Raw genomic sequence first — 56,106 nt, forward strand, 5'->3', positions numbered from 1 at the left:
CGTCCGCTTCGGCCTCCGCTTCGGCCTCCGCTCCCGCCGCCGTCCCGCGCCACTCCCCCACCCCTTACTCGACTCCCCACTCCTCGAAAGGAGTTCAGACCCTCATGAGCGCACAAGCCGCCTCCCATCCGACCTACGGGAACTGGCGCCGGCCACGGCGAGCGGGGCTCGGGCCCCTCGGGCTCGTCGGCACCTTCGGCGTCTTCGGCGGGCTCGTCGTCACCCTCCTCGCGTCGCTGATCTCGCTGTACGCCGCGCTGGTCGTGCTCGTACCGGTCGTCGTGTTCCTGGTGCCGCTGGCCATCCGCACCCAGGACGGCCGCAACGTCTACCAGTTGATGGCGCTGCGGATCGGCTGGCGGCAGCGCAAGTCCAAGGGCGCGCACCTGTACGTCTCGGGGCCGCTGTCGCTCCGGCCGGGCGGCCGGTTCCGTCCGCCGGGTCTGCTGAACAAGGTCACCGCGACCGAGGGCCGCGACGCCTACGACCGGCCGTTCGGCGTGCTGCACCACCCAGCGCGCAACCTGTACACGATCGTCCTGGGCTGCGACCCCGACGGCGGTTCGCTCGTCGACCCGGACCAGGTCGACGTGTGGGTGGCGCTGTGGGGCGAGTGGCTGGCCCGGCTGTCCCACGAGCCCAGCCTGCGGGGCGCCTCCGTGATCGTGGAGACCGCGCCCGACCCGGGCACCCGGCTCTCCCACGAGGTGCTGCCCCGCATCCATGCCGACGCGCCGGAAGCCGCCCGTGCCGTGATGGAGGAGGTCGTGGAGCGCTACCCGACCGCCTCCTCCGAGATGCACACCTACATCACGCTCACCTACGGCGTCCCGGCCGGCCAGAAGCGCAAGAAGGAGGACGTCGTCGCCGACCTGGCCATCCGGGTCCCGGGCCTGCTCAGCGGGCTCGTCGCGGCGGGCGGCGGGGCCGCGTACCCGCTGTCGGCGGAGCGGATCGCCGAGGTGGTCCGGGTCGCCTACGACCCGGCCGTGTCCGCCGACGTCCTAGACGCCCGCGCCCAGCACGGCGGTACGGGCCTGGAGTGGGAGGACGCCGGCCCCACCGCCACCGTCGAGACGGTGAACAGCTACCAGCACGACTCGGGCGTGTCCCGCACCTGGCTGATGACGCTGGCCCCGCGCGGCACCGTCCGGTCCTCGGTGCTGCGCGGCATGCTGGAGGCGGCTCCCGGCACCCGCCGCAAGCGGGTCGCGCTGGTCTACCGGCCCATCGACCCGGCCACGTCGGCCCGCATCGTCGAGGCCGACCGGCGCAGCGCCCAGTTCATGGCCACCTCCGGCCGCGGCATGGTGCAGGCCCGCGCCGCCTCGGAGATGCGCGCGGCGGAACAGACCGCGGCCGAGGAGGCGTCGGGCGCCGGCCTCGTCGAGTTCTCGCTGATGCTGACCGTCACCGTCGACGACGTCTCCGAACTGGCCGACGCGAACGTGGCGGTGCGCAACCTGACGGCGGGCTCGCGTGTGCTGATGCGGCCCGCGGACCGGATGCAGGCGGCCGCGTTCAGCTGCACCCTGCCCACCGGGATCCTCCCCTGGGAGCAGACCCTCGTCCCGCACGAACTCCAGGAGGCGCTGTGAGCCGTCGCAGCGAGGAACGCCGGGCGGAGCGCGCCGACCAGCTCGCCGAGGAGCGGGCCCGCGCCGCGCTGGCGGCCGGACAGGGCCCGTACGACCCGTCCTGGGCGGCGGGTCCGCTACTCACGGAGCAGCGGTCCGGCGGGGCGGGGTCGCGGAAGTCGCCGCCCCGCGCCCGGGAGCCGTACATCCCGCCGCGCGGCTGGTACGGGGTCGGCGGCGGGCGCGTCGGCTATCTCGACCCGCCCACCATGTGGCGGGCGACCACCGTGCAGGCCTGCGGCATGTGGCCGTTCGCCGCCGGGTCCGGATCGCCGATGACCGGGGTGCCGCTGGGCCAGCACCTGTACACCGGTGCCACGGTCTGCGGCGACCCGCTGAACTGGTTCACCCGGGCCCGCTACATCTCCAACCCGTCGCTGTTCATGCTGGGCATGCCCGGTCTGGGCAAGTCCACGCTGGTCAACCGGATGCTGATCGGGCTGGCCTCGACCGGTGTCGTCCCGCTGGTCCTCGGCGACCTCAAGCCGGACTACGCCGACACGGTGCGGGCACTCGGCGGCCAGGTGATCTCCATCGGCCGCGGCCGGGGCGGCATCAACGTCCTCGACCCGGGTGCCATGGGCGCGGCGGCGAGCAGGATCGGTGGCGAGTCCGGCGAGGTGCTGAAGGCCGAGACGCACGGCCGGGTGCTGAACATGGTGGCCGCCCTGATCACCATCGTGCGCGGGCGCCCGATGGACGACCACGAGCAGTCCGTGCTGTCGGCGGTGCTGCACCATCTGCGCGAACGCACTCCGGCCGGGCGGGCTCCGCTCCTGCCCGACCTGCTGCGGGTCCTCGTCGAGGGCCCCGACCGGGTGCGCGCCGTCACCCTCGACCGCGGCTCCGACACCCGCTACCGGGACGCCGTCGACCCGCTGCACCGTTCCCTGCTCGGCATCCTCGACGGCCCCCTCGGCGACACCTTCGCCTCCCCGACGTCCACCCGGATCGACCCGAACTCGCCCGCCGTGTGCATCGACATCTCCGGCATCGGCGAGGCCGACACCCAGCTGACCGCGGCGGCGATGCTCGCCGCCTGGTCCGACGGGCTCGGCACGGTGGCCGCCTCGCACGCCCTCGCGGACGCGGGACTGGCACCGCGGCGCTGGTTCTTCACCGTGCTCGACGAGCTGTGGCGTCCGCTGCGCGCCGCCTCCGGCATCGTCGACCGCATCGACGCGCTCACCCGCCTCAACCGGTCCCTCGGCCTCGGCGACGCCAAGATCACCCACACCCTGAAGGACGCCGAGGCACTGGGCACCGACTCCGACCGGGCCAAGGCCCGCGGTTTCGTCGAGCGGGCCGGCATGGTGGTGTGCGCCGGGCTGCCGAAGACCGAGATGGAGGAGCTGGGCAAGGTGGTGGGACTGTCCCGGCGCGAGATCGACCTGGTCTCGTCGTGGTCGTCGCCGCCCGGCTGGGGCGTCTCCGGCGAGCACGAGGAGCCACCCGGCCGGGGCCGCTTCCTCATCAAGGTCGGTGGCCGGCCCGGCATCCCCATCAAGGTCGCCATCACCGACGCGGAACGCCGCCTGCACAACACCAACCTCCGCTGGACGCCCAACGAGCAGGTCGCCGGGCAGACCGTCGAGCAGGCGGTGGCGCAGGTCGCCGCACAGGTCCGGCAGGCCGCCGAGGCGGGCGCGCTGCCGCTCCTCGGCGACGACCCGGCCGGTCCGTCGCATCCCGGCGGTCCCGGCGGCCCGGGGAGGTGGACGGCATGAGCGGCGGCAGCCCTTCGAGCGGCGACCACCACGCGATGATGTCCTGGGCCGTGGTGGGCATCGCCGCCACGGTCCTGGCCCTGTTCACCTTCGTCTGGGCCGGCGGCACCCTCGGTGCCGGTGTCACCGGGCACGGCTGGGACGCCCCGCCGTTCGCCCTGTCCACGGTGGGCGAGCTGGTCTCCTCCGGGGCGGCGGGACCGTGGCCGGGGGTTCCGGCGTCCGCCGTGTACGGCGGGATGCTGGCGCTCCTCGCGCTACCGGCGATCCCCGTCGCGCTCGGGATGCGGCACCTGCTGGGGCGGGCCGGCAGCCAGAAGGGCCTGGCCGGGCGGCGCGAACTGGCCGCGATGTGCCCGAAGGGCATCGAGTCCCGCGCCCGCGAGCTGCGCCCCACGCTCGAGGGCCGCGACCGGGTGCACCCCGACGAGACCGGCAACCTCCTCGGCGACCTGATGCCCAACGGTCCGGAGCTGCGCAGCAGTTACGAGGACGTGGAGCTGGACCTGATGGCACCCCGGGCCGGCAAGTCCACCGGGATCGCCGTGCCCCGCGTGCTGCGCGCCCAGGGCGCGGTGCTGCTCACCTCGAACAAGTCCGACGTGTACGCGGTGACCCGCGCCGAACGGGAGAAGGCCGGCACGGTGTGGACGTTCGACCCGCAGGGCATCGCCCACACCCCGCGCGGCATGTGGTGGAACCTGCTCGGCGAGTGCCACACCATCGAGGGCGCCCGGCGGCTCGCGGGCCACTTCGTGGCGTCCGTCAACGACGACACCACGAAGAAGGACTTCTGGATCTCCGCCGCCCAGAACACCCTCACCGCCCTGTTCCTGGCCGCCGCCCGCGGCCGTGCCTCGGTGCAGGACCTGCTGGGCTGGCTCGCCGACCCGGCCGACCGCACCCCGATCGACCTGCTCCGCGACGCCGGACTCGTGGCGATGGCCGAGCAGTTGCAGGGCACCATCCGCGGCGCGGTGGAAACCCGTGACGGCATCTACGAGACGGCCCGGCAGACCGTCTCCTGCCTCCTCGACCCGGAGATCCTCGCCTGGGTGACGCCCGACCCGCGCATGCCGGAGTTCCGCCCGGACCGGCACGTGCTCGGCAAGGACACCCTGTACCTGCTGTCCAAGGACGGCGGCGGCTCCGCGGCCGGGGTCATCGCGGGTCTCGCCGACGCGACGATGCGGGCGGGCGTGGTGGCCGCCGAGCGGATGGGCGGCCGGCTCGACCCGCCGCTGACCGCGGTCCTCGACGAGGCGGCCAACGTGTGCCGCATCTCCGACCTGCCCGACCTGTACTCGCACTTCGGTTCCCGCGGCATCAACGTCGTGACGCTGCTGCAGAGTTACCGGCAGGGCGCGCGGGTGTGGGGCGAGATCGGGATGGACGCGCTGTGGAGCGCGGCCACCGTCAAACTCCTCGGCGCGGGCCTGGACGACGCGGACTTCGTGCAAAAAATCTCCACCCTGGTCGGCCAGCACGACGTGCGGACGCCGACCATCTCCCGCGGCAAGGAGGGCACGTCCCGTTCGTACTCCTACCGGCAGGAGTCCGTGCTGCCGCCCGACCGCATCCGCGCCCTGCCCAAGGGCACCGCGCTCCTGCTGGCCACGGGTGTCAAGCCGGCGCTGATCCGGCTGCGCCCCTGGTACAAGGAGCCGGGCGCGGGCGCCATCTCGGCGGCGGCGAAGGCGGAGACGGCGGCGATCACGGAACGGGCCGCGGCCCGTCTTGTGGGCGGCGTGAGCTTCCACAAGCCGGCTCCGGCCGGCCAGGACGCCGCGCCAGCGTGAGGGTGCGCAGCAGCCACTCGGCCGGCCCGTACCGCGTGCGCGCCGCCAGACGGGCGCCCAGCGCGAGCTGGGCGGCGTACAGGGCGAGGCAGCCGAGCAGGACGGCGGCGCCGCCGACCCGGCCGTACAGGCCGAGGCCGTAGCCCGTGAAGACCCAGGCGAGGACCAGCGACTGGGTGAGGTAGTGGGTGAGCGCCATGCGCCCGGCAGCGGCCAGGAATCCGGCCGCCGCCGGGCGCACCGCGTCCAGCAGCAGGAGCAGCCCGCACGCGTACGCGGCGGCGAGGGCCGGACCGGTCAGCACCGCCACCGCCTTCCCGGCCAGGAACCAGCGGTCGTCCAGCGGGCCGTTGGTGCAGCAGGCGGACAGCACCCCGCCGGCCAGACCGACCGGCAGCCACCGCACGACGACCCGCCGCAGCCAGACCCGGTCCCGGCCGCGCCGCCGGGCCAGTGACGTCTTCGCGGCGGCCAGCCCCGCCAGGAACGCGGCCAGCTTGTTCGGGGCGTACAGCAGGGCCGTGGCGAACGCCGACGGCAGCTCCCGCAGGTGCTCGGCCGGCACCCGGGCGGGGCCGCCGCGACGGGCGGCGAGGGTCTCGGCGGCCCGGGGCGCGTGCTCGCCCGCGGTGGCCGGGTCGGTGAGGGCGACGATCAGCAGCCCGTACCCGAGCAGCAGCGCCGCGAGCCCGGCGATCAGGCCGGCCGCCAGGCGCAGAGCGGTCCGCGGGTCGAGTCCGCGCAGCCCGTACAGCACCAGCGCCAGCACGGCGTACGTGGTCAGGATGTCGCCGGGGTACAGCAGCACCGCGTGGGCGAGTCCGATGCCGAACAGGCCGAGGACGCGCCGCAGATGGCGGGGGGTGAAGTCGGCGCCCGCGTGCCGGGCGGAGCGCGTCTGGAGGGCGAAGCCGTAGCCGAACAGGAAGGAGAACAGCAGGGAGAACTTGGTGGCGACCAGCGCGGACACCAGCCAGGCCGCGATCCGGTCCGGGGCCGGCGCCCCGGGGCCGCCGCCGGACACCGTGTACGGGCCGGCCATCAGTTCCGCGTTGACCAGCAGGATGCCGAGGAGGGCGAAGCCGCGCAGGACGTCGAGTTCCCGGAGGCGCCGGCCGTCTCCCGCCGGACGTCCGCCCGCGGTCACCGCGCCACCACGACCCCACTGCCGAACGCCAGCGTCGCGGTGAGGAACCAGCCGAACGACGGCGCCAGCAGATGGCACATGTGCCACAACCGGGCCACGGTGGGCCGCTCCCGCCGGTAGACCACCGGAACGTTCCCGCCGACCGGGGGCAACCCGCACAGCGGCCCGTACCGGCCGGGGTCGAGGACGAGTTCACGGCCGAGGTGGTCGGAGAAGCGGACCAGGCCGCCGGGGCGCGGATCGGCCGCCGAGCGGTGGGTGACCACGCCCATGACGCGCAGTCCGCGCGCCCACAGACCCAGAGCGGTCAGGGCCGCCTTGAGCGCCGCCAGCAGGCAGCCGACACCAAGGCCGAGACACAGCGCGAGCAGCAACAACTGAGTGAACATACCGCTCCTTGGCCGGCCGACGCCCTCGGCAGCACAACGGGAAGCGCACCGCGCCCGGTTCACCCGCCGCTTGAACCGCGGCACTTCGCCTCCCGTTGTGAGGATGCCCCGCCCCCGCAACCCCTGCGGGGCACACGAAAGGAGCCCCGGCCCCGATGACCCGGACCCCGCGCGCACCCGGCAGGCGGACGGCCGCGGCCGTCGCCCTGGCCTGCGCCCTGACGGCGACGGTCCAGACGCCCGCACGGGCCGACCCCGAGCCCGCCACCCTCACCGAGGTGAGGGACCGCATCGAGCGTCTCTACCACCACGCCGAGGCCGCCACGGACCAGTACAACGCCGCCGGCGAGAAGGTCACCGCGAAGAAGAAACGTGTCCGCGGGCTGGACGCCCGGGTGACCGCCACCGAGAACCGGCTGACCCGTCTCACCTCGCTGGCCGGGGCGGCGGCCCGCGCCCAGTACCGGGGCGGCGGACTGCCCGCCGAGGCACAGTTCGTCCTCACCGGCGACCCCGAACGCGCCCTGGACACCGCCTCCGTGGCCCGCCAGGCGCAGCAGGCCACGCAGCACGTGCTGACCGCGCTGGCCGAGACCCGCGGAAAACTCGAGAAGCAGCGGGCGTCCGCCGAGGACGAGTTGCGGGAACTGCGGTCCGAACGGAAGAAGATGGCCGCCCATCGCAAGACCATCGAGAAGCGCATCGCCGCGGCCGAGGCCACGGAGGCGCGGCTGTCGGAGGAGCAGCGCCGCCGGCTGGCCGCGCTGGACAAGGAGAAGGCCGACGAGGCGCAGGCGAAGTGGGTGGAGACAGGCGTCCTCGACAAGGCCGACAGAGATGACAGGGACGACAGGGACGGCAGGGACGGCACCGGGGAAAACAGCGCCGGCCGCAAGGCCATCGCCTTCGCCGCCCGCCAGCTCGGCAAGCCCTACGTCTGGGGTGCCGAGGGCCCCGACTCGTACGACTGCTCCGGCCTCACCTCGCAGGCCTGGCTGGACGCGGGAGTGGCCATCCCGCGCACCTCGCAGGAACAGTGGCGCCTGCTCCACCGCGTCCCGGTCGAGGACATACGCCCCGGTGACCTGATCATCTACAACGCCGACGCCACCCACGTCTCCCTCTACATCGGCGCCGGCGAGATGATCCACGCCCCGCGCCCCGGCCGCTCGGTGACGGTGGCGCCGGCGGCGTCGATGGAGATCCTCGGGGTGGTCCGGCCGGACGCGTGAACGTGACGCCGGGCGGGCCGGGTCCGGCCGACTCCCACCGTTGAACCGTCCTCTCCGGCCCTCCGTTGTGCTGATCGGCATCGCAACGCATGGAGCCACCAGGCAGGCTGCTCCGCGTCAACCAGGAGGAGGTCCGAAGATGGCGGGTAAGGAAGGAGAGGGTCGGGGCTCGCCCGATTCCTCGAACAGTGACGGCTCCGGTTCCCAGGAGAGCTGGTACTCCGCGGCTTCCAGCCAGACGGACCCGGCAACCTGGGAGGCCATGCAGCGGCTCTTCCAGCTGCCGGACACCCCTCCGAGCACCGACCGCGTCCAGCGCACGCCGCGGGTGACCACACAGGCAGCAGTGGACGTGGAGTCCCTCAATCCGCTGCCACAGCGGGACCCGTGGTACTCGAGCGCCGCGAACACCTGGCTCTACGTGCGTGACGGCAGGATGCTCGCCTCCGTCTACGACCAGACCAGGCAGGCCTACCGCTGGACTGCGGCGAACAAGCACACGGTCGTCGGGGCTGTTGCCGCCGGGGGCGGCGCGTTGTCGCAGGGGGCCGGCATTCTGGGGCAGGGCGCTGCCGCGCCGTCCAACACCGCGGGGCAGGCGGCCTACGGCATGGGCACCACGCTCAGCACGGGGCTGGCGGCCTGGCAGACGGTCGAGGGGGCGATAGAGCTCTACAACCGCTACTTCACGCGGAACCACACCCCCAACCGCGAACGCAACCTCGCGAACACGGTGTGCCAGGGCGTCCAGACAGCCGCCGCGATCGGGTACGGCGTCGGGGCCAGCGGGGCACTGCAGGATCCGCGGGTGGCACAGCTCACCCAGGGAATCAGTGCCGTGGCCCTCGGCGGCTCGACACTGGTCCAGCCCTTCCTCCAAGGTACGAACCAGCAGCCGACCACCGCGCCACCGGCCACCGCGCCGCCGCCGGCACAGGAGTGGCAGACGTACGACGCGGGGCGGTGGAGGGACGCCGGGACGGACCAGGACCGGGGCGAATCGTCCCGTGAAGCAGCGCTCCGCGGAAACGAAGGGCGGAGCCGGACCACCGCCACCGATCTGCTGCCCCACACGAGCGGTTCGTCGTCCCGCCGGTCCGCACCCTCCGAGTCCTCCCACACCCGGAGTCGGCACACCGACCGGCGGGACGAGGGCAAGGGCAAGGGGCGGAAGGGCTGACCGGAGGCTCCGGTGCGGGGCGCTGTCCGTCCGGCCGGCGGATTTCACGCCGGCCGGACGGCTGCCCGCCGCGCCCCTCCCCGCCCTCGCCTCGCCTCGCCCAGGCCACCTCACCCACGTCACGAAGGAACACCATGTCAGCCGACGTCGCCGGCACCGGGCAATGGACCGACGCGCCCGCGGAGCAGTCCCCCGACGACGAGCCCGCCCCCCGGTTGATCATCTACCTGGAGGGACCCGAGTACGCCCAGACCCTGCGGCAACTGACCTTGTGGACCCATCACATTCTGCTGCCGGTCTACGGCAGAGAGGTCACCTCCTCGGCTCCTTGGTGCCCCCGCTGGTGGGAGCATCCCGAGGCGGTCACCCAACTGCACGCACTGTGGCTCGCGTGGGGGGACCTCACGGGCCCCGGCTCCGGGATGTGCGGCCCCGCCAACTGGCACCGCGACTACCTGGGGCCGGTGATGAACAGTCTGAGGGACCCGTCGGGCCCTTTCGCGGGCTGCAAGCCGGGCAACCACCGCCCGAAGGAGACACCGCCCATCGACATCGTCGACCCGTTCGCTCCACCGCCCCCGCCACCCCCTCCACCGCCCTCGCGTGTCTGAGGGGGCGGTGTCGGCGACCGCTCGCGAGCCCTCGTTCCCGCGGTGCCGTGTCGTGCCACGGGCTGAACCCCTGTCCCCGGTCGACCCGTTCCCGATTCGTGTCAGCATCTCCGACCTGAAAGAGGGGCACCGTGGCGTATGACAACGCGGCCTCCCCGGCCCGGAACCGGTTCTCCGATGAGCCTCACATCTTCGGGCTGGCTCGTGACCTGGTCACGGCCGAGTACCGCCTCCAGGAGGAGCATCGCACCGTCGGGCTGGCTCGTGACCTGGTCACGGTCGAGTACCGCCTTCGGGACGAGCGTCGCGACAACAGGCGGGATCGGACGAACCCGGAAAGCCGCTGGGACCGTCTGACGACGGCGCTGCGACGTTTCATGGACCGCCTGGTAAACCGGACGCGGCCAGGCCCGTCGCCGGACGGAGAGGACTATTCCTCCACCGCCGGAGGGGAGGCCGACCGGGGCGGGCCGCAGCAGCCGGACCAGGTGGACCAGTCCGCCGTCCCGGTCGCCCAGAAGCCGCCCGAGACGGCCCCGGAGCAGTTGGCGCATCCGGACATGGCGCACATCGAGAGCAGGATCCGTGAGCTGTCGCAACGCCAGCACAAAATCCTCGAGGACGCGGTGCTGCATCTCGTCAGGACCGACGAGAACGTCAAGAGGGCGTTCGAGGAGTCCCCCGAGAGCATGCCGACCGTCGCCCGCTACGCCACCAACGCGTACAGGCGGGAACTGCAGCAGGAGAACGGGATTGCTCCCGCGAACGCGGCCACGGAAGCCTTGAGCAACGCCAGAGACCGCTGGGAACGTACGGCGCCCCAGGAGCAGTCCGTCGCCGTGCCGGACAGGAGCGGCTTCGGAGGGCCGGACAAGAACGACATGACCGACGGCCTTGCCTTCCAGGAGGCCGAAAGGGCGCGGTCACAGTGGGAAAGTGCTGCCTCCTCCCGGACTGTGCTCCCGGACTACGCCGTCGGGGCCCAGGAGTTCTTCGCCGCCGAGCGGGCCGCGTGGGGGGAGCAGGCCGAACAGGCTGATCGGTCACGCCCATCACGCCAGTCGTCCGAAGGAACCCCGGCACCCGCTCCGGTGAGCCCGGTGTCGCCGGGCTCCCTGATCAGCCCGGTCGGGCGCGAGGTGCTCACGAACCAACCCTCCCGCAGTCCCTCCCCGGCCTCCGGTTCCTCCACGAGGTCTTCGAACCCGACAGCGCAGTCCAGGGCGGACACCCGTACGTCCAAGTCCCATTCCACCCCCCTAGGGAGAAATCGCCGATGATGTACGTCACCCGACCGGGAGGCGCAGCCCGTGCGTAGACGCACCTCGTTCCTCCTGGCACTCCTCCTGGTCGTCGTCGGTGTCACCGGCACCGCCCTGCTGATGCAGAACCAGCGCTCCGACGGCGTGAGCATCGCCGGCACACCGGCCGCCGAGGCCGGTGCCGCCGAGCACACCGTCACCTTCCGGAACACGACGGACAGCCGCATCTGGATCGGCAGCACGGTCAACGCCGACGGGTCGGCCGAGCTCACCGGGCTGCCGACGCTGGACCCCGGCCAGTCGGCCGCCGTCACGATCCCCGAGCACTCCGGCGCCGGGCACTGGCGCGGCAAGTTCTTCGCCCGGGAGGGCTGCACCGGCGAGGAGGGCAGTACGTTCCACTGCGCGGTCGGTGACTGCGGACCGTACGCCGACCGGTGCTCGACCGGTGAACAGCCGACCGGACTGGCCGAGTTCAACTTCGATCCGAAGGACAGCCTGGCGCCCTGGTACAACGTCAGCTACGTCAACGCCGTCGCGTCGCCGATCACCATCACGCCGGACGGCGTGACACCGCCCGAGACGGGCGAGTGCGCGTCGGCGGGCTGTGCCGAGGAGCTGCTGGCCGCCTGCCCGGCCGACAACCTGGTCAAGGACGAGGCCACCGGCCGGCCGCTGGTGTGCGTCAACCCGAACCGGGACGCGAAGACCCCCTACAGCGACGCGCTGGCCAAGAAGTGCCCGACCGCGTACAGCTGGTCCAAACACGACGCCGAGCAGGGCAACCAGGTCGTGTACCAGTGCCGGCAGTGCACCGGCATGACCGTCATTTTCCACGGCACCGGCGACGCGGCCACCCCGTCCGACGGCAACGCCTCGCCCCCGCCCGGCCCCGCGGTCGTCGAGCAGCCCGGCGAGGGCGGCGGCACCCCGGCCGCCTCGCGCAAGGGCGTCGCCCTCAACCCCGTCGCGGGTGCCTCCGAGGCGCTGGCCGACTCCGGTTCGTCCTGGTACTACAACTGGGCCTCCTCCACCAACGGCGTCACCAGGCCGGAGGGCGTCGAGTACGTCCCGATGATCTGGGGCCCCGGCTCGGTCACCGACGCCGAACTGGGCCAGGCCGCCAGGGAAGGAAAGGCGCTGCTCGGCTTCAACGAGCCCGACCATCCGGGCCAGGCCACCATGTCGCCCGAACAGGCCCTGGATCTGTGGCCCCGGCTGGAGTCCACCGGCCTGCGCCTGGGCGCACCCGCGGTCGCCTCCGGCGGTGACGTCGCGGACGGCTGGCTGGACCGGTTCATGAAGGGAGCCGAACAGCGCGGCCTGCGCGTCGACTTCATTCCCCTGCACTGGTACGGCGCCGACTTCGGCCCCGACGCCGCCCACCAGCTGCGCGGCTATCTGCAGGCCGTGCACGACCGCTACAAGAAGCCGGTCTGGCTCACGGAGTACGCCCTGATCGACTTCTCCCGGGGCACCCCCCGCTATCCGAGCGAACAGGAGCAGACCGCCTTCGTCCGGTCCTCGACCGAGATGCTGAACGGCCTGGACTTCGTGGAGCGTTACGCCTGGTTCGCGCTGTCCGCCGAGACCAGCCCGACCGGCCTCTACGACGGGGCGGCCGCCAACGCGAGCGGGCGCGCCTACCGCGAGGTGCGTTGAGGCGCCCGGGCACCCGCCGCGAGCACGGGGACGGTTCGGCTCCGGAAACGGCACCGGAGTTGAACCGTCCGCACCTCGCGCCCGTTGTTCGGGTGCACCCGGCAGCTCCCCGGCGGGGCTCATGATCGAAGGAGATCCATGTCAGGCGGTCCGTTTCGGCGCAGCCCTTCGGGTACGGGCGTCGGCCGGGCCGTCCTGCAGGCGGGCGAGCCGCTCACGGACCTTCTCGGCGTCCGGATGACCGAGTTCCATGAAGATTTCCAAAGCTTCCCGCCAGCTCGTCCGGGCGGCCTCCGGTTCCTCGGCGTCGAGATGGGCCTCGCCGAGGTTGCCCAGCGTGTGGCCCTCGCCCCACCGGTTGCCGATGTCCCGGTGCGTCGCGAGCGCCAGACGGTAGTACTCGACGGACTCGTCGTAGTGGCCGAGCCGATGGTGGACCGTGCCGAGGATGTCGAAGGCGACGCCCTCGACCCAGCGGTTGTCGCTGGCGCGCAGGACGACCAACGCCCGTTCGAGGCAGTCGAGGGCGTCGTCGTACCTGCCGAGCCGCTGGTAGGCGTCGCCCAGGTTGCACAGGGCGATGCCCTCCCCCCACACGCTGCCCTCGACGCGGTCGAGGGCCAGCGCCCTGCGGGTGTACTCGACGGCCTTGCCGAGCCGGCCGGCCTGCAGGTAGGAGTCGCCCAGGTTTCCGATCACCGCCGACCTGCCCTTCATGTCCCCGAGTTCCTGGAACAGGGCCAGCGCCAGGTGCAGGTGCTCGATGGCCTCGTCGAGGCTGCCGGAGCTGCGCAGCGCGGCGGCCACGTCGGCGAGGCCCTGGGCCTCGCCCTCCCGGTCGCCGGCGTCGCGGGCGGCGGCCAGGCCGGTACGCGCGGTGTCGAGCCAGTCCTGGATATGGCTGCGGAGGTAGAAGAACCCCCACAGGACGGCGGGCAGCCGCCACGCGACGCCCGCATGTCCGGACGCGGCGGCCCGGTGCACCGCGGCGACCAGGTGGGGCCGTTCGGTCTCGCACCAGTCGAGCGCCTGTTCGTGCGTCGTGAACTCCAGCGGCCGGCACCCCTCGGGCAGCGGTTCCAGGGGGACGCGGCGGCGCTTCGGGGTGATGTGCGGGTAGGCGGCGTCAGCGGTGTACAGGTACCAGGCCAGCAGCCGCCGGCCGGCCAGGTCCCGCTCCTCGGGTGTCTCCTCGGCGTGGACCCGTTCGGCGGCGTACACGCGCAGCAGGTCGTGCAGGGTGTAGCGGCCCGGGAAGTGTTCGGTGAGCAGGTGGGCACGGGTCAGCTCGGAGAGGAGGCCTCGGGCCTCTCGCGGGGGAAGTCCGGCGAGACCGGCCGCGGCGGGCACGGAGATGTCCGGCCCCGTGTGCAGGCCCAGCAGCCGGAACAGGCGCGCCGCCGGGGCGGGCAGCGCCTTGTACGACCAGGAGAAGACGGCCCGTACGTCGGTGCTGATGCCGTCGCCGCCGGCGAAGGCGTCCAGGCTGCCGTGGCTGTCGCTCACCTCGTCGGCGATGGCACTGAGCGGGAAGGCGGGGTGGGCACTGGCGTGGGCGGCGACGATGGCGAGCGCCAGCGGCAGCCGGCCGCACCGCGTGATGATCTCCTCCGCCGCCTCCGGTTCCGCGGCCAGCCGGTCGGTGCCGAGGCGCCGGGCCAGCAGGTCGTACGCCTCGGCCGGCGTCAGCTGGTCCAGCGTCAAGGGGTGCGCCCCTTCGCAGGCGACCAGGCCGGTGAGCTGATTGCGGCTGGTGACGATGACCAGGCAGCCCGGGGAGCCGGGCAGCAGCGGGCGGACCTGCTCGGTGTCGCGGGCGTTGTCGAGGAGGATCAGCACCCTGCGCTGCGCGAGCATGCTGCGGTACAGGGCCACCTGCGCGTCGAGACCGGCGGGAATCCGCATCGGGGGGACGCCGAGCGCGTCGAGGAAGATGCGGACGGCCTCGTCCGGCGTCACCGCCGAGCCGGTCGGGTCGAAACCGCGCAGGTTGATGTAAAGCTGGCCGCCGGGGAAGCGGTCGGCGATCCGATGGGCCCAGTGCACGGCCAGGGCGGTCTTGCCGATGCCGCCCATGCCGCCGATCGCGCTGATCACGACGGTCGTCGGGGGACTTCCGTCCTCGGGCAACAGGGCGCTGGTCCGGTCGAGTTCGGCATGCCGTCCGGCGAAGGTGGGGAGATCGGCGGGCAGTTGCGCGGGGCGGGTGACTCCGGGCGGGGGGTCATTCGGGTCGGAACGGCCGGTGTGGCCGGTGTGGCCGGACCCGTCCGCCTGCCGGTCGGCCGGGCCGTCCGACTCCGGCTCGTCCGCCGCCATGCCACCGTCCACCGTCCCGTTCGCCGACCCGTTCGCCGGGACGGCATCGGACGCCTCGGATATCACCGAGGGCCCGGACGGCCGGACCTGCCGATGCGGAGCCGGTGCCGGGACCGATGCCGGGGCGGAAGTCGCACCCGGGGCCGGGTCGGGTATCAGGGCCGGGTCGGCCGCCAGAATGCGGTCGTGCAGATCCTGCAGCGAGGCGCCGGGCTCGATGCCCAGCTCCGTCACCAGGGCACTGCGTGCCCCGCGGTACGCGGCCAGCGCTTCGGCCTGCCGCCCGGACCGGTACAGCGCCAGCATGAGTAGCTGACACAGTTGCTCCCGCAGCGGGTGTCTGCCGGAGAGCGTGATCAGCGGGCCGATCACCTCGTGGTGACGTCCGAGCTCGATGTCGAGGTCCAGCCGCGTCTCCAGCACCGTCAGCCACTCCTCGCCCAACCAGGAGCGCGCCGACTCGGCCAGCGGGCCGTTGAGTCCGGCCAGTACGGCTCCCTGCCATCCGTCGAGCGCGGTGTGCAGCAGTTCCGCGGCGCCCAACAGGTCTCCGGCGGCACGCAGCTTCTTCGCCCGGGCGACCCGCTGCTGGAACACGGCCAGGTCCAGGGCGTCGTCCGCAACGTGCAGCACGTATCCGTCCCCGACGGAGACGACCGTCCGGGGCGGCCCTGCCGCATTCCGGTCGGGTTCCAGGACCTTGCGCAGGCGCGACACATAAGTCCGCAGCACGGACACGGCGGCCGCGGGCGGCTCCGCACCCCAGACGGCGTCGATGAGCTCACCGAGCGGTACCGGGCGTCCATGGCCTAACAACAGGGCCGCCAGCACGACTTTCTGCTGCGGCGAGCCGAGGTCCAGTTCCTGTTTCCCGCGCCATGCCCGGACCGGCCCCAGCACAGCGAAACGAACGGAATTCTCGTAGGCGTTCACCCTCGGACTCTAATAAGTCAAGACTCCGTCGCAGCCCACTTTGGCGGAACATGTCGTTCCGTCCCGTGTCATCGCTGATTTCGCTGTTATCCCGCTTGTCACCGAGGGGGTTGAACCATTTTTCCCCGGCACCCGTTGCGGTACGCGGGCCATGCCGACACGTTCCCGGCCGCGCCGTGCGGCCGGGAACGTCAGAGAGGAATGCTGATGAGCCGTGACGAAGCGGACGAGCCGGTTGACGGAGGGGAACACACCGAGTCGGGGAGGACGCCCGATCCGTCCCCGCACTTCACGGTGGTCATCTCCGGTGACGGCTCCGCCGCCATCGACGGAGAACCCGTACAGGTGGCGGAGGGGGAGGCGGTCGACGCCGCGATCCTCGACACCCTGCACAGACACGCACGCGACCGGGGCATCACCGTCACGGCGGCGATCTCCGACCCCGCCGCGGGGTACGTGGCGTTCGTCGAGGTCTCCCCGGACGGCTCGAGCTCACTGCTGGAACAGCAGCAGGAGCCGGAGGCATCGGCCCCGGCCCCGGTGCCGGCACCAGCACCGTCCCTCGTGAAGGGGGACGCCCTTGACGATGCCGACGACGACGGGCCCGCCGGTGACACCAGTCCCGCGGTCGCTCCGGGCGTCGACGCCCACGAGGATGCCCACGACGACTTCGACGAGGCGGCGTACGCGCTTCCCGAACCCGAGGGACCGCCGCCCCCGCCTCCGTCCGATGGCCCGGGATCAGAATCAGGGTCGGGACCGGAGTCCGGGGCCGGGCCGGGTTCGGGCGTGGGTGTGGGTGTGGGTGTGGCCAGGGGTAGAGGACTGGGCTGGAATTCGGGCTCCGGGTCGGCATCCCGGTCGGAGCCGGCCGCCCGCCCCGTACCGCCGCCGAGGCCTGCCCGCAGGACCGCCTCGCGGCAGTCGGACGACGAGTTCGAGGGCCCCGGGCTGCTCAGCAGGCCCCTGGTCGTCGGGCCGGTGGCCCTCGGTGTGGCCGCGCTGGTCGTCGTACCGCTGGTGATCCTGGGCAGCGGCGGATCGGACGGCGGCGGGAACCAGGAACAGGCCGCCGCCCGTGCGAGCAGTTCGCCTTCGGCCGAGGGGTCGCCGACCCTCGAGACGCCCCCGCGGCCGATCCCGCCCCCGCCCAGCCCGACGTCCGCCTCGCCGTCGGCCGAGCCGAAGGACAAGGACAAGAGCAAGGCCAAGGACAAAAACAAGCCGCAGCCGAAGCCGAAGCCGACGGACATTCCGGGGGCGAAGAACGGTGGGGGCGTCACCGTCACCGTGACCGCGACGCCCCCGAAGGACACCACCACCGTCACGGCCAAGCCCCCGCAGGACACCACCACCGTCACGGCCAAGCCCCCGCAGGACACCGCCGCCAGCGCCGTGAAACGGCTCGCCGGGAACGACCCGTCCGGACGGCACATCTGCTACCGCGCCTACGTCGCCGGGCAGGGCTGGCAGAAGCCGGTGTGCGACGGCACGATCGCCGGTACGTCGGGCCAGAACCGGCCGATCAAGGCTCTGAACATCGCGGTGCACGGCGTCGACGGGTCGGCCGCCAACGCGTTCCGTCACTCGTCGAAGCCGGTCGACGGCCGGGGTGAGTGGCAGCCGAGCTGGACGGCCATCACCGGCGACGGCAAGAACTTCTACATCGGCAGCTCGAAGCGAAACGCCCCGAACATGCTGGGCTTCGCCATCAACGTCGGCAGCGGCGAGGTCTGCCACACCGTCCGCCTCCGCCAGGGCGACTGGGCTCAGCGGACGTGCAGCAAGCCTCGCCCCGACTACACCTTCGGCGGCACCCTCGACAACGACGTCTGGCTGGAAGCCGTGAAGTTCACGGTGTGAACCGCGCGGTCGCGGCGGCCTCTGCCGACGGTCCCGACGAGGATGCCGTCGCCCGCCCCGGCGTGAGGTGCCGAAGGATCCGGGAGGGCCCGGAGCCGTACGGCAGTCTCCGGCCCGCCGCACTGCCGACCGCCCACTGATCACTCGCCGATTGCCCACCGACGGTTTATGGCCAGTACTTTCGTAGTAGTGGCAGTGGCAGTGGTAGCGGCAGTGGCAGTGGCAGTGGTAGCGGCAGTGGACGGTTGGGCGGTGGCCCGGAACAGGAGCGATGACATGATCATTTTCGGCACCAAGGGATATCTCTACCAACTCGCGATCCTCACCTTGGTGTGCTCCCGGTGCGGGAATCCCTCCGCGCACACGCTCAGGAAGCGGGTCACGAAGTTCACGCTGTTCTTCGTGCCGCTGTTCCCGGTCTCGACGAAGTACGCGACGCAGTGCACCTTCTGCGGCGCCGAGTCAAAGGTGACCGCGGAGCAGGCCGAGCAGTTGCAGGCGCAGGCCGCGGGCGGCCCCGGTGGCGGTCAGGCGTACGGACAGCCGTACCAGCAGCACCAGCAGCCGTACCAGCAGTAGTGCCGGCAGTACTGCCGCAAGCCGCGGGCCCTCAGACGTACGGGCCCGCGAGGACGGCCCACGGCACGGCCACGGCGACGGGGACCAGAGCCAGGGTCCAGCGGGGCTGGTGGCGGGGCGGGCGGGTGAACGCGAGGGCCAGGGCCGCCGCGCCCAGGACGAGCGCCGCGTAGCCGGCGTACCAGCCGCGTTCGAGGGCACCCCACGCCGACAGGCTGATGCCGGCGCCCTCCAGCTCCTCCTCGAGCGCGCTGCCCGTGTACGGATCGCCCCACCCGGCCGCCACGGACGCCACGGACGCCACCTGACAGGTCACCAGAGCCGTGAGGACGAGGAGGAAGGGCCGTGTGGAACCGTTCCTCCACCGTGTGCCGTACGCGCCACAGCAGGTAGAGGGCCACTTCCGTGACCGCCGGGGCGACCGGCACCCCGTACGCCGCCGTGCAGAGCTTCGTGTACGCCCCGTCCCCGCCGCTGCCGCGGGCGTGCCCGAGGTCGCCGCCGCTCCCAGCACCTCGGCGCGGTCGAGGAGGCTCCGGATCTCCGGGATCGCCACGTACCGCGCCGGCACCCACAGGAGCACCGGGGTGCCGGGGGTCAGCCACGTCACCCTGGTGCGGAAGCGGCCCGCGTCGAGGACACGGCCGGGCACGGCGATGACCGGATGACGGTCACAGCGGCTTCACGGACACTTCCGGACAACCCATCTATGCTCCACGCGGTTGTTCCCTGTGCGCAGATGCACGCAGGTGTACGCAGCGGGTGTACGCAAGTGACAGGTAAGGAGCGGATGCCTCGATGGTGTTCAAGCGGCTGCTCGGTTCGCCGGGTGTGGGCGGGCCCTCGGTCGAGACGGTTCTGGAGCCGGGGCCCGTCCGGCCCGGCGGGACGCTCGCCGGGCAGGTGCGGCTCGTGGGCGGCGACACCGTGTTCGACGTCGAGCAGGTGGCCCTCGAGCTCGTGGCCCGGGTGCGGGACGGGGCGGGCGGGAGGGGGGTCGCCGTGTCGTTCGAGCGCTTCGCCATCGGTGGTGGATTCCGGTTGGACGAAGGTGAGACGCGCACCGTGCCGTTCGGGGTGACGCTGCCGTGGGAGACACCCGTCACCGAGCTGGACGGCCGTGAACTGGGCGTCCAGCTCGGCCTGCGGACCGAGCTGGCGGTCGCCGGGGCGCGGGCCCCGGACGTCGCCCTCGACCGGGACACAGGACTCGACCCCGACCCGGCCCCGGACCCCGACCCGGACACGGACCCCGACCTCGGCCTCGGCCTCGATCCGCTCGGTGTCGGCCCGCTGCCCGCCCAGGAGGCGATCCTAGGCGCGTTCCGGCGGCTCGGGTACGGGCTGCGGTCCGCCGGTCTCGAGCACGGCCGCATCGGCGGCACCGGGCAGCGGCTGCCCTTCCACCAGGAGATCGGGCTCACCCCGGCGCCCCCGTACGCGGACCGGGTGGAGGAGATCGAGCTGACCTTCCTGACCCACCCGGGCGGCATCGACGTCGTCCTGGAGGCCGACAAGCGGGGCGGCGGTAACGCGAACGGCGACGACTCCGGGCACGACGCGCTCAGCCGGTTCACCGTGGGCCACGACGATGCCCGCGACTGGGCCACCGAGGTCGACGGCTGGGTGCGCGAGCTGGTCGAGCACCGGGAGGCGTACGGCAGCGACAGTACGTACGGGCACGACGGACCGCACTCCGGGCCGGGTACCGGCTGAGAGCCCGGCCCCGCCACCGCATCACAGCGGCGTCATTGCAGCGGCGTCGCCGTCCACAGGATCCAGAACAGGGTCACCGCCGCGTTGGCGGACGACATCGCCGACGCGGCCGTACCGGCGGCCGCTCCCCAGGCCGCCAGGCCCGCCGAGGTGAACACCTCCGGCCAGGGCCCCGTCGCCGGAGCCGGGGCGAGCAGCGCCGCCACCCGGCGGGGGATCGGTCCCGGCGCCGCGAACGCGGGCAGGGGCGGGCGGCCGGCCCGGGAGGCGAGGGCCGCCTTGCCGATGGCGGTGGCGACGGTACGGCGGTCGCCGACCGTACGCGCCGCCTCCTCGTCCGCCCAGCGCTCCGCCGCGTACGACACCGCCGTGTGCAGGGGGCGCAGGAACGGGTTGGCGTGCGCGGCCAGCCGTACGGCCAGCAGGAACCGGTGATGGCGCGCGACGAGGTGGGCGCGCTCGTGGGCGAACAGCGCGCGGCGTTCGGCGGGGGCGAGGTGGTCCAGGAGCGCGGTGGTGACCACCACGCGGTCGCGGCGCGATCCGGTGCCCGGAAGGGCGTACGCGTACGGGGTGCCGTCGGGCAGGACCGCCACCTCCGTGTCCGGCAGGCCCTCCAGGGCACGGTGGGCGCGGCGGCGGGTGCGGACGTGCCGCCACAGGATCCGGGCGCAGGCCAGCAGCACCGCGCACAGCGCCGGGATGGCGGTCTTCCCCACGACCTCGTCGTACGGGACCGCTTCCCGTACCTCCGGGTCCGACCAGCCGTCGGGCAGCGGGTTGCCGGGCAGGGTGGCGGTGCCGACCACCATCACCAGGCACAGGCACACCGTGCTGCACACCGCCATCACCGCCGCCACCCAGGTCAGCATCCGCGTCGCGGTCCGCGGGTGGAGATGCTGTGCGGCGAGCCGGGCGATCGGCCACGCCGTCAACGGCAGGACGAGCGGCAGGAAGACGAACACCCCCATGAGGCTTCAGTTTTCCCCGTCGCTCCGGGGCTGACGCAGCAGTTCCCGCAGCAGCCGTTCGTCGTCCGGGCCGAGGCCGGTGACGAAGCTGGCCAGGACCGCCTCCCGGTCGCTCTCGGCGTCCAGCACCCTGCGCATCCGGTGGGCGGCGAGGCCGGCGTGGTCGGAGGCAGGGGTCCAGACGAAGGAGCGGCCGGCGCGTTCACGGGTGACGGCGCCCTTCGCGAGCAGCCTGGTGAGGATCGTGATGACCGTCGTATAGGCGAGGTCCTCACCCAGGCGCTCCTGCACCCGGCCGGCCGTCGCCGGGCCGTCCGCCTCCCGCAGCGCCGACAGCACCAGCGCCTCCAACTCGCCCTGCGCCCGCCGCCGGTGACGCCGACTGTGTTCGACCACGGCCTGTCTCCCTTCCGTCGCCCTCCCGTTGCCGGGCGGTCATCGTATAGACGAGCGGACACCGTCAAATTCTCTACATTGCTGTAGATTCTACGGGCGGCATCCGGCAACGGCTCATGAGAAGGACGGACGGACCCCCAATGTTCGGACTGAGCGAACTCGCGATCATCCTCATCGTCGTCGCAGCCGTGCTCGCGGCGAAAAAGCTGCCCGAGCTGGCCCGCTCGGCCGGAAAGTCCGCCCGCATCCTCAAGGCCGAGGCCCGCGCGGCGAAGGCGGAGGCGCAGGAGGACGAGCGGCAGTCCCCGTCCCAGCAGTCGCACCAGCCGCAGGGGAAGCAGCCGGACACCCCTCGTGTCATCCAGGGCGAGACCGTCATCCAGGGCGAGACCGTCACCCGGGACACGGCCGCCGACGGCAGCCGCGCCCAGCAGCAGCGGTAGCGCGCCTGCTCAGCCGTTCCAGACCTCGTCGTACGGGTCGTCCGGGGTGGGGACCGGCTTCGCCGACGTGACCTCGAAGTAGGGGACGGGACCGTCGTTGACCGGATCCTTCGTCCGGCGCGGGCTGTAGGTGCCGCTGACCTCCAGCCAGGCGTCCGGTTGCAGCACCGGGGGGACCTCGCCGGTCAGGGCGATCTTGACCGGCTGGCCGTCCGCGGCACAGCAGTTGAGGGACACGCGGACCAGGTAGGGAGTGCCGGAGGGGTCCAGGGCGACGAAGCCGGTGATCTCGATGGGCCGGTCGCGGAGGTCGCGGCCGTCGTCGTAGACCGCGCGGGCCGCGTACTCCCCCACCCCGAGGTGGAGCGTGCCCCCGGCGGGGAGTTCCGGGAAGCCGAACGGCTTCTGCAGGGCCGTGCCCGTGTGGGTGGCGCTGTACGCCCCGAGGGCCGGCGGCGCCACCAGGATCAGGGCGAGGACGGGAAGGGCGAGGAGCCAGGAGATACGGGGCTCGTGGTGCCCCTGGTCGTGATCGCGCTCGCCGCCACCGCTCCCGCTCCCGCTCTCACCACCGTCGCCGTCGCCACTCCCGCCACCGTCGCGGTCACGCTTTCGGGACACTCCGCGCCACTCGTACCAGACCGTCGCCGTCGCCGTCACGACGAGTACGGCTCCGCACAGCAGGAGCAGCGGGCGCAGGCCCCCCTTGACGTAGCGCAGGTGGAGGTCGGTCAGCCCGGTGTGCAGCACGGTCGCGCCCAGGAGGAACAGCAGGGCCGCCTGCGCCTGCCGGTTCGGATTCAGGTTTCGACGCAACCGGTTCACAGCAGCACCACTCCTGTCAGGACCGAGACCGCCACCGCCAGGACAAGGGTCGCCGGGGCGAAGCGCAGGGCGAAACCGCGGCCGAACGTGCCCACCTGCATGGCGAAGAGCTTGAGGTCGATCATGGGGCCCACGACGAGGAAGGTGAGCCGGGCCGTCAGCGAGAACTGGGTCAGGGACGCGGCGACGAACGCGTCCGCCTCCGAGCAGATCGACAGAAGAACGGCCAGCGCGGCCAGCACCAGTACCGACAGCACGGGGTGATCGGCCGCCAGCTGCAGCCAGTCGGCCGGGACGACCGCCTTCAGCGTCGCCGCGGCCATCGCACCGACCACCAGGAAGCCGCCGGCGTGCATCACGTCGTGCCGGACCGACCCCCAGAAGGCCGCGCCCCGGCTCTGCCCCTCGTAGGACGAACGGGACGGCGGGCGCAGCCAGTCCGCGCGGCCGTGGCGCTGCCACAGCCAGCCCATCAGGCAGGCCACCAGCAGGCTCGCCACGAACCGGGCGAGGACCATCATGGGATCGTTCGGGAAGGCGACCGCCGTCGCCGTCAGCACGATCGGGTTGATCGCGGGGGCGGACAGCAGGAACGCCAGGGCCGCCGCCGGGGCCACTCCCCTGCGCACCAGCGCCCCCGCCACCGGGACGGACGCGCACTCGCAGCCGGGGAGCACCGCGCCCGCCGCGCCCGCGACCGGGACCGCCAGGGACGGGCGCTTCGGCAGGGCGCGGGCGAAGAAGGACGGCGGGACGAACACCGCGATCGCCGCGGACAGCAGGACGCCGAGCACCAGGAAGGGCAGCGCCTGGATCATCACCGCCACGAACACCGTCGTCCAGTTCTGCATCACCGGGGCGCCCAGGGCGCGGCGGATCGGGTCCTGGAACATCACGGCGGAGAGCAGGAACAGGACGAGGAGAAGAGGGGAGTTGAGATGCCGGGACTCATGGGCCGACTCCTCGGCCGTCCCCTCACCACCACCGCCGGTCCCCGTGCCACCACCGGTCCCGCTCCCCGGCCCGGATCCCGACCCGGTCGGCCTGTTCCGTGCCCCGCTTCCCCGCGGAGTCGGCTTGGTCATGGCCACGGGCCGGGTACCTCCGGAATCGCGCGCGGGAGCGGGGGCGCCGGCGGGGTGGGGGCGCGCGTCTCCCCTCCCTTGGATACGGGGCGGACGGCGGGCGCGTTCAGCACCGTTCAGCACGGTTCGCACGCCGGCTTCCGCATGCTCCTGGAACCGTCTGCATGTATACGGCAGTCTTTCCTCTTGTGGTGAGCCTTCCGAATCAGACCCCGCCGGACGATCCCTATGCGCACATGGTGGTGTGCGGTGACGACGGACTCGCGCACCGCCTCGCCGCCGAACTCCGGGGCGTGTACGGCGAACAGGTCACACTCGTCGTACCGCCCTCCGGACTCCGGGTACGGGCACCGGTGGTGGGGCGGGCCCGTGCCGCGTCGGCCGCGCTGCTCGACCGGTTCGTGAACGCCACCGTCAACCGCGGCGGTGGCGGCACCGGCGTTGGTGACAACGGAGGTTCGGACGGCATGTCCGACGAACGGCTGGTGGAGGCCGCCGAACCCACCGACGCCGTACTCGTCGAAGTGGGTGTGGCGCGGGCCGCCGCACTGGCTCTGGTGTACGACGACGACGAGACCAACATCCGCGCCGCCCTCAACGCCCGCCGGATCAACCCCAGGATCCGCCTCGTCCTGCGCCTCTACAACCGGCGCCTGGGCCGGCACATCGAGGAACTGCTCGACCAGGCCGCCGAGTTGTCCGACGGTGACACGCAGGGGCGTGGATACCCCAGGGCCGACACCTCCACCACCGTGCTGTCCGACGCCGACACGGCCGCCCCCGCCCTGGTCGCCACCGCGCTCGTCGGCACCAGCAAGATCGTCGACACCGACGGGCTGATGCTGCGCGCGGTGGAACGGCATCCCCCGCGCCCCGGCGAGGTCGCCGATCCCGGGCTGTGCACGCTGGCGTTGCTGTCCGCGACGAGCAACGACCCGGCCGGCTCGGACGGTTCGGAGGACAGCGGCGACCAGGGGCCGCAGATGCTGCCCGACGCGGCGGCCGTCGCGGCGGCGACCGGACGCGGCACGATGGTCCTGGAACAGGTGTCGTACTCCGGGCCGCCGTTGTCCGCCGTACGGGCCGGGGTTCCGCCGTTCGCCTCGCTGTTCTCACAGCGGCTGCGGTGGTCGCTGGCGGGTCTCGCGGCGGCGGTGGTGGCGCTGGCGGTCGTGCTGACCCTGGTCACGGAAGACCACCCGCTGCACGCCACCTACGTCACCCTGCTCGACCTCTTCGCGATCAACGACCCCGCGCACAACGACTCCATGGGCCGGCAGATCCTGCAACTGCTGTCCGCACTGGTCGGGTTGCTGCTACTGCCGGTGATGCTGGCGGCGGTCCTCGAGGCGCTGGGCACCTTCCGCACCGTGTCGGCGCTGCGGAAGCCGCCGCGCGGGCTGAGCCGGCATGTGGTGCTGCTCGGTCTCGGCAAGATCGGTACGCGGGTGCTGACCCGGCTGCGCGAACTGCACATCCCCGTGGTGTGCGTCGAGGCCGACCCTGAGGCGCGGGGCATGGCCACGGCACGGCGGCTGGGCGTCCCGGTGGTGCTCGGGGACGTCATGCAGGAGGGCGTCCTGGAGGCCGCGAAGATCCACCGGGCCGACGCGCTCCTCGCCCTCACCAGCGTCGACACCACCAACCTGGAGGCCGTACTGTACGGGCGGGCCCTGCGCGCCGACCTGCGGGTCGTCCTGCGGCTGTACGACGACGAGTTCGCGACAGCCGTGTACCGCACCCTGCGGGCCGCGCACCCCGACGCGGTGACCCGGAGCCGCAGCGTCTCCCACCTGGCCGCGCCCGCCTTCGCCGGGGCGATGATGGGCCGGCAGATCCTGGGGGCCATCCCGGTCGAGCGGCGGGTGCTGCTGTTCGCGGCGCTGACCGTGGGCGGGCATCCGCAGCTGGAGGGGAAGACGCTCGGCGAGGCGTTCCGGGCCGGGGCGTGGCGGGTGCTGGCCCTGGACACGGCGGCGACCCGGGCGGCGCCGGGCGCGAACGGGAGCGGCATCTGGAACGGCTCCGGGAACGCCGCCGGCACCGGGACCGGCGGCGTCACGGCGGCCGGTGAGCCGTCGGGGCTGGTCTGGGACCTGCCCGACACGTACGTCCTGCGGAACGAGGACCGGGTGGTGCTGGGCGCCACCCGGCGCGGGCTGGCGGAACTGCTCGGGCGCAGGGGAAGGGGACGGCCGGGGAGGTGACCGGCCGGGGGCGACGGCCGAGGACGCGACCCGGACGGCCGAGGACGCGACCTGCCGGTGCCTCCCGGGCCGGAGCCCGGGAGGCATCCGCGCCGGAATCCCTCAGCCCTGCTTCCCGGCCTCCGTCTCCGTCTCCGTCTCCGTCCCCGTCTCCGTCTCCGTCCCCGTCCCCGTCCCCGTCCCCGTCCCCGTCCCCGTCCCCGTCCCCGTCCCCGTCCCCGTCCCCAAGTGACGTTCCGCGAAGTCCAGTTCCAGGCGGACCTGCTTGATCCGCTCGTCGACCACCAGGGAGCCGTGCCCCGCGTCGTAGCGGTAGACCTCGTGCGGGGCTTCGCGGGACTGGAGACGGTGGACGTAGTTCTCGATCTGCCGGATCGGGCAGCGGGGGTCGTTCACCCCGGCCGAGATGTAGACCGGCGCCTTCACCCGGTCGACGTAGGTGATCGGGGAGGACGCCTCGAACCGGTCGGGCACCTCCTCGGGCGTGCCGCCGAGCAGCGTGCGGTCCATCGCCTTCAGCGCTTCCATCTCGTCGTGGTACGCCGTGACGTAGTCCGCGACCGGGACCACCGCGATGCCCAGCGTCCACGCGTCGGGCTGGGTGCCCAGGCCGAGCAGGGTGAGGTAGCCGCCCCAGGAACCGCCGGTGAGGATCAGGCGGTCCGGGTCCGCGAGGCCCGAGCCGATCGCCCACTCGCGGACCGCGGCGATGTCCTCCAGCTCGATCAGCCCGACCCGGTGTTTCAGCGCGTCGGTCCAGGCGCGGCCGTAGCCCGTGGAGCCCCGGTAGTTGACGCGGACCACCGCGTACCCGTGATCGACCCAGGCGGCCGGACCGGCGGCGAAGGAGTCGCTGTCGTGCCAGGTGGGGCCGCCGTGGATGTCGAAGACGGTGGGCAGCGGGCCGGTCGCGCCCTCGGGCTTCTGGACCAGGGCGTGGATACGGCCGCCGGGGCCCTCCACCCAGACGTCCTCCACCGGCACCGAACCGGGCGAGCGCATCCCCGGCGGGTCCAGGACGACCTCGCCGGTCGTGGAGCGGACCGTCGACGGCCGGGCCGACGACGACCACAGGTACTCCACGCTGCCGTCCGGCCGGGCCGTCGCGCCCGAGACGGTGCCGGGCGGGGTGTCGATCTCCACCAGTTCCGGGCCCGCCAGGTCGTAGCGGAACAGCTCGCTGCGGGCCTCGAAGCTGTGCGCGATGAGCAGGCCCGTGCCGTCCGGGAACCACTCGGCGCTCACGTCGCCCGGCAGCTCCAGGGAGAGGTCCGTCTCCTCGCCCGTCGCCACGTCCCACACCAGGGGCTCCCAGCGGCCGCGCCGCTGATGACCGATGAGCAGACGTGTGTCGCCGTCGACGGGGGCGAAGCCCAGCACCTCCAGGCCCAGCTCCTTCGTGCCGCCCTTGGTGTCGTCCAGCTCGGCGACCGTGGTGCCGTCGGGGCGCAGCACGCGCAGCGCGGAGTGCATCGCGTCGCCGTGCTCGGTGTGCTCGACGGCGATCAGTGAACCGTCGTGCGAGAGGTCCCCGACGCCCGCCGACTCACGGTGCCGGTAGATCTCCACCGGCGCCGCGGGCGCCTCGGCTCCTTCGGCTCCTTCGGCTCCTGAGACGATCCGCACCAGATAAATCGTCGTACCGTCCTCGTCCGTGGAGCGGCCCACGACGGCCGTGCTCCCGTCCCGGCCGAGGGCGAGACCGGCCGGGTACGAGGCGTCCAGCCCCGGAGCGGCGAGCTCGTGGGGGCCGCCCGCGAACGGCTGGCGGCGCCAGACGCCGAACTCGTCGCCGTCCTTGTCGTCGAACCACCAGATCCACTCACCGTCCGGCGAGAGCACGCCGTCCGTGGTGCCGTTGGGCCGGTCCGTCACCTGGCGCTGCTCACCGGTCGACCGGTCCCAGGCATACAGCTCGTACGTCCCCGTCGCGTTCGACACGAACAGGGAACGGTCGGGGGCGTCCTCCGCCCAGTCGGGCAGGGACACCCGGGGCGCCCGGAAGCGCTTCTCCCAGTCGGGCATCTGCTCGCCCTGATGTACTCGCTCGGTCCGGTCCGTCCGCCCCGCCGCTGCGCCGGACCCGTGGCTCTCAGTCATGGCCCCATACTGCCCGTCCCAGCGGGTATCGCGCCGCAGAGGCCCCCAACCTGTGGACAACCGAGGCCCCCACCCTGTGGACAACCGGGTTCCTCGGCCTGTGGACCACCGGCGGAATCGCGGGCTTCCCAGGCGGCCCCGCGGGCCGGTTCCCGGGCGCGGCACCGTACGGTGGGAGTGTGTACCGGTTCCTGCTGACGCCCCGATGGTGGGGAATCAACGTCTTCGTGCTGCTCGCCATCCCCTTCTGCATCTTCATGGGTTCCTGGCAGCTGGGCCGGTTCGAGGCCCGCGTCGAGGACCATCGCGGCGCCGAGGACAACGTCGCCTCCAGCCGGCAGGAGGAAGCCCGGCCGCTGGACACGCTGCTGCCGGTGACCAAGGAGACCTCCGGCAAGCAGGCCGCCGCGAGCGGCCGCTACGAGGAACAGCTCCTCGTGCCCGACCGCGACCTCGACGGCGAGCCCGGCCACTACGTCCTGACGCTGCTGCACACCGACACCGGCAAGGTGCTGCCCGTCGTACGGGGCTGGCTGCCCGGCGACCCGCAGCCGGCCGACACGCCCGCGCCGCCGGCCGGCGAGGTCACCGTCACCGGGGCGCTCCAGGCATCCGAGACCCCCGGCAGCAACGGCGTCCCCGCTCTCAGCGGCCTGCCCGAGGGACAGACCGGCGCGATCAGCTCGGCGTCCCTGGTGAATCTGGTGCCCCACGACGTGTACGACGCGTGGATCACCCTCAACCAGGGCGACTCGGGGATGCGGGCGGTGCCCGCGGTCGCGCCCGGCGGTACCGGGCTGGACCTCAAGGCCTTCCAGAACCTCGGCTACACCGCCGAGTGGTTCGCCTTCGTAGGCTTCGTGATCTTCATGTGGTTCCGGTTGGTGCGCCGCGAGGCGGAACTCGTCCGGGACACGGAACTGGGCCTGGTCCCGGACGAGGATGCGCAGCCCGGACCGGGCCGGCAGCAGGAGCAGCCGAGCCCGTCAGGGGTGTGACGGGCAGGCTCGGTCAGCTCGCCGTGGCCGGCAGCAGTCCCGTCCAGTAGACGGTTCCCGCGCAGGCGTTGGACACCGTGGCGGTCGCCGTGCCCGCTCCCGACGCCGGGGTGTACGTCACCGTCACGCTGCCGTCGGCCGTGCCGTCCGCCGTGAGGAGCTGGGTCACCGCACCCGTGTCACCGCCCGTGGACGTGCCGTCGCCGACCGTCGGTTCCTCGGAAGGGCTGGGGTCGGGCGAGGGGTCGTCGGTGCCGCCGGTCTCGCCGCCCCCGCCGTTGGTCGGACAGGGCTCGGAGGGCACCCAGGCGAACTTCACGTCGTAGGACTCACCCGGCTTGAGCACCAGCTGCCCGGCCTCCAGGGACGGGTCCGGCAGACCCGCCGCCGCGTCCCCGGCCACATGCCGGGCCGAGCCCACCTTGGCGGTGTCGGCCGCGCCCAGCGGCGTCACGCTCAGGCCTCCCGGGCCGCCGACCGTACAACCGGTGGTGGACACGTTGGCCACCCGGAAGGAGCCGTAGACCGCGCCGGTGGAGTCGGGCGCGCCGCTGCTCGCGACGGCCGGACCGAGCTGGGCGGCCGTGCAGGCGGGTGACCCCGTGGCGGCGCTCGCCGAGGGGTTCGCCCCCTCCGTCACGCCGGCGCTCGCCCCGGTTTCGGCGTTCTTCTCCTTGCCCTTCCCGCCGTCCTTCCGGTCCTTCTCGACCTGGTCCGAGGTGCCGCCCGCAGTGTTCTCGCCACCGTCGGGGCCCACGCCCTCGCCGGTGCCGCCCTGTGCCTGCGAGGCACGGCCGACGGCGGACGGGTCGGCGTCGAGGCCGACGGACTGGGAAACGTGGACGAGAGCCGGTACGGCCGTGCCGGCGAAGAGGACGGCGGCTGCCGCGCCGACGAGGATCTGCCGCTTGCGTGCCCGGCGGGCCGGCACGGCGCGCCGCAGGTAGTCCAGCGAGCCCTCACTCGGCTCCACTACGCTCACCGAGCTGTGCAGCAGGCTGCGCAGCTCCAGCTCGTCCGGGTCGAGCAGGCCGGATCCCTGCCCAGCTCCCTGCTCGGGCCCCTGAGTGTCCAGGCCTCCGTTGCGGTCGCTGTCGTCGTTCACAGTTCCGTTCCCAGCGTGCGATTGCTTCGTCTGCTGCCCGAGCGGCGACGCCGGCCCACGCGGCACGCGCGGACCGTCCCCGCCGGACGAACCCGGGCCGTCGGCTCCGGTCATGTCCCCGGACTCGGACGCACCCTCGGACGCATGCGCCTCGGCCGCCCGCTCCCCGGACACGCCCTCTTCAGGCTCGCGCTCCCCGGACACGCCCTCTTCAGGCTCGCGCTCCCCGGGCTCGCGTTCCTCGGGTTCCCGCTCGTCGCCCTCGGGCTCGCACTGCGCACCCCCGGGGGCGCGCTCGGGTGTGCCTTCCTCCGCCCCGCGCCCCTCCTGCTCGCGCTCCTCGCCGCGCACGTCCTGGCCGCGGGCGTCCTTCCCGCCGCTCATACCGGCGCCTCCATGGCCACCCGCAGCGCCGCTATCCCGCGCGAGCCGTACGCCTTCACCGAGCCCAGCGAAATGCCGAGCGTCGCCGCCACCTGTGCCTCGGTCATGTCGGCGAAGTAGCGCAGCACCAGCACCTCGCGCTGACGGCGCTGGAGCCCCTTCATCGCCTTGATGAGGGAGTCGCGTTCCAGCAGGTCGTACGCGCCTTCCTCCGCGCTCGCCATGTCGGGCATGGGCTTGGAGAGCAGCTTGAGGCCGAGGATGCGGCGGCGCAGCGCGGAACGGGAGAGGTTGACGACCGTCTGACGCAGATACGCCAGGGTCTTCTCCGGTTCCCGTACGCGCTTGCGGGCGGAATGGACGCGGATGAACGCCTCCTGGACGACGTCCTCGCAGGAGGCGGTGTCGTCGAGAAGGAGCGCGGCGAGGCCCAGCAGCGAGCGGTAGTGCGCCCGATAGGTCTCGGTGAGATGGTCGACGGTCGTGCCGGCTGCCACTACGTCGTCGGCACCGCCGTCACGCTGACTGGGTATGCGGGCAGGCCGCGCTGTGGGCATCGGCGCGATCACCGGCATGCCACCGGAAGCACCGGCCTTACGGGGTCGGAGAGCCTGGCGGGGCGGGCGTAGAGCCGGGCCGCGCGGCGTTGCGAAGACGAGTACCTCAGCCACGCCAGTTGGACACGCTTCCCCCCGTGAGGGTTGTACGTGCCGGACGTCACGTTTACGGCGCCCGGTGCGGACCGCTCGGCATCGTCCGGGCCCTGCCGATCACCGCCCCGTGCCGGCCGTACGCCGCCCCGTGCCGGCCGTACGCCGTCCCGCGCCGACCGCTCCCCGTTCACGCCGGGCAGCACCACCGACAGCACACCGAATGCCCTCATGCGTCCCGCTCTTCCCCTATGCCTCATATGAACGGACGTCCCCACGTCCGGTTCCGGACGTCCCCACGTCCGGAAAAGACCGCCTCGTCCCCGAGCACGCCCCAAAGGGGGTGCCCGCAGAGACGCTCTCCGCCCGGCACGCGGTTGCGTGGGGGCGGAAGGTAAATCCTCGACTGCGGGCCGGTCAGGATCAAGAGACCCGAGACACATGACCCGTTCACATCACTTTCGTAGATCTTACAAAAGCACATGCTGCGACCAGGGTTATTTACGGTGCGGCAGGTCAGGGCCGGTCCGGCACCGCCACCAGCTCGGCGATCTGCGCGGTGTTGAGGGCGGCGCCCTTGCGGAGGTTGTCGCCGCAGACGAAGAGCTCGAGCGCCGTCGGGTCGTCCAGGGCACGACGTACCCGCCCCACCCAGGTCGGGTCGGTGCCGACGACATCGGCGGGCGTGGGGAACTCACCCGCGGCGGGATTGTCGTACAGCACGACACCGGGGGCGGTGGCGAGGATCTCGCGGGCCCTGTCGACGGTCACCTCGTGCTCGAAGCGGGCGTGCACGGTGAGCGAGTGCACGGTGATCACCGGCACCCGTACGCAGGTCACGGCGACCGGGAGACGGGGCAGACCGAGGATCTTGCGGGACTCGTCGCGGACCTTCATCTCCTCCGAGGACCAGCCGTCCTCGCGCAGCGACCCGGCCCACGGCACCACGTTCAGCACGACCGGCTCCGCGAACGGCCCGGTGTTGTCCCCCACGGCCCGCCGTACGTCACCGGGGCCGGTCCCCAGCTCCGTGCCCGCGACCAGGGAAAGCTGCTCCCGCAGGGTCCGCACGCCCGCGTGCCCGGCGCCGCTGACCGCCTGGTACGAGGAGACGACCAGCTCGCTCAGCCCGAACTCGGCGTGCAGCGCACCCACGGCGACGATCATCGACAGGGTGGTGCAGTTCGGGTTGGCGACGATCCCGCGCGGGCGGATCCGCGCGCTGTGCGGGTTGACCTCGGGGACGACGAGGGGCACCTGAGGGTCCATGCGGAAGGCACCGGAGTTGTCGACCACCACCGCGCCCCGCGCGACGGCGACGGGCGCCCACCGTGCGGCGACCTCGTCGGGGACGTCGAACAGCGCGACGTCGATCCCGTCGAAGGCCCCCTCGGTGAGCGCCACGACCTCGGTCTCCTCGCCGCGCACGGACAGCTTGCGGCCGGCCGAGCGCGCGGAGGCGATCAGTCTGATCTCGCCCCAGATGTCCGCCCGGTGGGACAGGATCTGGAGCAGGACCGTGCCGACTGCTCCGGTCGCTCCCACGACCGCGAGCGCCGGTCGCCCGGACCGCGTCATCAGCGGCCGGTACCCCCGTAGACGACAGCCTCGTCGCTGTCGGAGTCCAGCCCGAAGGCGGTGTGCACGGCGTTGACGGCCTCGTCCACCTCGTCCTTGCGGGTGACGACCGAGATGCGGATCTCGGAGGTCGAGATGAGCTCGATGTTCACGCCCGCGTCGGACAGCGCGGTGAAGAAGTCGGCCGTGACCCCGGGGTTGGTCTTCATGCCGGCGCCGACCAGGGAGATCTTGCCGATCTGGTCGTCGTAACGCAGGGAGTCGAAGCCGATGGCGCCCTTGTTCTTCTCCAGGGCGTCGATGGCCTTGCGGCCGTCGGTCTTCGGCAGCGTGAAGGAGATGTCCGTGAGGCCGGTGGAGGCGGCGGACACGTTCTGCACGACCATGTCGATGTTGATCTCGGCGTCGGCGATCGCGCGGAAGATCGAGGCCGCCTTGCCCGGCTTGTCCGGCACACCGACGACCGTGACCTTGGCCTCGGAGGTGTCGTGCGCGACACCGGAGATGAGCGCCTGCTCCACCTTCTTGTCCCCTCGCTGAATCGGCTCACTGCTGACCCACGTGCCCGGCAGTCCACTGAAGGACGAGCGGACGTGGATCGGGATGTCGTACCGGCGGGCGTACTCCACACAGCGGTGGAGCAGCACCTTGGACCCGGAGGCCGCCAGTTCGAGCATGTCTCCGGTCGAGATCCAGTCGATCTTCCGGGCCTTCTTCACCACCCGCGGGTCTGCGGTGAACACGCCGTCGACGTCGGTGTAGATCTCGCACACCTCGGCGCCGAGAGCGGCCGCCAGGGCCACCGCGGTGGTGTCGGAGCCGCCGCGGCCGAGCGTCGTGATGTTCTTGCCCTGCTGGCTGACGCCCTGGAAACCGGCGACGATGGCGATGTTGCCCCCGTCCACCGAGGTCTGGATCCGGCCGGGCGTGACGTCGATGATGCGGGCTTTGTTGTGGACCGAGTCGGTGATGACACCCGCCTGGCTGCCGGTGAAGCTCTGGGCGTTGTGGCCCAGGTTTTTGATCGCCATGGCCAGCAGGGCCATGGAGATCCGCTCTCCCGCGGTCAGCAGCATGTCGAGTTCGCGCCCGGCAGGCATCGGGGATACCTGCTCGGCGAGATCGATCAGCTCGTCCGTCGTGTCGCCCATCGCGGAAACCACGACGACCACCTGGTGGCCGCTCTGCTTGGCTTCCACGACCCTCTTGGCGACGCGCTTGATGCCTTCGGCATCGGCTACGGAGGAGCCTCCGTACTTCTGCACGACAAGGCCCACGTGCGCTCCTCGTTCATTCCGTCGTTGTCCCACGCTGTGCGCACAGGTGTGCTCAGCCCGGTCGGCTCATTCTATCGAGCGCCCGGAAAACGCCTCCGCGATATCGCATCGTGAGACTTCCGGGCACCCGCGCAGGAGGGCTCATGCCCAGCCCGACGCCGACCACTCGGAAAAGCGACCTGCGTCACATGCTCAGGGACGCTCGACGACAATGCCCTCCCGGCCCGCGCAGGCGGTCAATGCCCTGATGTCGCCCAAGTCGTCGGTGAGGATCGGCGCCTCGTCGTAGGTGATGGAGGCGAGGACGACGCTGGCGTCGATGACGTCGGAGGTCTTGTTCTTCTGACAGAGGACGGCGGCGGCCTTGGCCAAGGCGGCGGTCAACGGCAGCACCTCGCAACCGTGCAGTACGCGATGCAGGCCCGCCGCCTTGGGACGCGAGTCCCAGCCCTGCGCCAGAACGCCCGCCGGGACAACGGGGGTCTTCCCCCTTCCGAGCGCCCTGTAGTGCTGGTGGAGGAACGCTCGGTCGTTCTTCACGGCGGCGATCAGCGCCCCGGCGTCGTAGATGATGTGGCTCATGCGCTTCGACGCTCCTCCGACGTTTCTCCGAAGAGGGCGTCGATTCGCGCATCCGCCTCGGCCATCTCCCCAGGTGTCGGCCATCCGTACTCGTCGAAGTACTCCTCCATCGCACGCTGCCCCTCACGGAGAAGCCGACGGTTGCTGAGGTACTGCTCCAGTGCTCGGCTGATCACCGCCGAGATCTGCTCGTCCTCGGCGGCGGCGTACTGCCGCAGCGCCGTTCCGAGCGCGGCATCCAGACTCACGCTGAACTTCACCTTCTCTGCCATATTACGAACGTAATCCACTATCCTCGTCGGCGCCACGGGCGCGCGGAGGCGCACGGGCGAGCGCGGAGAGGCACCCGGAGCGGGCCGGGGACTACGCGCGGATCGTCGACGCCCTGCGTGCCGCCAAAGCTCCCGACGCCGGAGAGCAGTGAACCACCGGCCCCGCCGTTCGGTCGCGGTATTCGATCGTCACCGTGATCCTGGCCCGGGGGCCCCGGCCTGGGAAATTCACGCGCCAGCCCGCGCTCCTCGCGGATCTCACGCGGAGGGGGGTCCGGCCACGTAGGCCTCGGTCGCCGTGCGTGCGGCCTGCCGACGGGACTCCCCCCTCGGCGTCGGACACCTCGGGCCGGCCCTCCCGGAGCCTGCGCTTGACCTCTGCCCAGGTGCTGTATCGGCTCCTCAGGTCTTCCCGTCCTCTGCCGCCGCGTAGCCGGGCACCGATGGCCACCGGACGGTCAGCACCACCGAGTCCTCCTCCGCGAACCAGGAATGGTCGACTCCCCGCCCCCATACGACGTAATCGCCCTGCTCTTCCAGCAGGACGCTGCGGCCGGGGAGTTCCACCCGGAAACGGCCGCCGACGAGAACCAGGAGAGCCGTGCGTTCCTCGCCCTCGACCCACTTCGACCGCTCGTCGCCACGAGGGTGGACACCCCACTTGATCTCCACGACCTCGCTGTGGCGCGGATCGTCGACGCCCTTGAAGTGCCCGAGGATCCAGCCCCGGTCCAGCACCGCGTCCTTGCCCGCGTTGCCGACGTAGACGCTGTCGTTCACGTGGCACATCCACCCGACAACATGAGCATCCCGGCCACCATTGCCCCCATAGCGCTCATCTGAGCACTTAAGTGTCATTTGCCCGCCGAATGCTCACACCTTTCAGCAAGGCACCCGCCGGAGCGGGCCGAAGCCGCTCGGTTCGTTACGCGACCGGGGCGTCACATGGCCGTGCGCAGGCCCAGCGGACCGCCGATCTCCTCGACCATGACCCTGCCCGCCTCGATCTCCAGGGTGTCGTCGCCGAGGCCCTGGTCGGTGTCCAGGCCGTCCAGGGCGGCGAGGGGCTGGTTGAGCCGGACGTGGGCCACGACGGACTGCAGGGCGCGCAGGGCCGCGGAGGCGGTGGAGCCCCAGTTGGAGAAGTAGGAGAACTGCCACCACCACAGGGCTTCCGTGGTGCGGCCCGCGCGATAGTGGACCATGCCGTGGCGGAGGTCGGTGATGACGTCGGTGAGGTCGTCGGAGATCCGGGCCGGGACGGGCGCCGTACGGGGCTCGTACGGGTCGAAGACCTCGGAGTAGACGTCGACCGGCTCCAGGAGGCGGGCGAGGTTCTCACGGAGTTCGTCCACGTCGCCCTCGGGGCCCGGATCGGGCTCGTAACGCTCGTCGGGGACGATGTCCTCGTGCGCGCCCAGCCGGCCGCCGGCCAGCAGGAGCTGGGAGACCTCGAGCAGGAGGAAGGGGACCGCCGAGTCCGGCTCGTCGCCCTTGGCGACCTCCGTGACGGCGACCAGGAAGCTCTCGACCTGATCCGCGATCTGGACCGAGAAGTCGTCCGGGTCCCGGTCGGTCGCGTGCAGCGTGGCATCAGACATCTAGGAGTCGTCTCCCCTCGAAGGCGCGGCCGAGGGTGACCTCGTCCGCGTACTCCAGGTCTCCGCCCACCGGAAGGCCACTGGCCAGGCGGGTGACCTTCAGGCCCATGGGTTTGATCATGCGGGCGAGGTACGTGGCCGTGGCCTCGCCCTCCAGGTTCGGGTCGGTGGCCAGGATCAGCTCGGTGACCGTGCCGTCCGCCAGCCGGGCCAGCAGTTCCCGGATGCGCAGGTCGTCGGGGCCCACCCCGTCGATCGGGCTGATCGCGCCGCCCAGGACGTGGTAACGGCCCCGGAACTCGCGCGTGCGCTCGACGGCCACGACGTCCTTGGGCTCCTCCACGACACAGATGACGGCGATGTCGCGGCGGGTGTCACGGCAGATGTTGCACCGTTCCTCCTGCGCCACGTTGCCGCAGACGACGCAGAAGCGGACCTTCGCCTTCACTTCCATGAGGGCGTGGGCGAGACGCCGTACGTCCGTCGGCTCCGCCTGGAGGATGTGGAAGGCGATCCGCTGGGCGCTCTTGGGACCGACGCCGGGCAGCCGCCCGAGTTCGTCGATGAGGTCCTGTACCACGCCTTCGTACAACGGACTGCCGTCCTTCCTGGGGTTCCTTCAGTACGTACCGTAGAGGCCCGCGGCCCGTCTTAGAAAGGCAGACCGGGGATGCCGCCGCCGCCCAGCCCCTGGGCCAGCGGGCCGAGCTTCTGCTGCTGGAGGTTCTGCGCGTTCTCGTTGGCCGCCTGGACGGCCGCGACGACGAGGTCCGCGAGGGTCTCGGTGTCCTCGGGGTCCACCGCCTTCGGGTCGATCTTCAAGGCGCGGAGCTCACCGGCGCCGGTGACGGTGGCCGTCACCAGACCGCCGCCCGCCTGGCCGTCGACCTCCATGTGCGCGAGTTCCTCCTGCGCCTGGGCCAGGTCCTGCTGCATCTTCTGGGCCTGCTGGAGCAGCTGCTGCATGTTGGGCTGGCCACCACCGGGGATCACGATTCAGCTCCTTGGTCGGTCCGTCCGTACGGGACTTTCCCGTTCGGCACGAGCCTACGTGGTCCGGGCGGCCGTCGCCCCAGCACTCTTTCGAGTGATTCACGGGTCGGGCCTTATACCTGATCACAGCCTCCTTTTGGGCGGAAGTGACGCCCGAACCCCCGGCGCGGCCACCCGTTGGGCGGTAGGAAGGGGGCCGGCACGTCCGCGTCCGGCGCCGAGCAGGCGCCCGAGCAGGCGCCGAGCAGGGATCCAGTAGGGGTCCGGTAGGGGGCAGGTCAGAGTCGGGGTCGGGTCAGAGTCGGGATCGGGTTCGGGGTCAGGTTCCAAGGTCAGTAGGGAGTACCGGGTGGTTCAGCCGGAGATGCAGCCCGAGGGCCGTCCGCAGGACGGGTTCGGCGAGGGGGCGGCCGGGCTGCGGCCGGGCGATCTGGCCGGGCGGGTGTTCCCGCTCGGGGACTGGGGTGAACCCGCGCCCCGGCTGGACGAGCTGTACCGGTGGGTGGAGCGCGGGGCGCTGGACACCGCCGCCTGGTATCTCGCGGACCGGGCCTGGAAGCGGCGGTGCGCGTGGGCGCTGCGTGCGGGGGCCGCGGCGGGGGTGGCCACCGGGGCGGCGCTGCCGCTGCTGGATCTGACCGGAGCGACCGACGGCATCGCCCCATGGGGATATATGGCGCTGCTGCTCGCGGTCGTCTGTGTGTCCGCGGACCGGTTCTTCGGGGTGACGTCCGGCTGGATGCGGGACGTGGCGACCGCGCAGGCCGTGCAGCGGCGGCTCCAGGCGTTCCAGTTCGACTGGGCGTCGGAGTGCGTCCGCGAGGTGCTGGGCCCGGCCGAGGGCACCGCGAGCGAGGCGACCGAGCGGTGCCTGTCGGTGCTGCGGCGGTTCTCGGAGGACGTGAGTGAGCTGGTGCGGGTCGAGACGGCGGACTGGATGATGGACTTCCGTACGAGCGCGAGCGTACCGCCGGGCATCCAGGGGGCGCCGACGGGCACGGGCCGGTCCGAGTCGGCCGGACAGCCCCACGGCCGCTTCCCGTCCGCGCCCGGGGCCACCCGCCCGAACATGCCCCGGCAGCGGCCGCCGGAGCCGAGGTGAGTGCTCCCCGGCGTGCCGGGGCCCGGAGTTCGAGGCCGGCGCAGAGGCACCGGCCTCCCGGGCCCAGGCAGGGGAGACGCCCGTGGGTGTGGATCACGTCCTGACCGATGCCCCGGGTCAGGTACGTCAGGAAGCTCGACGCCAGGGAGTTCGCCGGCGGCCGCCCGGAGGTGCGGGCGTACTCGACCTCGCGGAACGGATAGGAGTGGAACGGATAGGGGTGGTCCCCCGTTCCAGGGCGCCGACGGACGGGGCGTTGCCGTCCGGGCGCAGCCGGTTCACACCCTTCGCGCCGACGGCCCGGTTGAAGGCGGTCACCGTACGGCCGTATGAATGCGGCGGGCGAGCGTCGCGGGGCGAAGTTCGCCGAACGTTCGACAGCGGGCCGCGAGTGTGCCGTTGGTGTGCCTTGTCAGTCCCGCGTATAGGTGAGCTGGTCGCCGTTGCCGGTGTTCACGCGGTGGAGGGTGTCGTCGGGCAGGAGGGTGATGTCGGTCGCGGCACCCGGGGTGCAGGCGCTGCGCGGCTGGCCGACCGTCACGGTGGTCGGGCCGATCTCCAGCCGCCCGCCGGAGCCCGGGGCACGGGTGAGGTCGCCCTCGAACACGCAGTGGTAGGTGCCGTTCCCGGTGGGTCCGTCGGCGACGAGGGACATGACCGTGTCACCGGCCTCGCCCTGCCGGATGGTCAGCCTACGGGTGTGCAGTCCGCTCGCGTTGTCGATGGTCGTCGACCAACTGCCGAGATATCCGGTCGGGATCGCTCCGTCGGCGGGCGGCTGCTCCGTCCCGGCGACGCCGCCCGTTCCGCCCGTTCCATCCGTCCCGGTCGAGGACTTCCCGTCGGGCGAGGAGTTGGTGCCCTGGGACGTGCCGTCGGTCGGCGTGCCCGAGGGATTGCCGCCGGCGGTGTTGCCGTCGCCGCCGTTCATCAGCACGTACACCGTGCCGCCCGCGGCGAGCGCGACGACCAGCGCGACCACGACGAGCAGCGCGGTGGAACGGTTGTTGCGCGGGGACTGCGCCGGGCCGTACGGCGGCGGATGCGTACCGAAGGGCGGCGGGCCGTAGGGAGGGGTGGCGCCTGCGGCCCCGTAGCCGTTGTAGGGGTAGCCGTAGCCGGGGGACTGGGGATGCGGCCGGGCGTGCGGCTGAGGGTGCGGCTGGGGATGGCCGTACGCGGCGGGACTCTGCCCGGCCGCCGGGGCGCCCGGGGCCGGGGGCGCGGTGGGGCCGTTCGGGCCGGCGACCAGGGTGGGCAGGTGGTTCACCGGCGCACCGTCACCGGGCGCGCCCGGCGCGGGCGGCACGGGTAGGGCGGAGCCGTCGGCGGCGGGGGCGTGTTCGGGGGTGGCGGCGGGGGCGGGGCCGTCCGGCACGGGCAGCGGTGCCTGAGGGTCCTCCGCGTCCAGGAGCCGCACGGCGTGCCGGCCGAGCTGGGCGACCAGGGCGCCCGGCAGCCAGGGCTCACGGGAGCGGCCGCCGGCGACGGTTTCCTCGGCGCCGGTGCGCAGCAGGATCTGGTCGAGGGTGGGCCGCTGGGCGGGGTCCTTCCTGAGGCAGTCCTTCACGAGGTCGGCGAGGTCCTCGGGGACCCGGCCGAGGTCGGGTTCCTCCTCGGCGATGCGGAACATCAGGGCGTGCGCCCCACTGTTGGCGGTGCCGAAGGGAAGCTCGCCGGTGGCGGCGTAGGCGAGCACCGAACCGAGGCAGAAGACGTCGCAGGCGGGGGTGATGCGATCGCCGCGCACCTGCTCCGGTGCCATGAACCCGGGCGAGCCGACCAGCGCCCCGGTGCGGGTGAGGCCGCCGTCGGTCACGGTCTCCAGGGCCCGCGCGATCCCGAAGTCGATGACGCGCGGCCCGTCGATGGTGACGAGCACGTTGGACGGCTTGAGGTCGCGGTGCACGATGCCGGCGGCGTGGATGTCCTTCAGCGCGTGCGCGAGACCGACGGCGAGAATGCGTACCGACCGCTCGGGCAGCGCACCGTGGTCGTGCCCGACGACCTGCTGGAGACTGGGCCCGGCGACGTACCCGGTGGCGACCCAGGGCACCGGGGCCTCGGTGTCCGCGTCCAGTACCGGCGCGGTCCAGTCGCCGCCGACCTGCCGGGCGTTCTGCACCTCCTGGCGGAAGCGGGCCCGGAACTCCTCCTGCTGGGCCAGTTCCTCGCGCACCAGCTTCACGGCGACGGTGCGTCCCCGGTCGGAACGGGCGAGGTAGACCTCCCCCATGCCGCCGGCCCCGAGCCGCGCGAGCAGCCGGTACGCGCCGATTCTGCCGGGGTGCCGAGCGCCCCGGCCCCCCATCGCGTCCCCCGGTCCGTGCTTCTCCATCGTTGCGCCGCCTTCCCCCGCCGTGAGCAACAGCCTGAGGATAAACCGGGCGCGGTCCGGGGTGAGCTGGGCGTCGTCTACGGTTCCGTAACAGGCGGACCGAGGTCGTCGAGCACCGCGCACAGGCGTTCCAGTGTCTGGATCGCCTGTGCGAGTTCGGTTTCACCGAACGCCTCCGCGAGCCGTTTCGCGAAGGCGGCGTGGCCGGGGCCGATCCCCGCGACGGCCGCGCGCCCCTGCTCGGTGGCGGCGAGGAGCTTGGCTCGGCGGTGCGCCGGGTTGGGCCGGTACTCGGCGAGACCGCGCTCGACCAGCAGGTCGGCGATGCGCTGCACGCTCTGCCGGGTGATGCCCATGACGCGGGCGATGCCGGAGACCGGCAGGGGTTCGCGGAGGACCGCGCCGAGCACCTGCCACCAGGCGGCGGTGAGCCCGGCGGGCCTGGCGAGTTCCTCGGCGACCGCGAGGAACTCGCCGTTCAGCCGGAAGGCGCCGAGCGCGCCGCGGCTGAGCAGATCCTGCTGTTCCCGGCTCACCGGCTCAGGGCCTCCTCGAGCTCGGCGTACGCCTGGGGGTCGGAGTCGTGGAAGAGCCGGTACCAGGCGTCGATCGCCGGTTCGTCGTAGGCGCCGAGCAGCCGGAAGACCTCGCGGGCGAAGGCGACGGGTTCGGTGGGTCCGGCGGTGACGAGTCCGCCGTCGGTGACGGCGTCGGCCTCGACGTACCGCGCGCCGCCGGCGTAACCGGTCGCGGCCAGGTAGAAGGAGGCGGCGCCGGTGTGCGCCCGCTCGTCGAGCAGGCCTTCGCGGGCGAGTCCGGCGGTGGCGCCGCAGAGGGCGGCGACGGGCACTTCGGCGTCGAGGAAGGCGCGGGCGGTGCGGGCGAAGGGGGCGAGGTCGTCGCCCTCGTCCCAGAGACCGGCGCCGGGGAGGATCAGCAGCGCACTGTCCTCGGGCCGCAGCGCGTCGAGGGCGAGGTCGGGCAGCACGCGCAGCCCGCCGACGCTGGTGACGGGCGCCCCGGTGGGGGCGACGGTGCGGACCTCGTACCCGGCGAGGGCGAGGTGCGCGGTGGCGTGACCGGTCTCCCAGTCGGCGAAGGTGTCGTAGACAGCTAGATGGACGGGATCGCGGGTCATGACCGCTCCCTGGGGGCGCCGATGGATGCCGATGAGTATCGATGGATACCGATTGAACGCAGTGGACGGAGGACCAGGGACGGAGGAGCCTCCACCCCCTTTGACAGCACGCTGCCATACATGCAGCACACTGTCAAAGGAGGGGAGGAACGACCTACGCTCGCCCGTATGACTGCACAGCCGAACCCCGAGGCCGGGGCCGCCGTGAAGGCCGCCGACCGTGCCCATGTCTTCCACTCCTGGTCCGCGCAGGAACTGATCGACCCGCTCGCCGTCGCCGGAGCCGAGGGGGCGTACTTCTGGGACTACGAAGGCCGGCGCTACCTCGACTTCACCAGTGGGCTCGTCTTCACCAACGTCGGCTACCAGCACCCCAAGGTCGTCGCCGCGATCCAGGAGCAGGCCGGACGGATGACGACGTTCGCGCCCGCGTTCGCCGTCGAGGCGCGGTCGGAGGCGGCGCGGCTGATCGCCGAGCGGACGCCGGGTGACCTGGACAAGGTCTTCTTCACCAACGGGGGCGCGGACGCCGTCGAGCACGCCGTCCGGATGGCGCGGCTGCACACCGGGCGGCCCAAGGTGCTCTCCGCGTACCGCTCGTACCACGGCGGCACCCAGCAGGCCGTGAACCTCACCGGCGACCCGCGCCGCTGGGCCTCCGACAGCGGCACGGCCGGGGTCGTGCACTTCTGGGCGCCCTTCCTGTACCGCTCCCGCTTCTACGCTCAGACCGAGGAGCAGGAGTGCGCGCGGGCGCTGGAGCACCTGGAGACGACGATCGCCTTCGAGGGGCCGTCGACGATCGCGGCGATCATCCTGGAGACCATTCCGGGGACGGCGGGCATCATGCCGCCGCCGCCCGGTTATCTCGCCGGGGTGCGGGAGCTGTGCGACACGTACGGGATCGTCTTCGTCCTGGACGAGGTGATGGCCGGGTTCGGCCGGACCGGCACCTGGTTCGCGGCGGACCTGTACGACGTCGTTCCGGACCTGATGACCTTCGCGAAGGGCGTGAACTCCGGGTACGTGCCGCTCGGCGGCGTCGCGATCTCCGGTGCGATCGCCGAGACGTTCGCGAAGCGGCCGTACCCGGGCGGGCTCACCTACTCCGGGCATCCGCTGGCCTGCGCCGCCGCCGTCGCGACGATCAACGCCATGGCCGAGGAGGGCATCGTCGAGAACGCGGCACGGATCGGCGCGTCCGTCGTCGGGCCGGCGCTGCACGAGCTGGCACAGCGGCACCCCAGCGTGGGCGAGGTCCGCGGGGTCGGCATGTTCTGGGCGCTGGAACTGGTGCGGAACCGGGAGACCCGGGAGCCGCTGGTCCCCTACAACGCGACCGGTGAGGCGGGCGCCCCGATGGCCGCCTTCGCCGCCGCCGCGAAGGCGGACGGGCTGTGGCCCTTCGTGAACATGAACCGCACCCACGTCGTCCCGGCGTGCAACGTGAGCGAGGCCGAGCTGAAGGAGGGTCTGGCCGCGCTGGACTCGGCGCTGTCGGCGGCGGACGAGTTCGTGGACCGGCCGTGAGGAGGTGACCTGAAGATTCGAACAAGCACAGGTCACTCGAACACATAAGGTGGCGTGACCGTGGACGGACGCGTGCGCCGGATGCACGCGGCCGGCGCGTGGGACACACGCACGCCTTGCACGGTCACGCCACTCGAACGCAAAGGGGAGACGCCCGACCATGCCCGGCATCAGCGGCAACGGCGCGGTGACGCGCAGCACGCTGCGGCAGCAGATCGCCGACGCCCTCCGTGAGGAGGTGCTGGCCGGGCGGATGGAGCCGGGGCAGGAGTTCACCGTCAAGGAGATCGCCGACCAGTACGGGGTGTCCGCGACCCCCGTACGGGAGGCGCTGGTCGACCTGTCGGCGCAGGGGCTGCTCGACGCCGACCAGCACCGGGGGTTCCGCGTGCACGAGTACTCCGTCGACGACTTCCACGGCATGATCGAGGCCCGCACGCTGGTGATCGACGGGATGTTCCACGCCCTGACCGACGCCGACGGCCGCCTGGCCCGCATCCGGCCCGAGGAGCCCCGGGTCGCCGCCGCGCTCGCCGGGGTCCGGCGGCGCGGCGAGGAGGCCCAGCGTTCGGCCCTCGCCGGGGAACTCACCGTGCTGATCGGCTACGACCTGCGCTTCTGGCGCGAGTTCGGAGCCCTGTTCGGCAACCCCTTCCTCACCGCCTTCCTGCACCGGCTCCGCGTCCAGACCTGGGTCTGCGTGGTCCAGCATCTGCGGCGACTGCCCGATCTGCGGGGGCAGCTGTGGTCCGATCACACCGATCTGGTGGACGCGCTGGTGCGCCGTGACATCGATTCCGCCCGCGCGGTCGTCGCGTCGTACAACGCCCACTCCCTGGCCTTCGTCGAACGGCTCCCCGCGGGCCGGACGGACCGGACCGGGCGGCCCGGACCGGACGGCCCGGGGTGAGTGCGGGGTGGAGCCCGGGGGCCGGGTCCCGCGTCGTCTGTGTTGGTATGGGTAGAGGACCTGCACGAGGGGAGTCACCCTCGCGCCGCGCCGATACCCTTCCCTGACCGCCGTGCTGGACGCGCCAGACGTACCGGATGCAGTGGACGTGCTATGCGAGGAGCTTTCTTTGGCCTGTGACCTGTGGCTGGTACCGCTCGTCGACGTGTTGTGCCACACCCCCGAGAATCCGTTCGCCGAGGAACTCGCGCAGTACAACAAGGTACTGGCCGAGGCCGGGCTGCCGCCGGTGCCGGTGTACCAGTACATGCCGGGACTGTCCGGCGAGGTCGCCCCTGTCGCGGGCTTCGACTACGACGCGCTGCACTTCCTGCGGCGCACGTATCTGCTCCAGGTGTGCGGACTGCCGGTCACACCGGTGGGCGAACTGGGCGGCGACTACGAGCAGTTGCTGGAGATGTTCGAGACCACGGCCCAGCAGTCGCACCTGGTGTGGCATTACGACCACGCCGGGGCCTACGTCCCCGTGGACTTCCCGCACCCGCTCTCCAGCGACGAACTCCTCGCGGGCGGCGGCCCGCTGGGCTCCTCCCACGCGCTGCTGCGTGAACTGGAAGTCGTCGCCCCGGCCCTCGGCATCGACCCGGCGAACCCGCCGGCCGCGCCCGAGCCCCCGCAGGGGCCGACCGAACTGGAGGAACCCGCCGTCCCCGCGCCGTACGACCCCAGTCCCTTCGCCCGGGAACGCCACGTCTGGCTCGGCCTGCACGCGGCAGCCACGCGCAGCCTGGCCCAGGGCTCGATGATCGTCTTCAGCTGAACCCCGGGCGGGGCCGGCTCGCCCCCACACACCCCGGGTGTCCCGGACACCCCGGACGTGAAAACGTCCCGGTGGCCCTGGACGGGCCACCGGGACGTCGGGGTGCGGCGGACTACGGCGGGGCCGGACTAGAGGAACGAGTTGATCTCGATCGTCTCGTCGCGGCCCGGACCCACGCCGATCGCGGAGATCGGGGCGCCGGACATCTCCTCCAGGGCCTTGACGTACGCCTGGGCGTTCTTCGGGAGGTCGGAGAAGGACTTCGCGCCGGTGATGTCCTCGGACCAGCCGGGGAGCATCTCGTAGACCGGCTTCGCGTGGTGGAAGTCCGACTGGGAGTACGGGAGCTCCTCGACGCGCTTGCCGTCGATCTCGTAGGCCACGCAGACCGGGATCTGCTCCCAGCCGGTGAGGACGTCGAGCTTGGTGAGGAAGAAGTCGGTCAGGCCGTTCACGCGGGTCGCGTAGCGGGCGATGACCGCGTCGAACCAGCCGCAGCGGCGGTCGCGGCCGGTCGTGACGCCCCGCTCGCCGCCGATGCGGCGCAGCGCCTCGCCGTCCTCGTCGAACAGCTCCGTCGGGAAGGGGCCGGCGCCGACGCGGGTCGTGTACGCCTTGAGGATGCCGATGACCCGGCTGATCTTCGTCGGGCCCACGCCGGAGCCCGTGCAGGCGCCGCCGGCGGTCGGGTTCGACGAGGTGACGAAGGGGTACGTGCCGTGGTCGATGTCGAGCAGGGTGCCCTGGCCGCCCTCGAAGAGGACCACCTTGTCCTGCTCCAGCGCCTGGTTGAGGACCAGGACGGTGTCGGTGACGTACGGCGCCAGCTTGTCGGCGTAGCCCAGCAGTTCCTCGACCACCTGGCCCGTGGCGATCGCACGCCGGTTGTAGAGCTTGGTGAGCATCTGGTTCTTGGCGTCGAGGGCCGCCTCGACCTTCTGGGTGAGGATCGACTCGTCGTACAGGTCCTGGACCCGGATGCCGACGCGGTTGATCTTGTCGGCGTAGGTCGGGCCGATGCCGCGGCCCGTGGTGCCGATCTTGCGCTTGCCGAGGAAACGCTCCGTCACCTTGTCCACCGTCACGTTGTACGGCGTGATGATGTGTGCGTTGCCGCTGATCAGGAGCTTGGACGTGTCGACGCCTCGCTCGTTCAGCCCGCTCAGCTCGGAGAACAGGACGGAGGGGTCGACGACGACGCCGTTGCCGATGACGGGAGTGCAACCGGGAGACAGGATTCCGGAAGGGAGCAGGTGGAGGGCGTACTTCTGGTCGCCCACGACCACCGTGTGGCCGGCGTTGTTGCCGCCTTGGTAACGCACCACGTAGTCGACGGATCCGCCGAGCAGGTCCGTCGCCTTTCCCTTGCCTTCGTCACCCCACTGAGCACCGAGCAGCACAAGTGCGGGCACGCGCGTACACCCCTTCCGGGCGGGGCATGTCCAGGGTCAGGGGCGTACGCGGAGGATCTCCGCCGCGCCCACACCGCGACCATCGTTGGCCGCCAACCGTCGGACCGGATGCCCCGGAATAGACGAAGCCCCTGCGCAACAGCGCAAGGGGCTCTTGCACAAAGATGCTACCCGAGGAAGCGAGGCATGGCCGAGGTGGCGACTTCCCCGACGTCCGATCAGCTCCTGGTGGTCATCGATCCGGTCGCCCGCCGCTGGGACGGCGAGTCCGTGCGTATCGCGAAGGACGTGCTCAGCGCGGGTGCGACGACGAAGGTGTGCCTGCCGGACGGGCCGGAGGAGTTCGCCCGCGCGCTCGCCCGGCGGGGCTCCCGGCGCCCGGTCCTGGTCGGCGACGACCGGGCCCTGATGCAGGCGGTGGGGCTGCTGCACCGGCAGCGGGAGCTGACCGGCTGCGCGCTGTCCCTGGTGCCGGTCGGGAACGCGCTGTCGCTCGCCCGGTCGCTGGGGGTGCCCACGGGGGCGGTGGCCGCGGCGCGCGCCGTGCTGGACGGCGCCGAGCGGCGGATGAATCTGCTGGTGGACGACAGCGACGGCGTGGTGCTCGGCGCGGTACGGATCCCGCCGGCCGGTGCCGCCCAGGTGCGGGAGGAGGCCGCCGAAGAGGCCGAGAACGCCGACGGGGGTCCCGGGGCGGGGCCGCATCCGTGGCTGCGGACCTGCCAGTCCCTGGTACGGACCCTGGTGCCGGTCCGGCCGCCCCGGGTCGCCTACGCCCCCGAGGGCGGACCGGTCCGGCTGCGGGTGGAGGTCGACGGGAAGACGCTCGTCGACCTGCGCCAGCCGGTGGAGTCCGTCTCCGTCGTCCCCGGCCCCGGCGGGATCGCCCGGGTCGAGGTGCGGCCGGTGTCCGTCGGCGCGGAGGCGTCGCCGCTGCTGGCCGAGGGGCACACGGTGACGGTGTCGGGAGCGCACTTCCGCTACCGGGCGGACGCCCTGGTGTCGGGGCCGGTGGGCACCCGGACGTGGGTGGCGCGGGAGGGCGCCTGGGGGCTGACGCTGCCGGTGTGAGTCAGGTTTCAGTGCCCTCGTGGGGCCGGTGGAACCCGCTCGTGTCGAGGAGGCAACCGAAGGGATCGGGGATCAGGAGCTTTTCGCCGAACGGCTTGTTGATGCGGATCTGGTAGCCCTGCGGCGACGGGGAGCCGTAGACGGTGGCCCGCTGTTCCTGCATGTCGAGGATGAGATACACGGGGATGCCCGCCCTGCCGTAGACCTCGACCTTGTCGGTCAGATCGTCGTTCCGGGTGGAGGGAGAGGTCAGTTCGGCGACGAAGGACAGAGCCTCGCCGTCCAGACGGTTGCCCTCCGTCTCGAGGGCCTGCTCGTGCACCGCGTGAATGCCCGGCCCATAGGCGCATGCCTCCCCCGGGAAGACATACAACGTCGGTGCCCGGTCGATCAGGTGTCCTTCTGGAAGGTACGGCTCGAGCTGTTTGCACACCAGGTGCGTCACACGGCGGTAATAGCCCTTCGATCACGGCGACACAACGATGTCCCCCCTGATGATCTCGGCTTTGAAGCCGTCGCGCAGGTGCAGCTCGTCGAGAAGGTCCAGCAGTTCCTCGAAGTCGCCGAGCTCGGTGCCGCTTGCCGTCGGTCGCTCTGCCATGGCTGTCATGATGCGCCCTCCCCTTGAAACGGACCGTCCGTCACTCATCGCATTCGATCAGTCACGCGGACGCGTCCGGCTTCAGGATCGCCCCTCACCCCGGCCGAAAGTCTCGTCCCGGTGGGCGCGCCACCGGTCCATGATCGTCTCGATCTCCTTCTCCACGAACTCGAAGAAGGCCAGCGTCTCCCCCAGCCGACGGCCCGCCGGGGTGTCGCGCCCCAGGCTGGTGACGCCCTCGCGCAGGGCGTTCTCCCAGCGCCGGATGACGGCCTCACGGTTGGTCAGGGCCTCGTACCACTGGTCGCCGTGGACGCGGTAGCGCTCACGGCGCGAGCCGGGTTCCCGCTCGCGGGAGACGAGGTGCTGCTGGTCCAGGTAGCGCACGGCTCCGGACACCGCGGCGGGCGAGATCCGCAGCGTCTCCCCCAGCTCGGCGGAGGTCCTGGCCCCGGTGTCCGACACCAGCAGGGCCGCGAAGACCCTGGCCGGCATGCGCGGCACTCCGGCCGCCACCAGCTGCGCGGCGAAGTGCTCGACGAACCGGGAGACCGCCTCGGGGTCCCGCTCCGGCCGCCCGGCTCCTTCCTCCGTCATGATCCACCCATCTCCGTCCTCGGCCCCCGCGCATTCCGTCCGTCCGCCGCGCATCCGTATCCGCAGCTCAGCGACATCGGCCAGTCTAGTCCGAAGTTTATACGCTTCCTTAACTTCACAAATTTGTGGAACCACCGTACGTTCCGAAGCATGACGAAGGCCATCACCGTGTCCGGACTCCACAAGTCGTTCGGTCGCACGCGCGCACTCGACGGTCTCGACCTGGACGTCGAAACCGGCGAAGTCCATGGCTTCCTGGGCCCGAACGGCGCCGGGAAGTCCACCGCCCTCCGCGTCCTGCTCGGTCTGCTGCGTGCCGACTCGGGCGCCGTCCGGGTACTCGGCCGCGATCCGTGGGCGAACGCCGTGGAGCTCCACCGCCGCCTCGCCTATGTCCCCGGCGACGTCGAACTGTGGCCGCACCTCACCGGCGGCGAGGCCATCGACCTGCTGGCGCGGCTGCGTGGCGGCCTGGACCGGAAGCGGCGCGCCGAGCTCGTCGAGCGCTTCGACCTGGACCCGTCCAAGAAGGGCCGCGCCTACTCCAAGGGCAACCGGCAGAAGGTCGCCATCGTCGCCGCGCTCGCCTCCGACGCCGAGCTGCTGCTGCTCGACGAGCCGACCGCGGGACTGGACCCGCTCATGGAGGTCGTCTTCCAGGACGTCATCGGCGAGGCCAAGGCGGCCGGCAGGACCGTCCTGCTCTCCAGCCACATCCTGGCCCAGGTGGAGAAGCTCGCCGACCGCGTGAGCATCATCCGGCTGGGACGCACCGTCCAGTCCGGCACGCTCGGCGAGCTGCGCCACCTGACCCGCACCACCATCGAGGCGGAGACCGAGCGGCCCCTCACCGGCCTCGGTGAGCTGCCCGGCGTCCACGACCTGCGGATTCTCGACGACGCCACCGGCCGGGTCCATTTCGCCGTCGACGGCGGCCGGGTCGACGCGGCGGTCCGCAAACTCACCGAGTTCGGCATCCGCAGTCTCGTCAGCCACCCGCCGACCCTGGAGGAGCTGATGCTCCGCCACTACGGCAGCGAACTCGCCGCCAACGGGCACGGTTCGAAGGGGCACGCCACGGACGGGCACGCCACGGACGGGGACCTGCGATGACCACCGCGACGGCCACCGCCAAGGCGCCGGCACCGGCCGGGCCGGTCGCCGGCGGCAACGCGCTGGCCGGGACCCGGACGCTGGTCCGCTTCGCCCTGCGCCGGGACAGGATCCGGCTCCCGGTGTGGGTCCTGGCCCTGTTCCTCGGCACGCTCATGACGGCGAACAGTTTCAGGACGCTGTACAGCGACCCGCAGGACCGGGCGAACGCCGTCAGGAGCGTGGACAGCCCGGCCGGCCTGGCCATGTCCGGCCCCCGCCACTACCTCGACGACGACGGCTTCGGCTCCATACTGAGCCACCAGATGCTCGGCTTCACGACCGTCCTCGTCGGCCTCATGAGCGTGCTGATCATCACCCGGCACACCCGTGCCGAGGAGGAGACCGGCCGCGCCGAGCTGCTGCGCTCCACCGTCGTGGGCCGCCATGCCCACCTCGCCGCCGCCCTGTCCGTCGCCGTCCTGACCAACCTCGCCCTCGCCCTGCTGCTGGCCTTCGGCCTGGCCGGCCTGGGAATGGAGGGCATCGGCACGGCGGGCTCGCTGCTCTACGGCTTCGACCACGCCGCCGCCGGCCTCGTCTTCGCCTCCGTCGCCGCGGTCACCGTCCAGTTCACCGCGCACACCCGTGGCGCGTCCGGTACGGCGCTCGCGGTCATCGGCGTCGCCTACGTACTGCGTGCCGTCGGCGACAGCGGCGAGAACGGCACCCTGTCCTGGTTGTCCCCGATCGGCTGGGTGCAGCGCAGCTACCCGTACGTCGACAACCGCTGGTGGCCGCTGCTGCTCTGCCTGGTGTTCGCGGTGATGTGCGCGGCGGCGGGGTTCGTGCTCTCCACCCGGCGGGACGTGGGCGCGGGCCTGCGTCCGGAGAAGCTGGGCAGCCCCACGGCCTCCAGTGTCCTCACCACACCGGTCGGCTTCGCCCTGCGACTGCACCGCGGCACGCTGATCGGCTTCGGCGCGGGCCTGTTCCTGATGGGGGCGATGTACGGATCGATCCTCGGGGACGCCGAGGACATGCTGAAGGGCATCGACGAGATCCAGGAGGCCCTGGACCGCATCGGAGGTGCCGGCGTCGTCGAGTCCTTGGCCTCCATGGTCATGGTCGTCCTGACGGTCGTGGCGGCGGTGTACGTCGTCATGGCGGCCCTGCGACCCCGTTCCGAGGAGACGGCGGGCCGCGCCGAACCCCTCCTCGCCACCGGCCTCTCGCGCGCCCGCTGGGTCGGCGGCCACCTGGCCGTGGCCATGGGCGGCGGTACGGTCGTGCTGCTGCTGGCCGGGCTCGGCTTCGGCATCGCGGGCACGGCCTCGACCGGTGACGGTTCACTGCTCCCGAAGCTGGTGGGGGCGGCCCTCGCCTACGCGCCCGCCCTGTGGGTCACGGTCGGCGTGGCCGTGGTGCTCTTCGGCTGGTTCCCGCGGGCGAGCCAGGCGGCCTGGATCGTTCCGGTGTACGCCTTCGTGGTCGGCTACCTCGGTCAGATCCTCCAGTTCCCGGCCTGGATGAACAACCTCTCCCCGTTCGGACATGTCCCCCGGCTCCCCGCCGCGGACATGAACTGGACCCCACTGCTCCTGTTGTCCCTCGTCGCCGCCGGTCTGGTGTGGCTGGGCCTGGCGGGCTTCCGACGACGGGACCTGGAGACGAAGTAACCGTGCCGCAGCCCTGCCCGGCGGGACGCGCCCCCGACGGGCAGGGTCGGCGCGGCGTGGGCCGGCGGGATGGTGCCCCTGCGGACGGTGCAAGGGATCTGAAGGTGGCGTCACGGGTCGGGGCCGGTGGTGCCGCTCGGCGGGCGTGAGATCGAGTGACGGCGTATCGGGCCCTGCCGGGGGCGGTCAGCTGCTCGTGCGGGCGGTTTTGCGCGACCGCCCGGTGGGACGGCGGTCGCGACGCGTGCGACGCCGGAAGACGCGCCCACGCCCCGGGGAGGACACACCGTCCCGAAGGCGTGAGCACTTTGGCCACCACTGTCCTGATGCCGCTCGTTTGAGCGCTTACGTGACACACGCCCGCCGACTGCTCACGCTTTCCGCACGGCGTCCGTCTCCGGCCCCGCGGCACCGGGACCGCGGAGATCCCCTGCACCACCCCCCCCCAAGATCCCGCACTGGGGCGGTGCTGGTGCGCCGAGCTCCGGTGGCTACTCTCGTCTCTCCGTCGACCTGGAGTGCAGGGGAGCAGACTGTGCGCAACGCCGCCGTGACGCCCGAGGGCGACCGGATCCGCTGGGTCGAGCTGCCGGGGCAGGAACCGTCACGCGTCTATGTCCATGGTCTGGGTGCCACTTCGCCGGCTTACTTCACGGAGGTCGCGGTCCATCCTCTGCTGGCCGGCCGCCGTTCACTGCTGATCGACTTGCTCGGGCACGGCATCAGCGACCGGCCGACGGGCTTCGACTACACCCTGGAATCGCACGCCGATGCCCTCGCCGCGGCCCTGACCTCCGCGGGTGTCACCGGCGCCGAGTTGATCGCGCACAGCATGGGCGGCTCGGTGGCCATCGTCCTGGCCACCCGACACCCCCGGCTGGTCTCCCGCCTGGTCCTGGTCGACGCCAACCTCGACCCGATCCCGCCCAGCCCCACCTCCGCAGGCAGCAGCGGCATCGCCGCGTATTCCGAGCAGGGGTTCCTGGCGGGCGGCTGGGAGGACATCCGCGACCGGGCCGGTTCCCACTGGTGGTCCACGATGCGTCTGACCGGCCGGGAGGCCCTGCATCGCAGCGCTGTCCACCTCACCCGCGGCACCGTCCCCACCCTGCGTGAGCTCCTGCTGGACCTGAGAATTTCCCGCACCTACCTGCTGCCCGAGGCCGACGGCCCGCTCCCGGGCACCGGTGCGCTCACCGAAGCCGGGGTGGCCGTGGTCCCGATCCCGGACTGCGGGCACAACGTCATGCTGGACAATCCGGAAGGCTTCGCCCGCGCCACTGCGGCGGCGCTGGCGGACTGACACCGGCGACAGGCAGGCCCTCCGCTGAGGTCCCGTTCATGAACGGGCCCGGTGCCCCGCCCTCCCAGGGATGACGTGGCCCGGGCCCGCGGACTCAGACCTCGACCACCAACCCCTCCAGCCCTCTGATCACGAAGTTCGGCTTGCGCTTCGGCTCCTCCGCCAGGCGCAGCGTCGGGGCCTGCTCCAGCAATGCCGTCATGGACGCCGCGAGTTCGATACGGGCCAGGGGTGCGCCGATGCAGTAGTGGATGCCGGCGCTGAAGGAGATGTGCGGGTTGTCCGCGCGGGTGAGGTCCAGGCGGGCCGGGTCGGCGAACACGGCCGGGTCGTGGTTGGCGGAGCCGAAGAGCAGGGCGATCTCCGCGCCCCTGGGGATCACCGTGCCGTCGATCTCGATGTCGTCCAGGACCCAGCGTTCGAAGAGCTGGAGCGGGGTGTCGTAGCGCATCAGCTCCTCCACGGCGGAGGGGACCAGGGAGTGGTCCGCGCGGAGGGCGGCCAGCTGGCCGGGGTGCCGGAACAGCGCCCACCAGCCGTTGACCGTGGAGTTCACCGTCGCCTCGTGGCCCGCGTTCAGCAGCAGCACGCAGGTGGAGATCATCTCCTGCTCGGTGAGCCGGTCGTCGTCCTCGTCGTGGGCCGCGATCAGCCCCGAGATCAGGTCGTCGCCGGGCTTCTCGCGACGCTCGGCGATCAGCTCCCGCAGATAGTCCGAGAACTCGACCGACGCCCTGACGGCCTTCGCCGCCGACTCCCCCGACGGGTTCAGCTCGTACATCCCGCAGATGTCCGCCGACCAGGGGCGCAGCGGAGCCCGGTCGGACTCCGGGATGCCCAGCATCTCGGCGATCACCGCGACCGGCAGCGGTTCGGCGACGTCCCGCAGCAGGTCACCGCCGCCGGCGTCGACCAGCGCGGCCACCAGGTCGGCCGCCAGCCCCTCGACGTACGGCTTGAGCCGCTCCACCGTGCGCGGGGTGAACGCCTTCGACACCAGGCGCCGGATCCGGGTGTGGTCCGGCGGCTCCAGGTCGAGCATGCCGTGGTCGTTGAGGGTGTGGAACGGCTCCTGCTCGGGCGGCGGGGCCGTCCGGCCGAACTCCTCGTGGGTGAAGCGGTGCTGGTACGTCCGCCCCAGCCGCCGGTCGCGCAGCAGCGCCGAGACGTCCGCGTGGTGCGGTACCAGCCACTGGTTCGTCGGCTCGAACCAGTGCACCCGCCCCCGTTTCCGCAGCTCGGCGTAGGCGGGGTACGGGTCGGCGACGAACGCCGGGTCCCACGGGTCGAACGTGAGGGCGAGAGGAGGTGCCATGGACGGACGGTAGCCCGGCGGGCCCGCACTGACCAGAGACATCCGTCACCCCACCCGGGCGCCACGCGCCCGGTGCCCCGCAGGGCACCTGCGGGGCACCGGAGGCCACACACCCGGTCACCCAGGGGACGCGTGCCTCAACACCCGGGCGCCGTGCGCCCGGTCACCCGGGGGTCACCAGGCGGGCCTCGTAGGCGAAGACGGCTGCCTGGGTGCGGTCGCGGAGGCCCAGTTTCACCAGGATGCGGCTCACATGCGTCTTGATCGTCGACTCGGCGACCACCAGCCGTCCGGCGATCTCCGCGTTCGACAGGCCCTGCGCGATGAGCACCAGGACCTCCGTCTCGCGTTCGGTCAGGTCGCCGTACGCCGCCTGGGCGGCCGGCATCAGGCGCGAGGCCCCGGACAGTTTGGAGAACTCGGTGATCAGCCGTTTGGTCACCGTGGGGGCGAGCAGCGCCTCTCCGGACGCGACGATCCGTACCCCGTCGGCGAGTTGGCGGGCGGAGGCGTCCTTGAGGAGGAAGCCGGAGGCGCCCGCGCGCAGCGCCTGGTAGACGTACTCGTCGAGGTCGAAGGTGGTCAGCACCAGCACCTTCGCGGCGCCGTCGGCGGCGACGATCTCGCGGGTCGCCTCGATGCCGTTCAGCTCGGGCATGCGGATGTCCATCAGGACGACGTCGGGGGCGAGTTCGCGGACCCGCTCCACAGCCTCCCGGCCGTTGACGGCCTCGCCGACGACCTCGATGCCCGGCATCGCGTTCAGCAGGACCGAGAAGCCCTCGCGCACCATCATCTGGTCGTCCGCGATCAGGACGCGGATGGTGCGGTCGTCGTCGCTCATGCGTCACCTTCGTTCACCGAGGCGACCGGCAGGAACACCGCGACCTCGTAGCCACCGTCGTCGGTCGGGCCGGCCGTCATCTCGCCGTTCAGCATGGTGACCCGCTCGCGCATACCGGTGACGCCGTGCCCGGCGCCGGGCGAGGGCTTCACCAGGTTCGGTGCGGGCACCGGGCCGTTGACCACGCGCAGGCCGAGGCCGCCGAGGACGTACCCGATCTCGACGCGGGCACTCGCGCCGGGCGCGTGCCGCAGGCTGTTGCTGAGCGCCTCCTGCACGATCCGGTACGCCGACAGCTCCACGCCCTGCGGCAGTTCGCGCACCGCCCCGGTCACCACCTTCTCCACGTCCAGACCGGTGTCCCGCACATTGGCGAGCAGGGCGTCCAGGTCGGCGAGGGTGGGCTGCGGGGCGTCGGGGGCCTCGTAGTCCTCGGCGCGGACCACGCCCAGGACCCGGCGCAGCTCGGTGAGGGCGGCCACCGCGTTCTCGCGGATGGTGGCGAAGGCGCGCTCCAGCTCGGGCGGCGGGTTCTCCACCCGGTAGGGGGCGGCCTCGGCCTGGATGGCGACCACCGACATGTGGTGCGCGACCACGTCGTGCAGCTCACGGGCGATGGTGGTGCGCTCCTCGAGGAGCGTGCGCCGGGAGCGCTCGTGCGCGGTGACCGTCTGCTGGGCGGTCACCTCCTGCTCGGCCGAACGCCGGATGTGCCAGACGGCCACGCACAGCAGGATCAGCGCCGAGAGGACCAGCATGGGGGCGGTGTTGACGCCGCGATAGTACGGATCGACCGGGCCGACCAGGGCCTCGGCCAAGCCCCCGTACAGG

At 72.2% G+C, this 56,106-nt stretch carries 51 protein-coding genes and 1 pseudogene (1 of these 52 running past the window's edge); 23 read left to right on the plus strand and 29 right to left on the minus strand.

The annotated features are described in order from the left end of the window. Positions 1-104 precede the first annotated feature (104 nt). Genes ACFP2V_RS08450 through ACFP2V_RS08460 form a run of 3 tightly spaced genes read left to right on the plus strand, consistent with a single transcriptional unit; the run spans position 105 to position 5,163 of the window. A complete protein-coding gene (locus ACFP2V_RS08450) occupies positions 105-1,598 on the plus strand; it encodes an SCO6880 family protein (protein ID WP_360039032.1) in 1,494 nt (497 codons plus the stop codon). Next, positions 1,595-3,364 carry an ATP/GTP-binding protein gene (locus ACFP2V_RS08455; RefSeq protein WP_381207840.1) on the plus strand — a complete coding sequence of 590 codons (1,770 nt, stop codon included), beginning with the start codon at positions 1,595-1,597 and terminating at the stop codon, positions 3,362-3,364. The genes ACFP2V_RS08450 and ACFP2V_RS08455 overlap by 4 nt, the downstream gene beginning before the upstream one ends. Then, on the plus strand, positions 3,361-5,163 hold the full coding sequence (locus tag ACFP2V_RS08460) for a type IV secretory system conjugative DNA transfer family protein (protein ID WP_381207843.1): 1,803 nt from the start codon (positions 3,361-3,363) through the stop codon (positions 5,161-5,163). The genes ACFP2V_RS08455 and ACFP2V_RS08460 overlap by 4 nt, the downstream gene beginning before the upstream one ends. Here the strand turns inward: ACFP2V_RS08460 and ACFP2V_RS08465 are convergent. Continuing rightward, positions 5,078-6,310: a DUF418 domain-containing protein gene (locus ACFP2V_RS08465; RefSeq protein WP_381207846.1), complete on the minus strand. Its 1,233-nt coding sequence runs from the start codon at positions 6,308-6,310 to the stop codon at positions 5,078-5,080. The genes ACFP2V_RS08460 and ACFP2V_RS08465 overlap by 86 nt on opposite strands. After that, positions 6,307-6,699: a hypothetical protein gene (locus ACFP2V_RS08470; RefSeq protein ID WP_381207849.1), complete on the minus strand. Its 393-nt coding sequence runs from the start codon at positions 6,697-6,699 to the stop codon at positions 6,307-6,309. Before ACFP2V_RS08470 ends, ACFP2V_RS08465 begins: the two co-directional genes overlap by 4 nt. 155 nt (positions 6,700-6,854) lie before the next feature. On the opposite strand from ACFP2V_RS08470, the gene ACFP2V_RS08475 reads away from it, so the two are divergent. From ACFP2V_RS08475 to ACFP2V_RS08495, 5 genes are all read left to right on the plus strand, one after another. After that, positions 6,855-7,931 (plus strand): C40 family peptidase, encoded by a 1,077-nt coding sequence (locus ACFP2V_RS08475; RefSeq protein WP_381207852.1) that lies wholly within the window; start codon positions 6,855-6,857, stop codon positions 7,929-7,931. 139 nt (positions 7,932-8,070) lie between these two features. Beyond that, on the plus strand, positions 8,071-9,111 hold the full coding sequence (locus ACFP2V_RS08480; protein WP_381207855.1) for a hypothetical protein: 1,041 nt from the start codon (positions 8,071-8,073) through the stop codon (positions 9,109-9,111). Positions 9,112-9,245: 134 nt separating this feature from the next. Next, positions 9,246-9,722 carry a DUF4913 domain-containing protein gene (locus ACFP2V_RS08485; RefSeq protein WP_381207858.1) on the plus strand — a complete coding sequence of 159 codons (477 nt, stop codon included), beginning with the start codon at positions 9,246-9,248 and terminating at the stop codon, positions 9,720-9,722. Positions 9,723-9,853: 131 nt separating this feature from the next. Continuing rightward, entirely contained in the window at positions 9,854-11,002 is a 1,149-nt protein-coding gene (locus ACFP2V_RS08490) for a hypothetical protein (protein WP_381207861.1), read from the plus strand. Between the two features lie 30 nt (positions 11,003-11,032). Then, complete coding sequence (locus ACFP2V_RS08495) at positions 11,033-12,646, plus strand: glycosyl hydrolase (RefSeq protein WP_381207864.1); 1,614 nt, start codon at positions 11,033-11,035, stop codon at positions 12,644-12,646. 141 nt (positions 12,647-12,787) lie between these two features. On the opposite strand, the gene ACFP2V_RS08500 is transcribed toward ACFP2V_RS08495, so the two are convergent. Beyond that, complete coding sequence (locus ACFP2V_RS08500) at positions 12,788-15,898, minus strand: AfsR/SARP family transcriptional regulator (protein WP_381207866.1); 3,111 nt, start codon at positions 15,896-15,898, stop codon at positions 12,788-12,790. A 207-nt stretch (positions 15,899-16,105) separates the two neighbouring features. Between ACFP2V_RS08500 and ACFP2V_RS08505 the strand changes: the two genes are divergently transcribed. Together ACFP2V_RS08505 and ACFP2V_RS08510 are read left to right on the plus strand one after the other, a co-directional pair. After that, positions 16,106-17,761: a hypothetical protein gene (locus tag ACFP2V_RS08505; RefSeq protein ID WP_381207869.1), complete on the plus strand. Its 1,656-nt coding sequence runs from the start codon at positions 16,106-16,108 to the stop codon at positions 17,759-17,761. Between the two features lie 276 nt (positions 17,762-18,037). After that, positions 18,038-18,340 carry a zinc-ribbon domain-containing protein gene (locus ACFP2V_RS08510; RefSeq protein WP_381207872.1) on the plus strand — a complete coding sequence of 101 codons (303 nt, stop codon included), beginning with the start codon at positions 18,038-18,040 and terminating at the stop codon, positions 18,338-18,340. Between the two features lie 31 nt (positions 18,341-18,371). Here ACFP2V_RS08510 and ACFP2V_RS08515 read toward each other — a convergent pair whose 3' ends face one another. Continuing rightward, positions 18,372-18,635, minus strand: coding sequence for a hypothetical protein (locus ACFP2V_RS08515; RefSeq protein ID WP_381207875.1), 264 nt, complete (start codon positions 18,633-18,635; stop codon positions 18,372-18,374). 52 nt (positions 18,636-18,687) lie between these two features. Here ACFP2V_RS08515 and ACFP2V_RS08520 point away from each other — a divergent pair, with 52 nt between their 5' ends. Both ACFP2V_RS08520 and ACFP2V_RS08525 read left to right on the plus strand, forming a co-directional pair. Beyond that, positions 18,688-19,008 (plus strand): hypothetical protein, encoded by a 321-nt coding sequence (locus ACFP2V_RS08520; protein ID WP_381207878.1) that lies wholly within the window; start codon positions 18,688-18,690, stop codon positions 19,006-19,008. A gap of 130 nt (positions 19,009-19,138) precedes the next feature. Beyond that, a pseudogene (locus ACFP2V_RS08525) lies at positions 19,139-20,053 on the plus strand (sporulation protein); the annotation flags it as partial. A 35-nt stretch (positions 20,054-20,088) separates the two neighbouring features. Here ACFP2V_RS08525 and ACFP2V_RS08530 read toward each other — a convergent pair. After that, positions 20,089-21,027, minus strand: a complete 939-nt coding sequence (locus ACFP2V_RS08530) for a M56 family metallopeptidase (RefSeq protein ID WP_381207880.1) — start codon at positions 21,025-21,027, stop codon at positions 20,089-20,091. 6 nt (positions 21,028-21,033) lie between these two features. Beyond that, positions 21,034-21,423 carry a BlaI/MecI/CopY family transcriptional regulator gene (locus ACFP2V_RS08535; protein WP_381207883.1) on the minus strand — a complete coding sequence of 130 codons (390 nt, stop codon included), beginning with the start codon at positions 21,421-21,423 and terminating at the stop codon, positions 21,034-21,036. 140 nt (positions 21,424-21,563) lie between these two features. Here ACFP2V_RS08535 and ACFP2V_RS08540 point away from each other — a divergent pair, with 140 nt between their 5' ends. Next, a complete protein-coding gene (locus tag ACFP2V_RS08540) occupies positions 21,564-21,866 on the plus strand; it encodes a Sec-independent protein translocase subunit TatA/TatB (RefSeq protein WP_381207891.1) in 303 nt (100 codons plus the stop codon). 9 nt (positions 21,867-21,875) lie between these two features. On the opposite strand, the gene ACFP2V_RS08545 is transcribed toward ACFP2V_RS08540, so the two are convergent. Together ACFP2V_RS08545 and ACFP2V_RS08550 are read right to left on the minus strand one after the other, a co-directional pair. After that, positions 21,876-22,691 carry a TIGR03943 family putative permease subunit gene (locus ACFP2V_RS08545; RefSeq protein ID WP_381207894.1) on the minus strand — a complete coding sequence of 272 codons (816 nt, stop codon included), beginning with the start codon at positions 22,689-22,691 and terminating at the stop codon, positions 21,876-21,878. Beyond that, complete coding sequence (locus ACFP2V_RS08550; protein ID WP_381207896.1) at positions 22,688-23,776, minus strand: permease; 1,089 nt, start codon at positions 23,774-23,776, stop codon at positions 22,688-22,690. The genes ACFP2V_RS08545 and ACFP2V_RS08550 overlap by 4 nt, the downstream gene beginning before the upstream one ends. 236 nt (positions 23,777-24,012) lie before the next feature. Between ACFP2V_RS08550 and ACFP2V_RS08555 the strand changes: the two genes are divergently transcribed. Next, positions 24,013-25,983, plus strand: a complete 1,971-nt coding sequence (locus tag ACFP2V_RS08555; protein ID WP_381208041.1) for a potassium channel family protein — start codon at positions 24,013-24,015, stop codon at positions 25,981-25,983. 102 nt (positions 25,984-26,085) lie between these two features. On the opposite strand, the gene ACFP2V_RS08560 is transcribed toward ACFP2V_RS08555, so the two are convergent. Beyond that, positions 26,086-28,083: a S9 family peptidase gene (locus ACFP2V_RS08560; protein ID WP_381207899.1), complete on the minus strand. Its 1,998-nt coding sequence runs from the start codon at positions 28,081-28,083 to the stop codon at positions 26,086-26,088. Positions 28,084-28,262: 179 nt separating this feature from the next. On the opposite strand from ACFP2V_RS08560, the gene ACFP2V_RS08565 reads away from it, so the two are divergent. Continuing rightward, the gene (locus tag ACFP2V_RS08565; RefSeq protein ID WP_381207902.1) at positions 28,263-29,081 is read left to right on the plus strand and encodes an SURF1 family protein; all 819 of its coding nucleotides are present in this window, start codon (positions 28,263-28,265) and stop codon (positions 29,079-29,081) included. 13 nt (positions 29,082-29,094) lie between these two features. Here the strand turns inward: ACFP2V_RS08565 and ACFP2V_RS08570 are convergent, their stop codons facing one another. The 10 genes from ACFP2V_RS08570 to ACFP2V_RS08615 all read right to left on the minus strand — a co-directional run bounded on the left by ACFP2V_RS08570 (position 29,095) and on the right by ACFP2V_RS08615 (position 37,523). After that, a complete protein-coding gene (locus ACFP2V_RS08570) occupies positions 29,095-30,570 on the minus strand; it encodes a hypothetical protein (protein ID WP_381207905.1) in 1,476 nt (491 codons plus the stop codon). Next, complete coding sequence (locus tag ACFP2V_RS08575) at positions 30,567-31,241, minus strand: SigE family RNA polymerase sigma factor (RefSeq protein ID WP_381207908.1); 675 nt, start codon at positions 31,239-31,241, stop codon at positions 30,567-30,569. The genes ACFP2V_RS08570 and ACFP2V_RS08575 overlap by 4 nt, the downstream gene beginning before the upstream one ends. Before the next feature lie 495 nt (positions 31,242-31,736). Further along, entirely contained in the window at positions 31,737-32,798 is a 1,062-nt protein-coding gene (locus tag ACFP2V_RS08580; RefSeq protein ID WP_381207911.1) for an aspartate-semialdehyde dehydrogenase, read from the minus strand. After that, positions 32,798-34,075, minus strand: a complete 1,278-nt coding sequence (locus tag ACFP2V_RS08585; RefSeq protein ID WP_381207914.1) for an aspartate kinase — start codon at positions 34,073-34,075, stop codon at positions 32,798-32,800. Before ACFP2V_RS08585 ends, ACFP2V_RS08580 begins: the two co-directional genes overlap by 1 nt. Positions 34,076-34,267: 192 nt before the next feature. Further along, a complete protein-coding gene (locus ACFP2V_RS08590) occupies positions 34,268-34,657 on the minus strand; it encodes a twitching motility protein PilT (RefSeq protein WP_381207917.1) in 390 nt (129 codons plus the stop codon). Beyond that, on the minus strand, positions 34,654-34,929 hold the full coding sequence (locus ACFP2V_RS08595; protein ID WP_381207920.1) for a hypothetical protein: 276 nt from the start codon (positions 34,927-34,929) through the stop codon (positions 34,654-34,656). The genes ACFP2V_RS08590 and ACFP2V_RS08595 overlap by 4 nt, the downstream gene beginning before the upstream one ends. A gap of 402 nt (positions 34,930-35,331) precedes the next feature. Beyond that, positions 35,332-35,709 carry a cupin domain-containing protein gene (locus ACFP2V_RS08600; protein WP_381207923.1) on the minus strand — a complete coding sequence of 126 codons (378 nt, stop codon included), beginning with the start codon at positions 35,707-35,709 and terminating at the stop codon, positions 35,332-35,334. Between the two features lie 161 nt (positions 35,710-35,870). Beyond that, positions 35,871-36,530, minus strand: a complete 660-nt coding sequence (locus ACFP2V_RS08605) for a DUF5063 domain-containing protein (protein ID WP_381207926.1) — start codon at positions 36,528-36,530, stop codon at positions 35,871-35,873. Next, positions 36,523-37,122, minus strand: a complete 600-nt coding sequence (gene recR / locus ACFP2V_RS08610) for a recombination mediator RecR (RefSeq protein WP_381207929.1) — start codon at positions 37,120-37,122, stop codon at positions 36,523-36,525. Before recR ends, ACFP2V_RS08605 begins: the two co-directional genes overlap by 8 nt. 59 nt (positions 37,123-37,181) lie before the next feature. Beyond that, the gene (locus tag ACFP2V_RS08615) at positions 37,182-37,523 is read right to left on the minus strand and encodes a YbaB/EbfC family nucleoid-associated protein (protein WP_381207932.1); all 342 of its coding nucleotides are present in this window, start codon (positions 37,521-37,523) and stop codon (positions 37,182-37,184) included. A gap of 349 nt (positions 37,524-37,872) precedes the next feature. Here ACFP2V_RS08615 and ACFP2V_RS08620 point away from each other — a divergent pair, with 349 nt between their 5' ends. Then, positions 37,873-38,625 carry an SLATT domain-containing protein gene (locus ACFP2V_RS08620; protein ID WP_381207935.1) on the plus strand — a complete coding sequence of 251 codons (753 nt, stop codon included), beginning with the start codon at positions 37,873-37,875 and terminating at the stop codon, positions 38,623-38,625. Between the two features lie 412 nt (positions 38,626-39,037). Here ACFP2V_RS08620 and ACFP2V_RS08625 read toward each other — a convergent pair whose 3' ends face one another. The 3 genes from ACFP2V_RS08625 to ACFP2V_RS08635 form a co-directional block, all read right to left on the minus strand. Then, on the minus strand, positions 39,038-40,963 hold the full coding sequence (locus tag ACFP2V_RS08625) for a serine/threonine-protein kinase (protein ID WP_381207938.1): 1,926 nt from the start codon (positions 40,961-40,963) through the stop codon (positions 39,038-39,040). Between the two features lie 77 nt (positions 40,964-41,040). Continuing rightward, on the minus strand, positions 41,041-41,499 hold the full coding sequence (locus ACFP2V_RS08630) for a MarR family winged helix-turn-helix transcriptional regulator (RefSeq protein WP_381207941.1): 459 nt from the start codon (positions 41,497-41,499) through the stop codon (positions 41,041-41,043). Continuing rightward, positions 41,496-42,101 carry a type 1 glutamine amidotransferase family protein gene (locus ACFP2V_RS08635; protein WP_381207944.1) on the minus strand — a complete coding sequence of 202 codons (606 nt, stop codon included), beginning with the start codon at positions 42,099-42,101 and terminating at the stop codon, positions 41,496-41,498. Before ACFP2V_RS08635 ends, ACFP2V_RS08630 begins: the two co-directional genes overlap by 4 nt. 168 nt (positions 42,102-42,269) lie before the next feature. On the opposite strand from ACFP2V_RS08635, the gene ACFP2V_RS08640 reads away from it, so the two are divergent. From ACFP2V_RS08640 to ACFP2V_RS08650, 3 genes are all read left to right on the plus strand, one after another. After that, positions 42,270-43,631, plus strand: a complete 1,362-nt coding sequence (locus ACFP2V_RS08640) for an aspartate aminotransferase family protein (RefSeq protein ID WP_381207947.1) — start codon at positions 42,270-42,272, stop codon at positions 43,629-43,631. 160 nt (positions 43,632-43,791) lie between these two features. Continuing rightward, entirely contained in the window at positions 43,792-44,541 is a 750-nt protein-coding gene (locus ACFP2V_RS08645) for a GntR family transcriptional regulator (protein ID WP_381207950.1), read from the plus strand. A 169-nt stretch (positions 44,542-44,710) separates the two neighbouring features. Further along, the gene (locus ACFP2V_RS08650; protein ID WP_381207953.1) at positions 44,711-45,361 is read left to right on the plus strand and encodes a hypothetical protein; all 651 of its coding nucleotides are present in this window, start codon (positions 44,711-44,713) and stop codon (positions 45,359-45,361) included. Positions 45,362-45,489: 128 nt separating this feature from the next. Here the strand turns inward: ACFP2V_RS08650 and ACFP2V_RS08655 are convergent, their stop codons facing one another. After that, a complete protein-coding gene (locus ACFP2V_RS08655) occupies positions 45,490-46,773 on the minus strand; it encodes an adenylosuccinate synthase (RefSeq protein ID WP_381207956.1) in 1,284 nt (427 codons plus the stop codon). 186 nt (positions 46,774-46,959) lie between these two features. Between ACFP2V_RS08655 and ACFP2V_RS08660 the strand changes: the two genes are divergently transcribed. Beyond that, positions 46,960-47,844 (plus strand): diacylglycerol kinase family protein, encoded by an 885-nt coding sequence (locus ACFP2V_RS08660; RefSeq protein ID WP_381207959.1) that lies wholly within the window; start codon positions 46,960-46,962, stop codon positions 47,842-47,844. 1 nt (position 47,845) lies between these two features. Here ACFP2V_RS08660 and ACFP2V_RS08665 read toward each other — a convergent pair whose 3' ends face one another. From ACFP2V_RS08665 to ACFP2V_RS08675, 3 genes are all read right to left on the minus strand, one after another. Then, positions 47,846-48,289, minus strand: coding sequence for a Uma2 family endonuclease (locus tag ACFP2V_RS08665; protein WP_381207962.1), 444 nt, complete (start codon positions 48,287-48,289; stop codon positions 47,846-47,848). Positions 48,290-48,310: 21 nt separating this feature from the next. Further along, positions 48,311-48,445 carry a hypothetical protein gene (locus ACFP2V_RS08670; RefSeq protein ID WP_381207965.1) on the minus strand — a complete coding sequence of 45 codons (135 nt, stop codon included), beginning with the start codon at positions 48,443-48,445 and terminating at the stop codon, positions 48,311-48,313. 81 nt (positions 48,446-48,526) lie between these two features. Further along, positions 48,527-49,042 (minus strand): GbsR/MarR family transcriptional regulator, encoded by a 516-nt coding sequence (locus ACFP2V_RS08675; RefSeq protein ID WP_381207967.1) that lies wholly within the window; start codon positions 49,040-49,042, stop codon positions 48,527-48,529. Between the two features lie 150 nt (positions 49,043-49,192). On the opposite strand from ACFP2V_RS08675, the gene ACFP2V_RS08680 reads away from it, so the two are divergent. The 3 genes from ACFP2V_RS08680 (at position 49,193) to ACFP2V_RS08690 (ending at position 53,116) form a co-directional block, all read left to right on the plus strand. Further along, positions 49,193-50,155: an ABC transporter ATP-binding protein gene (locus tag ACFP2V_RS08680; protein ID WP_381207970.1), complete on the plus strand. Its 963-nt coding sequence runs from the start codon at positions 49,193-49,195 to the stop codon at positions 50,153-50,155. Then, positions 50,152-51,813 carry an ABC transporter permease gene (locus ACFP2V_RS08685; RefSeq protein ID WP_381207973.1) on the plus strand — a complete coding sequence of 554 codons (1,662 nt, stop codon included), beginning with the start codon at positions 50,152-50,154 and terminating at the stop codon, positions 51,811-51,813. The genes ACFP2V_RS08680 and ACFP2V_RS08685 overlap by 4 nt, the downstream gene beginning before the upstream one ends. Positions 51,814-52,348: 535 nt before the next feature. Then, positions 52,349-53,116 (plus strand): alpha/beta fold hydrolase, encoded by a 768-nt coding sequence (locus ACFP2V_RS08690; protein WP_381207976.1) that lies wholly within the window; start codon positions 52,349-52,351, stop codon positions 53,114-53,116. 94 nt (positions 53,117-53,210) lie between these two features. Here the strand turns inward: ACFP2V_RS08690 and ACFP2V_RS08695 are convergent, their stop codons facing one another. From ACFP2V_RS08695 to ACFP2V_RS08705, 3 genes are all read right to left on the minus strand, one after another. Then, entirely contained in the window at positions 53,211-54,431 is a 1,221-nt protein-coding gene (locus ACFP2V_RS08695; RefSeq protein WP_381207979.1) for a cytochrome P450, read from the minus strand. Between the two features lie 163 nt (positions 54,432-54,594). Then, positions 54,595-55,275, minus strand: coding sequence for a response regulator (locus tag ACFP2V_RS08700; protein WP_381207982.1), 681 nt, complete (start codon positions 55,273-55,275; stop codon positions 54,595-54,597). Beyond that, positions 55,272-56,106: the 3' portion of a sensor histidine kinase gene (locus ACFP2V_RS08705; RefSeq protein ID WP_381207985.1), read on the minus strand. 509 nt of this gene lie beyond the right edge of the window; 835 of the gene's 1,344 nt are visible here — the last part of the coding sequence; its start codon lies off the right edge, out of view; the stop codon is at positions 55,272-55,274. The genes ACFP2V_RS08700 and ACFP2V_RS08705 overlap by 4 nt, the downstream gene beginning before the upstream one ends.

It is taken from the genome of Streptomyces incanus (assembly GCF_042656345.1).
Classification (GTDB): domain Bacteria; phylum Actinomycetota; class Actinomycetes; order Streptomycetales; family Streptomycetaceae; genus Streptomyces; species Streptomyces incanus.

Coding starts and splice junctions, on each gene's coding strand:
- ACFP2V_RS08505 (WP_381207869.1), top strand. CDS start 16,106: ATGAGCCGTGACGAAGCGGACGAGCCGGTTGACGGAGGGGAACACACC.
- ACFP2V_RS08605 (WP_381207926.1), bottom strand. CDS start 36,530: ATGTCTGATGCCACGCTGCACGCGACCGACCGGGACCCGGACGACTTC.
- ACFP2V_RS08700 (WP_381207982.1), bottom strand. CDS start 55,275: ATGAGCGACGACGACCGCACCATCCGCGTCCTGATCGCGGACGACCAG.
- ACFP2V_RS08555 (WP_381208041.1), top strand. CDS start 24,013: ATGGTGGTGTGCGGTGACGACGGACTCGCGCACCGCCTCGCCGCCGAA.
- ACFP2V_RS08530 (WP_381207880.1), bottom strand. CDS start 21,027: ATGGGGGTGTTCGTCTTCCTGCCGCTCGTCCTGCCGTTGACGGCGTGG.
- ACFP2V_RS08645 (WP_381207950.1), top strand. CDS start 43,792: ATGCCCGGCATCAGCGGCAACGGCGCGGTGACGCGCAGCACGCTGCGG.
- ACFP2V_RS08695 (WP_381207979.1), bottom strand. CDS start 54,431: ATGGCACCTCCTCTCGCCCTCACGTTCGACCCGTGGGACCCGGCGTTC.
- ACFP2V_RS08570 (WP_381207905.1), bottom strand. CDS start 30,570: ATGAGCGGCGGGAAGGACGCCCGCGGCCAGGACGTGCGCGGCGAGGAG.
- ACFP2V_RS08625 (WP_381207938.1), bottom strand. CDS start 40,963: ATGGAGAAGCACGGACCGGGGGACGCGATGGGGGGCCGGGGCGCTCGG.
- ACFP2V_RS08670 (WP_381207965.1), bottom strand. CDS start 48,445: ATGGCAGAGCGACCGACGGCAAGCGGCACCGAGCTCGGCGACTTCGAG.
- ACFP2V_RS08475 (WP_381207852.1), top strand. CDS start 6,855: ATGACCCGGACCCCGCGCGCACCCGGCAGGCGGACGGCCGCGGCCGTC.
- ACFP2V_RS08590 (WP_381207917.1), bottom strand. CDS start 34,657: ATGAGCCACATCATCTACGACGCCGGGGCGCTGATCGCCGCCGTGAAG.
- ACFP2V_RS08680 (WP_381207970.1), top strand. CDS start 49,193: ATGACGAAGGCCATCACCGTGTCCGGACTCCACAAGTCGTTCGGTCGC.
- ACFP2V_RS08510 (WP_381207872.1), top strand. CDS start 18,038: ATGATCATTTTCGGCACCAAGGGATATCTCTACCAACTCGCGATCCTC.
- ACFP2V_RS08460 (WP_381207843.1), top strand. CDS start 3,361: ATGAGCGGCGGCAGCCCTTCGAGCGGCGACCACCACGCGATGATGTCC.
- ACFP2V_RS08685 (WP_381207973.1), top strand. CDS start 50,152: ATGACCACCGCGACGGCCACCGCCAAGGCGCCGGCACCGGCCGGGCCG.
- ACFP2V_RS08640 (WP_381207947.1), top strand. CDS start 42,270: ATGACTGCACAGCCGAACCCCGAGGCCGGGGCCGCCGTGAAGGCCGCC.
- ACFP2V_RS08480 (WP_381207855.1), top strand. CDS start 8,071: ATGGCGGGTAAGGAAGGAGAGGGTCGGGGCTCGCCCGATTCCTCGAAC.
- ACFP2V_RS08470 (WP_381207849.1), bottom strand. CDS start 6,699: ATGTTCACTCAGTTGTTGCTGCTCGCGCTGTGTCTCGGCCTTGGTGTC.
- ACFP2V_RS08660 (WP_381207959.1), top strand. CDS start 46,960: ATGGCCGAGGTGGCGACTTCCCCGACGTCCGATCAGCTCCTGGTGGTC.
- ACFP2V_RS08540 (WP_381207891.1), top strand. CDS start 21,564: ATGTTCGGACTGAGCGAACTCGCGATCATCCTCATCGTCGTCGCAGCC.
- ACFP2V_RS08550 (WP_381207896.1), bottom strand. CDS start 23,776: ATGACCAAGCCGACTCCGCGGGGAAGCGGGGCACGGAACAGGCCGACC.
- ACFP2V_RS08580 (WP_381207911.1), bottom strand. CDS start 32,798: ATGACGCGGTCCGGGCGACCGGCGCTCGCGGTCGTGGGAGCGACCGGA.
- ACFP2V_RS08485 (WP_381207858.1), top strand. CDS start 9,246: ATGTCAGCCGACGTCGCCGGCACCGGGCAATGGACCGACGCGCCCGCG.
- ACFP2V_RS08595 (WP_381207920.1), bottom strand. CDS start 34,929: ATGGCAGAGAAGGTGAAGTTCAGCGTGAGTCTGGATGCCGCGCTCGGA.
- ACFP2V_RS08635 (WP_381207944.1), bottom strand. CDS start 42,101: ATGACCCGCGATCCCGTCCATCTAGCTGTCTACGACACCTTCGCCGAC.
- ACFP2V_RS08450 (WP_360039032.1), top strand. CDS start 105: ATGAGCGCACAAGCCGCCTCCCATCCGACCTACGGGAACTGGCGCCGG.
- ACFP2V_RS08560 (WP_381207899.1), bottom strand. CDS start 28,083: ATGACTGAGAGCCACGGGTCCGGCGCAGCGGCGGGGCGGACGGACCGG.
- ACFP2V_RS08675 (WP_381207967.1), bottom strand. CDS start 49,042: ATGACGGAGGAAGGAGCCGGGCGGCCGGAGCGGGACCCCGAGGCGGTC.